47 protein-coding genes (2 of these 47 running past the window's edge) are annotated in these 57,671 nt (G+C 72.2%); 16 read left to right on the top strand and 31 right to left on the bottom strand.

Features of this window, described 5'->3' with window-relative positions; all coding sequences use genetic code 11:
• The 9 genes from BMZ82_RS14810 to BMZ82_RS14770 all read right to left on the bottom strand — a co-directional run.
• Positions 1-469 carry the beginning of an acyl-CoA dehydrogenase family protein gene (locus BMZ82_RS14810; RefSeq protein WP_093775692.1) on the bottom strand. 704 nt of this gene lie to the left of the window's left edge, so the window shows 469 of its 1,173 coding nt (coding positions 1-469); the start codon lies at positions 467-469; its stop codon lies off the left edge, out of view.
• Positions 466-750, bottom strand: a complete 285-nt coding sequence (locus BMZ82_RS14805; RefSeq protein ID WP_093775690.1) for an acyl carrier protein — start codon at positions 748-750, stop codon at positions 466-468. Before BMZ82_RS14805 ends, BMZ82_RS14810 begins: the two co-directional genes overlap by 4 nt.
• A gap of 16 nt (positions 751-766) precedes the next feature.
• A complete protein-coding gene (locus BMZ82_RS14800) occupies positions 767-1,978 on the bottom strand; it encodes a hypothetical protein (protein WP_143098863.1) in 1,212 nt (403 codons plus the stop codon).
• A gap of 17 nt (positions 1,979-1,995) precedes the next feature.
• Complete coding sequence (locus BMZ82_RS14795; protein WP_093775686.1) at positions 1,996-2,709, bottom strand: maleylpyruvate isomerase family mycothiol-dependent enzyme; 714 nt, start codon at positions 2,707-2,709, stop codon at positions 1,996-1,998.
• A 44-nt stretch (positions 2,710-2,753) separates the two neighbouring features.
• Positions 2,754-4,019 carry a pyridoxal phosphate-dependent aminotransferase gene (locus tag BMZ82_RS14790; RefSeq protein ID WP_093775684.1) on the bottom strand — a complete coding sequence of 422 codons (1,266 nt, stop codon included), beginning with the start codon at positions 4,017-4,019 and terminating at the stop codon, positions 2,754-2,756.
• The gene (locus tag BMZ82_RS14785) at positions 4,016-5,413 is read right to left on the bottom strand and encodes a KamA family radical SAM protein (RefSeq protein WP_093775682.1); all 1,398 of its coding nucleotides are present in this window, start codon (positions 5,411-5,413) and stop codon (positions 4,016-4,018) included. The genes BMZ82_RS14790 and BMZ82_RS14785 overlap by 4 nt, the downstream gene beginning before the upstream one ends.
• Entirely contained in the window at positions 5,413-7,089 is a 1,677-nt protein-coding gene (locus BMZ82_RS14780) for a carbamoyltransferase C-terminal domain-containing protein (RefSeq protein WP_093775680.1), read from the bottom strand. Before BMZ82_RS14780 ends, BMZ82_RS14785 begins: the two co-directional genes overlap by 1 nt.
• A 32-nt stretch (positions 7,090-7,121) precedes the next feature.
• Positions 7,122-9,617, bottom strand: a complete 2,496-nt coding sequence (locus tag BMZ82_RS40220; RefSeq protein ID WP_143098862.1) for an ATP-grasp domain-containing protein — start codon at positions 9,615-9,617, stop codon at positions 7,122-7,124.
• A 107-nt stretch (positions 9,618-9,724) separates the two neighbouring features.
• Positions 9,725-11,062: a condensation domain-containing protein gene (locus BMZ82_RS14770; RefSeq protein ID WP_093775678.1), complete on the bottom strand. Its 1,338-nt coding sequence runs from the start codon at positions 11,060-11,062 to the stop codon at positions 9,725-9,727.
• Positions 11,063-11,374: 312 nt separating this feature from the next.
• Here BMZ82_RS14770 and BMZ82_RS14765 point away from each other — a divergent pair, with 312 nt between their 5' ends.
• The 10 genes from BMZ82_RS14765 to BMZ82_RS14720 all read left to right on the top strand — a co-directional run bounded on the left by BMZ82_RS14765 (position 11,375) and on the right by BMZ82_RS14720 (position 22,206).
• Complete coding sequence (locus BMZ82_RS14765) at positions 11,375-13,081, top strand: AMP-binding protein (RefSeq protein WP_093775676.1); 1,707 nt, start codon at positions 11,375-11,377, stop codon at positions 13,079-13,081.
• The gene (locus BMZ82_RS14760) at positions 13,074-14,321 is read left to right on the top strand and encodes an MDR family MFS transporter (protein WP_093775674.1); all 1,248 of its coding nucleotides are present in this window, start codon (positions 13,074-13,076) and stop codon (positions 14,319-14,321) included. The genes BMZ82_RS14765 and BMZ82_RS14760 overlap by 8 nt, the downstream gene beginning before the upstream one ends.
• A 74-nt stretch (positions 14,322-14,395) precedes the next feature.
• Positions 14,396-15,685 carry an ATP-grasp domain-containing protein gene (locus BMZ82_RS14755; protein ID WP_093775672.1) on the top strand — a complete coding sequence of 430 codons (1,290 nt, stop codon included), beginning with the start codon at positions 14,396-14,398 and terminating at the stop codon, positions 15,683-15,685.
• A 452-nt stretch (positions 15,686-16,137) separates the two neighbouring features.
• Positions 16,138-16,485, top strand: coding sequence for a hypothetical protein (locus BMZ82_RS14750; RefSeq protein ID WP_093775670.1), 348 nt, complete (start codon positions 16,138-16,140; stop codon positions 16,483-16,485).
• A gap of 128 nt (positions 16,486-16,613) precedes the next feature.
• Positions 16,614-17,165: a DUF5994 family protein gene (locus BMZ82_RS14745; protein WP_256251918.1), complete on the top strand. Its 552-nt coding sequence runs from the start codon at positions 16,614-16,616 to the stop codon at positions 17,163-17,165.
• 61 nt (positions 17,166-17,226) lie between these two features.
• Complete coding sequence (locus tag BMZ82_RS39410; RefSeq protein ID WP_107487666.1) at positions 17,227-17,406, top strand: hypothetical protein; 180 nt, start codon at positions 17,227-17,229, stop codon at positions 17,404-17,406.
• 809 nt (positions 17,407-18,215) lie between these two features.
• A complete protein-coding gene (locus BMZ82_RS14735; protein WP_093775666.1) occupies positions 18,216-19,307 on the top strand; it encodes a sugar ABC transporter substrate-binding protein in 1,092 nt (363 codons plus the stop codon).
• Positions 19,308-19,413: 106 nt separating this feature from the next.
• The gene (locus BMZ82_RS14730) at positions 19,414-20,472 is read left to right on the top strand and encodes an ABC transporter permease (RefSeq protein ID WP_093775664.1); all 1,059 of its coding nucleotides are present in this window, start codon (positions 19,414-19,416) and stop codon (positions 20,470-20,472) included.
• 2 nt (positions 20,473-20,474) lie between these two features.
• Entirely contained in the window at positions 20,475-21,272 is a 798-nt protein-coding gene (locus BMZ82_RS14725) for an ATP-binding cassette domain-containing protein (RefSeq protein WP_093775662.1), read from the top strand.
• Between the two features lie 94 nt (positions 21,273-21,366).
• Complete coding sequence (locus BMZ82_RS14720; protein WP_093775660.1) at positions 21,367-22,206, top strand: GntR family transcriptional regulator; 840 nt, start codon at positions 21,367-21,369, stop codon at positions 22,204-22,206.
• Between the two features lie 61 nt (positions 22,207-22,267).
• Here the strand turns inward: BMZ82_RS14720 and BMZ82_RS14715 are convergent, their stop codons facing one another.
• From BMZ82_RS14715 to BMZ82_RS14700, 4 genes are all read right to left on the bottom strand, one after another.
• Positions 22,268-22,588 carry a GatB/YqeY domain-containing protein gene (locus tag BMZ82_RS14715; RefSeq protein ID WP_093775658.1) on the bottom strand — a complete coding sequence of 107 codons (321 nt, stop codon included), beginning with the start codon at positions 22,586-22,588 and terminating at the stop codon, positions 22,268-22,270.
• Positions 22,589-22,686: 98 nt separating this feature from the next.
• Positions 22,687-23,502: a class I SAM-dependent methyltransferase gene (locus BMZ82_RS14710; RefSeq protein WP_177244497.1), complete on the bottom strand. Its 816-nt coding sequence runs from the start codon at positions 23,500-23,502 to the stop codon at positions 22,687-22,689.
• A gap of 94 nt (positions 23,503-23,596) precedes the next feature.
• Positions 23,597-24,799, bottom strand: coding sequence for a DNA topoisomerase subunit B (locus BMZ82_RS14705; protein WP_107487664.1), 1,203 nt, complete (start codon positions 24,797-24,799; stop codon positions 23,597-23,599).
• Positions 24,800-25,041: 242 nt separating this feature from the next.
• Positions 25,042-25,845, bottom strand: coding sequence for an SDR family NAD(P)-dependent oxidoreductase (locus BMZ82_RS14700; protein WP_093775654.1), 804 nt, complete (start codon positions 25,843-25,845; stop codon positions 25,042-25,044).
• 86 nt (positions 25,846-25,931) lie between these two features.
• Between BMZ82_RS14700 and BMZ82_RS14695 the strand changes: the two genes are divergently transcribed.
• Entirely contained in the window at positions 25,932-26,780 is an 849-nt protein-coding gene (locus tag BMZ82_RS14695) for a helix-turn-helix transcriptional regulator (protein WP_093775652.1), read from the top strand.
• Here the strand turns inward: BMZ82_RS14695 and BMZ82_RS14690 are convergent.
• Entirely contained in the window at positions 26,773-27,252 is a 480-nt protein-coding gene (locus BMZ82_RS14690; RefSeq protein ID WP_256251917.1) for a DUF5990 family protein, read from the bottom strand. The genes BMZ82_RS14695 and BMZ82_RS14690 overlap by 8 nt on opposite strands.
• Before the next feature lie 354 nt (positions 27,253-27,606).
• Between BMZ82_RS14690 and BMZ82_RS14685 the strand changes: the two genes are divergently transcribed.
• The gene (locus BMZ82_RS14685; RefSeq protein ID WP_093775750.1) at positions 27,607-31,053 is read left to right on the top strand and encodes a S8 family serine peptidase; all 3,447 of its coding nucleotides are present in this window, start codon (positions 27,607-27,609) and stop codon (positions 31,051-31,053) included.
• A gap of 71 nt (positions 31,054-31,124) precedes the next feature.
• Here the strand turns inward: BMZ82_RS14685 and BMZ82_RS14680 are convergent, their stop codons facing one another.
• From BMZ82_RS14680 to BMZ82_RS14660, 5 genes are all read right to left on the bottom strand, one after another.
• Positions 31,125-34,928, bottom strand: coding sequence for an NACHT and WD repeat domain-containing protein (locus tag BMZ82_RS14680; protein ID WP_093775650.1), 3,804 nt, complete (start codon positions 34,926-34,928; stop codon positions 31,125-31,127).
• A gap of 193 nt (positions 34,929-35,121) precedes the next feature.
• Positions 35,122-36,684, bottom strand: coding sequence for a tannase/feruloyl esterase family alpha/beta hydrolase (locus BMZ82_RS14675; protein ID WP_143098861.1), 1,563 nt, complete (start codon positions 36,682-36,684; stop codon positions 35,122-35,124).
• 108 nt (positions 36,685-36,792) lie between these two features.
• On the bottom strand, positions 36,793-38,649 hold the full coding sequence (locus BMZ82_RS14670) for an AMP-binding protein (protein ID WP_093775646.1): 1,857 nt from the start codon (positions 38,647-38,649) through the stop codon (positions 36,793-36,795).
• A gap of 134 nt (positions 38,650-38,783) precedes the next feature.
• Positions 38,784-40,028, bottom strand: coding sequence for a PucR family transcriptional regulator (locus BMZ82_RS14665; protein ID WP_256251916.1), 1,245 nt, complete (start codon positions 40,026-40,028; stop codon positions 38,784-38,786).
• Between the two features lie 43 nt (positions 40,029-40,071).
• Complete coding sequence (locus BMZ82_RS14660) at positions 40,072-40,974, bottom strand: LysR family transcriptional regulator (protein ID WP_093775644.1); 903 nt, start codon at positions 40,972-40,974, stop codon at positions 40,072-40,074.
• Between the two features lie 273 nt (positions 40,975-41,247).
• On the opposite strand from BMZ82_RS14660, the gene BMZ82_RS14655 reads away from it, so the two are divergent.
• Both BMZ82_RS14655 and BMZ82_RS40680 read left to right on the top strand, forming a co-directional pair.
• Complete coding sequence (locus BMZ82_RS14655; protein ID WP_093775746.1) at positions 41,248-42,384, top strand: M20 family metallopeptidase; 1,137 nt, start codon at positions 41,248-41,250, stop codon at positions 42,382-42,384.
• Between the two features lie 60 nt (positions 42,385-42,444).
• Positions 42,445-42,591, top strand: a complete 147-nt coding sequence (locus tag BMZ82_RS40680) for a hypothetical protein (RefSeq protein ID WP_177244496.1) — start codon at positions 42,445-42,447, stop codon at positions 42,589-42,591.
• Between the two features lie 45 nt (positions 42,592-42,636).
• On the opposite strand, the gene BMZ82_RS14650 is transcribed toward BMZ82_RS40680, so the two are convergent.
• Both BMZ82_RS14650 and BMZ82_RS14645 read right to left on the bottom strand, forming a co-directional pair.
• The gene (locus BMZ82_RS14650) at positions 42,637-42,894 is read right to left on the bottom strand and encodes an EF-hand domain-containing protein (RefSeq protein ID WP_093775642.1); all 258 of its coding nucleotides are present in this window, start codon (positions 42,892-42,894) and stop codon (positions 42,637-42,639) included.
• Positions 42,884-44,017, bottom strand: a complete 1,134-nt coding sequence (locus tag BMZ82_RS14645; protein WP_177244495.1) for a hypothetical protein — start codon at positions 44,015-44,017, stop codon at positions 42,884-42,886. The genes BMZ82_RS14650 and BMZ82_RS14645 overlap by 11 nt, the downstream gene beginning before the upstream one ends.
• A 168-nt stretch (positions 44,018-44,185) precedes the next feature.
• On the opposite strand from BMZ82_RS14645, the gene BMZ82_RS14640 reads away from it, so the two are divergent.
• Positions 44,186-44,614 (top strand): ribosomal maturation YjgA family protein, encoded by a 429-nt coding sequence (locus tag BMZ82_RS14640; RefSeq protein WP_371271217.1) that lies wholly within the window; start codon positions 44,186-44,188, stop codon positions 44,612-44,614.
• 7 nt (positions 44,615-44,621) lie between these two features.
• Here BMZ82_RS14640 and BMZ82_RS14635 read toward each other — a convergent pair whose 3' ends face one another.
• The 5 genes from BMZ82_RS14635 to BMZ82_RS14615 form a co-directional block, all read right to left on the bottom strand.
• A complete protein-coding gene (locus BMZ82_RS14635; protein ID WP_093775640.1) occupies positions 44,622-45,500 on the bottom strand; it encodes a carbohydrate ABC transporter permease in 879 nt (292 codons plus the stop codon).
• Positions 45,490-46,521, bottom strand: a complete 1,032-nt coding sequence (locus BMZ82_RS14630; protein ID WP_093775638.1) for a carbohydrate ABC transporter permease — start codon at positions 46,519-46,521, stop codon at positions 45,490-45,492. The genes BMZ82_RS14635 and BMZ82_RS14630 overlap by 11 nt, the downstream gene beginning before the upstream one ends.
• 1 nt (position 46,522) lies before the next feature.
• On the bottom strand, positions 46,523-47,830 hold the full coding sequence (locus BMZ82_RS14625; RefSeq protein ID WP_256251915.1) for an ABC transporter substrate-binding protein: 1,308 nt from the start codon (positions 47,828-47,830) through the stop codon (positions 46,523-46,525).
• Between the two features lie 236 nt (positions 47,831-48,066).
• Positions 48,067-49,110 carry a LacI family DNA-binding transcriptional regulator gene (locus BMZ82_RS14620; protein WP_093775740.1) on the bottom strand — a complete coding sequence of 348 codons (1,044 nt, stop codon included), beginning with the start codon at positions 49,108-49,110 and terminating at the stop codon, positions 48,067-48,069.
• Positions 49,111-49,344: 234 nt separating this feature from the next.
• Complete coding sequence (locus BMZ82_RS14615; RefSeq protein WP_093775636.1) at positions 49,345-50,130, bottom strand: hypothetical protein; 786 nt, start codon at positions 50,128-50,130, stop codon at positions 49,345-49,347.
• Between the two features lie 723 nt (positions 50,131-50,853).
• On the opposite strand from BMZ82_RS14615, the gene BMZ82_RS40215 reads away from it, so the two are divergent.
• A complete protein-coding gene (locus tag BMZ82_RS40215; protein WP_143098860.1) occupies positions 50,854-51,042 on the top strand; it encodes a hypothetical protein in 189 nt (62 codons plus the stop codon).
• Here BMZ82_RS40215 and BMZ82_RS14610 read toward each other — a convergent pair.
• The 5 genes from BMZ82_RS14610 to BMZ82_RS14590 form a co-directional block, all read right to left on the bottom strand.
• Positions 51,032-52,339 (bottom strand): MDR family MFS transporter, encoded by a 1,308-nt coding sequence (locus tag BMZ82_RS14610; protein ID WP_093775634.1) that lies wholly within the window; start codon positions 52,337-52,339, stop codon positions 51,032-51,034. The genes BMZ82_RS40215 and BMZ82_RS14610 overlap by 11 nt on opposite strands.
• The gene (locus BMZ82_RS14605) at positions 52,336-53,430 is read right to left on the bottom strand and encodes a PLP-dependent cysteine synthase family protein (protein WP_093775632.1); all 1,095 of its coding nucleotides are present in this window, start codon (positions 53,428-53,430) and stop codon (positions 52,336-52,338) included. The genes BMZ82_RS14610 and BMZ82_RS14605 overlap by 4 nt, the downstream gene beginning before the upstream one ends.
• A gap of 136 nt (positions 53,431-53,566) precedes the next feature.
• The gene (locus tag BMZ82_RS14600; protein ID WP_093775630.1) at positions 53,567-53,962 is read right to left on the bottom strand and encodes a hypothetical protein; all 396 of its coding nucleotides are present in this window, start codon (positions 53,960-53,962) and stop codon (positions 53,567-53,569) included.
• Positions 53,963-54,194: 232 nt separating this feature from the next.
• Positions 54,195-54,620 carry a hypothetical protein gene (locus BMZ82_RS14595; RefSeq protein ID WP_093775628.1) on the bottom strand — a complete coding sequence of 142 codons (426 nt, stop codon included), beginning with the start codon at positions 54,618-54,620 and terminating at the stop codon, positions 54,195-54,197.
• Between the two features lie 122 nt (positions 54,621-54,742).
• Positions 54,743-57,671: the 3' portion of a tetratricopeptide repeat protein gene (locus tag BMZ82_RS14590; protein ID WP_093775626.1), read on the bottom strand. It continues 26 nt past the right edge of the window; the window shows 2,929 of its 2,955 coding nt (coding positions 27-2,955); its start codon lies beyond the right edge, outside the window; the stop codon is at positions 54,743-54,745.

The raw sequence follows: 57,671 nt of genomic DNA, 5'->3' as shown, positions 1-57,671 counted from the left end.
CGCCGGTGACGATCGGCGCGAACCGGTCGATCTCCAGCCGCTCCCCCGAGCGCGAGCCCGAGCGCTCCAACTGCGTCTGCGCGGACAGCAGATGACCGCCCTTGCCCGCCTCCGTCGTCACCGAGGCGAGGTAGACCTCGCCGCTCGCGACGCGCGGCAGCAACTCCTTGCGCAGCCGCTCGTCGGCGTGCCCCACCACGGCCGCCGCCTGCTGGCAGTGCATCGCGAAGATCATGCCGGCCGACGTGTCGCTGCGCCCGAGGGTCTGCGCCGCCTCCACCATGTCCCGCACGGTGCCGCCGAGACCGCCGTACTCGACAGGAACCAGCAGGCCCAGCAGGCGGGTGCGGCGCAGCGCCGCCAGCGCCTCCAGCGGGAACACCGCGTCCCGGTCGGTGCGTACCCGGTGCTTATCGACGACGCGGACGACGTCGGCGAGCCGGTCGGTGAGGTCCAGGAGCGCGGTCATGGCGTCGCCTCGCCGCCGGGTGCGTCCGACAGTTGTGTCGCGATCGCCCGCCACAGGTTTCCCGCGGTCGCGAACGTCGTGTCGTTGAGCTCCTCGTCCGGCAGGGAGATGCCGAACGTGTCCTCGATCGAGAAGAGCAGCTCGATGGCCTGCATGGAGTCGACGCCCAGCTTGCGCAGCTCGGTGTCCGGGGTGATGACGGCGGCGTCGCTGCCGCCGTCGCCGTCGCTGCCTGCGAGCTTGAGAGAAGAGCGCAGCAATTCGATGAAACGGGGGTCCACAAAGGGTCCCTTCTGGTCAGGAGAGGATGCGGCAGAGGTCGTCGACGCGGCGCAGGTTCTCGGGGATCAGCCGGTCGGGGTCCAGTTCGCGTTCCAGTGCGGTCTCGACGGCCTCGATGATCTCGACCAGTCGGAAGGAGCTGAACGAGGGGAAGGAGTCGAAGGCCGCCCCCGCGAGCAGGTCTGCCTCGGGCACCCTGAGGACGGCTCCCGCGACGGCGGCCACCCGTCGGCGCAGGGTCTCGTCGGCGGTGGATCGCGGCGCTGTCGAGGTAAGGGCGGGGGCGGGGGCGGGCGCTTCGGCACCGAAGACTGTACGGTCCGCTGCCAGCGCCTCCCGCAGCCGGTCCACCACGCCCGCCGGCTCGGCACGGCCGCGCGACACCCGGCGGTGGGCCAGGTAGGTCAGCTCGACCACCTTGTCCCACGCCCGCAACTGCCTTTCCTCGGCCTCGGTTTGCTCATCGCGACCCGTGAAGAGCGCCCGGTACTTGGTGTGCAGCTTGCGGGCGCGCGCCAACAGCCAGGTCTCCGCGGCGAGTTGCTCCAGGGCGCGGGCACGGTCGAAATGCTTCTGATATGCCGTCAGGTACGACTCGACCGCGTCGGCGTCCAGTGTCGACGCGGGCGGGAGGCCGGACAGGGGCGCGAGGTCGGCCGGCTCCAGCGTGATGACCTCGGCCGACGTGATCCGGGCCAGTTCCTCCCGCGCCAGCACCCAGGTGCCGGGTACGGCAGGCCCCCACTGGGTGTCGATGCGGTACGCGTCCGTGACGTGCCAGCCGTCCGGTCCCGCCGCGAGCAGGAAGCTGTGCTCCATGTGGGCATGGTCGTAGTAGGGCAGCCAGGGCAGGTCGTAGGCGTCCGCGACGACGTAGTGCGTCCCGCCCCGCTCGGTCGGGGAGGCGAACATCCTGTCGCCGGGCAGCCGCTCGCGGCGCGTGACGCGAAGGCCCAACTGGTCGGCTGCCATGGCCAGTTGGGACGCCAGCGGTGGGTCGGCCGTGGGCAGGCCGTCCGCCAGCGGCCACCAGGCGAACCGGAGCTGCGCGCCGAGCCGCAGGTGCGTGCCCGGCCCGTGGACGTGATCGGCGAGCACGGCCAGGTTGACCTGGATGCAGTCGAGCAGACCCGTGTGGACCGAGGCGAGCGCGTACTGCTCCGGTGCGGCGACACCGGTCGTGTCGGCCATGTCACTCGTGTCGTTCGTGTCGGATGTCTCGGCCATGTCGTTCACCCTCTTCCTCAGAGCCACGGCGGCAGGACCGGTAGCTCGCCCGTGGTGTCCAGGCGTGCGCCGGAGGATCGTCCGGCCAGCCACGCGAGGAGGTCGGCGGGTTCGCCGGAGACCACGGGGCCGCCGCTGCCGAAGCGGGCGAGCCGTGCGCCGTCGCCGTCGCGCAGCGTGAAGTCCGGCACGTTCTCGGCTTCGGCGTAGTAGCCGAGGACGTCGTCGAGGACGATGTTCCGCGCGGTCGCGGGAATGGCGGCGACGTCGTAGCCGACGGCCAGGTCCACGTGGTGCAGTTCGAGTTCGCGCAGCCGGATCACCAGGATGCGGCGCGGGGTGCACAGCTCCCCGGTGAAGGGCCTGATCGTGGCGTTCCAGGCGGGCGCGGGCAGTTCCTCTACGGTTCGCTGGAAGTGCCTCGCGCTCGCCCGTACGTCCGCCACCAGGTCTGCGGCCGGGCGGTGGGCGCCTGCCTCGATCTCGGCGTCGCGGGCCCGCCGGTTCGCGTACTGCGACGTCTCCGCGCCCGTGCGCGCCCATTCCAGGAGGCGTTCCAGCGCCGGGACTTGGCGCTCCAGGTGGCTGAGGACGTGGCCGCGGGTCCAGCCGGGGAGCCGGGACGGAGCCGCGATGTCGTCGTCGCCGAGTGTGTCGAGGTCGCTGAGCAGTCGGTCCGCGGCGGCGGTGAGTTCCCGGAAGGTCTCCGCGGTGGGTTCCAGTTCCTTCAACGTGCTGTCTCCGTAGGGGTCTTGAACACGAGGGGGGCGGTCGGCTAGCGGACGAGGCGGGCGAAGCCCTGCGCGATCGTGTCCAACTGGGCGGCGATGTGCGGGAGATGGACCGGGTCGTCGCAGTCCAGCGCCTCCTGCTGCTGGTGCGCGTCGCCGTACAGCAGGCTGGTGGCCGCCTTGAAGCGCAGGGCCCCCGGGTCGTCGCCCAGCAGGTGGCCGGCGAGGACGACGATCCTGCAGTCGTCGAGGAGACGGCGGGCCAGGGACGCCGAGTCCGTGACGCCGCGTTCCGCGAGGCGGGCGCGTTGCGGTGCGAAGTCCGGGTAGACGTAGAACCCGCCGGTGGGCGGACGGCAGCGGGCGCCCGCCTCGACGGCGATGCGGTGCACCTCCCGCGCCACCGCACCGTGCAGCCGGGCCCCGGACCGCAGCCGTTCGGTGATCTCCGGCGGCTCGGCGAAGGCGTACCGGGCGACCTGCTGCATGGGGCCGGCGAGCGTCGACCACAGTTCGCTGGCCACCGAGACCACCGCGTCCCGTAGTCGCGTACCGGTCTCCCCTCGCGGGAAACGCGCGACCCCGATGCGCCAGCCGCCCAGGCCGAGGGTCTTGGACAGGCCGCTGGTGACCACCGTCCGCTCCGGCGCGACCTCCGCCGGGCTGAGGAACGGGGTCGCGTCCGGGTCGTGCACGATGTCCCGGTAGATCTCGTCCGAGACGATCAGCAGGTCCTCCTCCCGGGCCAGCGCGCACAGTTCGCGGACCAGGGCGGGCGGGGCGAGGGTGCCGGTGGGGTTGTCGGGCAGGGTGAGCACCAGCAGCCGTGGGTCGTGGCCGTCGGCGCGCGCCCTGCGCAGTGTGGCGCGCAGTTCGGCCGGTTCGGGCGCGCCGCCGTACTCGTCGGGGATCGGCACTGCGAAGACCCGCTTGCCCGCGTGGGCGGCCTGCGGGGCGTAGGTGTTCCAGGCCGGCCGGGGCAGCAACACATCGCCGGGGACGGCGAGTTGAAGTGCCATCAGGAGCGGCTTGCTGCCGGGGGCCAGCACGATCTGGTCGGCCTCGGTGGGCAGTCGGCGGCGGGTGAAGTAGCCGGCGGCGGCCTCCCGTGCGTCGTGGGCGCCGGCCACCGGACCGTATGCGGTACGGGTCGCGCCGATCGCCAACTGCTCGGCCAGTTGCGGCAGTAGCGGCAGTCTGGCTTCGCCGAAGGCGAGGTGGACCAGGTGCTCACCGGCGGCGCGGCGTTCGTCCACGAGTTGGTTGAGCGCCAGGTTGGGGGACGGCGGGTGCGGCGCGATGCCGGTCATGTCTGCCTCCCTTCAACGGACTTCCCCTCAACGGACTTCCCCTCAACGGAGTCGCGCAGCGCTGTGGCGAGGTCGGCGGGGGTGGCCGGGTCGATCTCCAGGTCGTCCAGCCAGGCCGCGTCCGCGCTCCAGCGGGCCCGGAACGGGCGTCCCACGAGGGCGGGGTCGCGGGCCTGGAGCATGCGCAGGCGGAAGAAGCGGCCCTCGGGGCCGTCCTCGACGCCGTCCACCACCACTTTGCCGGGGGTGGCCGACATGGCCGGGCCGCGCACGGTGCGGGCGAGGCCGGGCAGGGTGCGGTAGGCGGCGGCGAAGACGTCCACGGCGCGGGCGAGGGGCACCTTGAAGTAGTCGTGCGGCCCGGTGTCGCGCTCCACGAACAGGTAGTACGGCACGGCGCCGGCGGCCAGTTCGGCCCGCCACAGCGCGCTCCACACGTCGGCGTCGTCGTTGACGTGGGCGATGAGCGGCGCCTGGCAGTAGACGACCGCGCCGGTGGCGCGGATGCGGGCCAGCGCCTGCCGTGCCAGGCCGGTGCCGATTTCGCGCGGGTGGCTGAAGTGGGCCATCACCGCGAGCTGCTTGCCCGCCGCGGTCACCCGCTCGAACAGCCTGAGGACGTCGTCGGCGTCCTGGTCGGTGACGAAGCGCTGCGGCCAGTAGGCGACCGCCTTGGTGCCGATCCGGATCGTGTCGAGCGACTCGACGGCGAGCAGCGGCTCGAGGTGGGCGCGCAGCCGCTCGGTGGACATCACCATCGGGTCGCCGCCGGTGACCAGCACGTCGCGCACTTCCGGGTGCGCGCCGAGGTAGGCGAGCAGACCGCCCGGGTCCGGCGCGGCGAAACGCAGGTCGGCGTCGCCGACGAACTGCGCCCAGCGGAAGCAGTAGGTGCAGTACGCGTGGCAGGTCTGGCCCTGCCCCGGGAAGTACAGGACCGTCTCGCGGTACTTGTGCTGGAGGCCCGGCAGCTCCACGCCGTCCAGGGTCGGCACGTTGAGCTCCTGCTGCCCCGACGGGTGCGGGTTGAGGCGGGCGCGGATGTCGGCCACCGTCTCGCGCAGCAGCAGCCGGTCCGCGGGGTCGGCGGAGAGCTTGCCGAGCTGCTCCTCGTCCGCGTGCTCCAGCATGCCGCGCTGCGGGAAGGTCAGTTGGAACATCGGGTCGTCGGGGACGCGGTCCCAGTCGATCAGCTCGGACAGGACGTACTCGTTGACCCGGAAGGGCAGCACGAGAGAGATCCGGCGCACGGTCTCCCTGACCTCCTCGGGCAGCCCGAAGCGGGCGGCGATGGCGCCGATGTGCCGGGGGCCGTACGCCCGGAACCGTGTCGCCGCCTCCGACGGAAGGGACGGGAGGGGAGAAAGGGGCTGGAGGAGTGGGCGGTCCGGCATCAGCGTCCGGCCTCCGTCCGGTGTTTCTTGCGGTACAGCTCGTCGCCGAGGACGAGGAAGTCCAGCTCCATCGAACGGAACGCGGCGAAGGCGTCGGCAGCGGTGTTGACGATGGGCTCGCCCCGGTCGTTGAACGAGGTGTTCAGCAGCACCGGCGGGGCCCCCTGCGCCTCCATGCGGTCCAGAACCGCGCCCACGGCGGGCGCTTCGTCGCCGTGCAGCACCTGCGGCCGGGTCGTGCCGTCGACGTGCACGACGCCCGGGGCGACCGTGCGGCCGAGGTCGGTGGCCCGGGCCGCGCCCAGCATGTAGCGGCTCAGATGCTCCTGCCGCTCCCACAGCCGGGCCCCGTAGCCGGGCCGGGTCACCCCGGCGAAGGGCCGCCACTGCTCCCGGTTCTTGATCGTGTTCACCCGCGTGGTCACCTCCGCGCTGTCCGGTACGGCGATGATCGACCTTCGGCACAACGCGCGCGGCCCCACCTCGGCGCGGCCCTGGGCGACCGCGCCGACCCGGCCGTGGAGCAGCAGCTCCGTCAGGGCGTCGGTGTCGAGGTCGGACCTGACCAGGTCGGAGGTGTCCAGGGGCGGGCGGCCTTCGACGAAGTCGGGGCCGTGGACGTCGGTGCCCAGGTAGGGACTGAGGGCGCCGGTCCGGGGCCCGGGCGGCCGTACCGTCCAGGCCGCCCCCAGCGCCACGCCCGCGTCGTGCGGCACCGGCGGCACGTACAACGGGCCCGGCAGTGTGCCGTTGGTGCTGCAGTTCAAGGCCACGCCCCCGCTGACGCACAGCGCGTCGACACCGGCCGCCTTGCGGGCCAGGGACGCCAGGTGGGTGACGGACTTTTCGATGACACGCTGTGCCGTCCACGCCACCAGCACCGCGCGGGGATCCGCGGCGAGTTGCTCCTCGGGCAGGCTCGGGCCGTCGGCGCCGACGATCGCCGAGTAGCGCTCGCGCCAGCGGGCGACGACCGTCTCGTACTGCTCCTTGACGGTGTCGGCGGTGGCCCGCCCCGGCGTCTCGGCCAGCGGTGCGACGGCGAGGCGGAAGTCGTCGCCGTCGAGGTCGACGAGGGACGGCGCGGCCAGGCCGCGGGCGCGTCCGTAGGCGGCCAGGCCCATCGTCTTGCCCGCGTTGAGGAAGGAGAAGCCGAGCCAGGTGGACGCGGCGTCGTAGGCGTAGCCGAGGGACGCGGTGCGCTGCCAGGTGCGCTCCTGGCGGGGTTCGGCGCCGTCCTCGTACGTCCAGATGGTGGAGGACTCGTTCTCGCCGTGGCCGTCGACCACCAGCACGCCGGCCTTGGGAAACGGTGAGGCGTAGAAGGCGGACGCGGCGTGCGCCTGGTGGTGCGGGACGCGCACCACCTCGGGGGTGCGGTCGCCGAAGTCCAGGCCGACGGCGTACGCGAGGAACTCGGCGTCGTCGTCGAAGCGGCGCGGGTAGAGCTGTTCGCTGTCCCAGCCGAGGGCGACGACGTCGATGTCGGCGGCGTCGATCCCGGCCTGCCGGAGGCAGAACCGGGCGGCGCTCAGGGGCTTGCGGTAGAGGGAGTGGCGGCGGCGGTTGCAGCGTTCCTCTTCGGAGAAGGCGATGATCTCGCCGTTGCCGTCGATGAGGCAGGCGGCGGTGTCGTGCCAGCCGGTCGGCGGCGCGTTGACGCCCAGAATCCACATGGCGCGGGCCCTTCCTCGGGTGGTCGTCGGTGTCAGGGGCGTTCGGGCAGCGGGAGCGGGGTGAGCGTGTGCCGCACCGCCTGTTCGGCGCGGTCCAGGGCGGCCGTGCAGGCGTCGGGGGTCTCGCCGGTGGCGACGAGCGCGGCGAGGCGGGGCACGATGCCGCGCGGCGGGAGCCGCAGTTCGGTGCCGGGGGCGGCGAGGGAGATCGCGTGGACGATGCCGGGTTCGGCCGCGGCGGCGGTCAGGTCGACGCCGTGGACGAGCGCGTCGTGGTCGGGGTAGACGAACCGCACCTCGGCGCAGCGGTCGCGGGTGGCGGTGAGGTCGGGGGTGCGGCCGAGGGCGATGCAGGCGGCTGCGGCGACCTGGTCGACGCCGGTGGCCAGGGCCCCGAGGAGCGGGATGAAGTCGCCGCCGAGGCGGCCGTTGACCTCCACGATGCGCGGCCCGGTCGCCGTCAGCCGCAGTTCGGTGTGGGTGAGGCCGGTGCGGATGCCGAGGGCGGCGTGGGCTGCCGCGACCACGGACCGGACCTCGACGGCCCACGGCTCGTCCTGCCAGGGGGCGACGAGGTGGCCGACCTCCTCGAAGTACGGTGCGAAGCCCAGGCGTTTGCGGGCCACGTTCACGACGTGCACCTCGCCGTGGAACACGGCGCAGTCGACGCTGAGTTCGTCGCCGGACAGGTACTCCTCGACGATCACACCGGCGAGGCCGTCGATGCCGGGGAACGCGGACGCGGCGGCCATGTCGTGGGCGGGGCCGACCTGGTCGGGGTCGGTGGCGAGCGCGACACCGATGCTGCCGGCGAGGGAACGCGGTTTGACGACGGCCGGCAGCCCGAGCGCCTCGGCCGCCGCCCGCGCGTCCTGGCGGCTGTGCACATGCCGGAACCGGGCGGAGGGCACCCCGGCGGCGGCCAGCAGCCGCCGAGTGGTCAGCTTGTCCCGGCAGCCGCTCACGGCCTGCGGACTCATGTGCGGCAGCCCGAGTCGGCGGGCCACCTCGGCGGTGGTCTCCAGCAGCGTCTCGTCCCAGGTCAGGACGGCCCCCGGGCCGGGGTGACCGGCCAGGAGCGCGGCGACGGCCCGGGTGGTGCCGGTGGTGTTCGAGGTGTCCGCCTGCCGGAAGCGGTCCGCGACGTAGGGCCGCTGCCAGTCGAGGGCGCGCGGCTGCACGAGCGCCGCCTCGACCCGCCCGGCCGGGGCGTCCGGGGAGTCCAGTGCGGCCAGGGAGTCCAGGGCGTACCTGCGGTAGGGCGGGTTGCCGCAGCCGACGACGACCAGCCGGGCGGGCGCTTCGAGGTCGACGGGCGTCGTCACGAGGGCCGCGTCGCACATCGTCCGGCGGACGGCGGTTTCCACGTCGGCGGTGCTGTCGCCGGCGAACCGGAAACGGGCCCCGGCGTGTTCGTAGCCGCCGCCGCGCATCAACATGCCTGATTCTGGGAGGAGTTGGGCGTAGGCACCGCTGTCGTCGGGGGCCGTGGCGGTGCGTACGCGACACGGGGCCGGTGTCGAGGGCGGCACGAGGACCCAGCCGCCGACCCGGCCGAGCTGCGGCCCGGACTGATCGGCGGGTGCGGTGGCTTCGGTGGGGGCCGGGGTGCCGGTCTGGTGGGCGAAGGCGACGGCCATCAGGTCGATGCCGTGCACTTCCCGCCAGATGAAGGGCACTTCGGCACCGCCCGGACGGGCGCCGATCTCCAGGACCGTCAGCGCACCCGTCTCGTCGCTCTCGAACAGCTCCAGATGGAACACCGAGGGACCGGAGAACAGCGCGCGGGCGACGGCCGCCGTCAACTCGCCGATGCCCGCCAGGACTTGGGCGTCGTCGATCTCGACCGAGCCGAGGGGAGCGCCTGTGGTGAAGTCCAGGCAGGTGGTGAGATAGCGCGAGGCCCGCCAGACGCCCAGGTTCTCGCCGGTGAAGACGCCGTCCACGTGCAGGATCCGGTCGGGCAGCCACGGCTGGACGAGCAGGGCGGTGTCCCGCGGGAACGGGTAACGGGCCAACTCCTGCGGCGAGTCGAGACGCGTGACGCCGACACTGGCCGTGCCCCGGCGTGGTTTCACCAGGACCGGCCAGCCGTGCTCGGCGGCGAACGCGGCGACCGTCGCGTGGTCGGGGGCTGGTGCGGTGGCGGGCACCGGAAGTCCGGCGGCTTGCAGGCGGCGGGCCATCAGCAGCTTGTCGCGCAGGGGGCGGAGGTCTTCGCCGCGGACGCCGGGCAGGTCGAACTCCGCCCGCAGTTCGGCCGCCAGGTCCAGGTCGCTCTCGTGCAGTGCGACGATCCGGGTCGGCACGCCGTTGCGCTCGGCCAGCGCGTCCACCGCCTCGCGGACCGCCTTCGCGTGCTCGGTGCTCGCCACGAGCCGCACTCCCGCCGCCCGGTCGACGGGCAGGTGGTGCACGGCCTGCTCGGTCGTCACGTAGCTGACCCGGTGAGCGGCGTGGTCGATGTAGGCGACGTAGTCGGCGTAGCGGTCGGTCCACCGATGGATGATGATCACGTGTTCGGGCACGGAGGCTCCTGGGGGTGGGTGGGACGAGCACCGACGGTCGGCGGTCGGGCGAGGGCAGTTTCGGGCAAAGCCCGGCTCCGCACTGCTGTTACTCCCGTCGCTCCCGTTCAGAGTCGGCGGGCGGCGTTCAGGAGGCCGTCGTGCAGGTCGCCGAGCAGGGCGGCGCACTGGTCACGGCCAACGTCCTTGGCGGTGAGCCGGACGGACAGCTCGTGCCCGGTCTCCAGTACGCGGGCGTAGCAGCGCGGTCCGATCGTCGTGAACGGTTCCTCCCAGGTGACGGTGAACCCGCCCCGCTCATCCGCGTGTTCGGCGTTCGGGGCGACGGCAGGGGCGGCGGCCGGGGGCTGGTCGGGTACGGCGACGTAGTTGAAGGCGCAGGCCGGTTCGGGGGCGTCGGGCGCGCCGGCCTTCAGCGCGGCGACCTCGGTGACGTCGTGCATGCCGTGCCGGACGGCGGCGAGGCTGCTCCAGTGGGCGGACTTCGCCAGCGTGGGGAACTCGCCGTCGGCCCGGTCGACGAGGGCCGGCACCCACTGGTTCATGGACGTCACCACGTCCTTCCACCGGCCCACGAAACGGTTGGCGCTCATCAACTGCACCAGCAGGGAACCGGTTTCGACGCGACGGGCCACGGCACGGACGTAGGCGGCCAGGACGACGCCCGCAACGGACACCTGCGCACGCTCGGCGAGAGCACGCGCCGCCGCACGGGCGGCCACGGAGTGCAGGGTCGCCTGGACGACCGTCCCGCTCGCCTCGGCGGGACGAGGCAACGCGGCGGCGGGCGCGCGCTCCAGGGTCCGCGCCCAGTGGGCGAGCGCGGCTCGCTGCCGCCGCAGGCCCGCGGGCGTGTACTGCGCCGCGGCGAGTTCGGCGGGACCGGCCGCCGGCGGGCCGAGCCGTCCGGGGGCGAGGAGCTCCTGCCGGAACTCCCGGTGCAGCGTCTCCTGCGCCCAGGCGTCGGCGGCGATGTGGTGCTTGACGAACAGCAGATGCGAAGGGACTCCGGCGCGCGTCAGGAGCCGGGCGCGCCAGCCGTGTTGACGGCCGAGGTCGAAGGGCTCGGCGGCGAGGTCCCGGGCGATCGACTCGGGCGACTCGGCCGGTCCCGGTAACCCAGTCGGCTCGCTCGGCTCGGCCGGGCCGGTCAAGGGGGCATGCGGGTCAGCGGTGTTGGCGGTCTCGATGGTCGGCAGCTCGTCGAGGAAGTCCGCGTCGGGTGTCAACTGCCGTGGCGCGTCGGGGTTGTCGAGGTCGTAGCGAGTGCGCAGCGAAGGGTGGCGTGCGGCCAGCGCGGCGACGGCTCTTCGGGTCGCGTCGGGGTGGGTGTCCGGCGAAAGCGCCCACAGGGCCACGTTGTTGGGCTCGTGGCGGCGGGCCGGCGGCAGCTCCCGTATGTCGTGCCACACCGAGAGCTGTCCCAGGGACAGAGGTTGCGTCACTCAGCGGCCCCCAGCCTTTCAGTTTTCCGCATCATGGAATCTAATTTCTGAACCGGGGCGCCAAGCTGCCACACGAGTTGTCGCCTGTCCAGGCCCGTCCCGCCGAGTGAGACTCCGTCCGGACAGCCTTCGCGCACTGCCAACTGCCCTTTGGGGCACACCACTTCGCGACCCGGTGACATCCCCGCCGTCGATGTGGCAGGCTCGCCGCCGTCATTGTTCGGAATCGATAATTCGCATCGTGGAATTCATGCCGGTCGGTACGGGCCGCTCGCCCTGCTCGTTCCGCTCGTTCCGCCGCAGGAGAGGGACATGACCGTGAGTCAGCAGTTCGGCCCCCCGATCGCACCCGTCGGCGAACTCCTCCACGGGTTTCCCCACGGGTTTCCGCACGAGTTCCACCACGAGTTTCTCCACGACTTCCTGCTCGCCCACGCCCTCCGCATGCCGGACAGCCCGGCCGTCGTCGAGTCGCCGGAACCCGGCCGCACCACGGTGACGACGTACGCCGAACTGGCCGCCCTCGTACGCGCCTTCGCCGACCGTCTCGACACGCTCGGGGTGGAGATCGGCTCCCGGGTGATCCTGGAGGCGGAGCCGACCGCCGCGTCCATCGCCGCGCTGATCGCCTGCTCACGGGCGGGGCTCACCTTCGTCCCCGTCAGCCCCGAGACTCCGCCGGAGCGGCTGCTGTCCATCGTGGAATCCGCCCGGCCGGCCGTACATCTCCAGGCGGCGGACGGTACGCGCGAGGGGCTGCCGTCCTGGGTGGCGACCGGGCGGTTCTCGCCGGAGGGGCTGTCGTTCGACCACCGTCCCGTCCAGCGCCCGCGCCGACGCCGGGCCGCGTGCGTCACGGACCCGGCGTACATCATCTTCACGTCGGGTACGACGGGCCGCCCCAAGGGGGTGGTGATGAGCCATCGCGCCGTGACCGCCTTCTACCGCGGCATGCTGACGCAGGGCATCGCCACCTCCGAGGACCGGGTCGTGAACACCTCGCCGCTGCACTTCGACTTCTCCCTGCTGAACATCGGCCTGGCGCTGGGCAGCGGCGCCGCCGTGGTACCGATCCCGCAGGCCCTCATGCGCTGGCCGCGGCACTTCCTGCGGGTGCTGCGCGACACCGGGGCCACCCACGTCAACGGCGTCCCGTCGATCTGGCGGCAGGCCCTGCGCCACGAGCCGGGCCGGCTGGCCGCCCTCGACGGGCTGCGCTGCGTCCTGTACTGCGGCGAGGAGTTCCCGCTGCCCGAGTTGCGCCGGCTGCGGGAGCTGCGGCCCGGGCTGCGCGTCGTCAACTGCTACGGCAGCACCGAGTCGATGGCCTGCTCCTTCGAGGACGTACCCGACCCGCTGCCGGAGTCCGTGGAGCGCCTGTCCATCGGGGTCGCCCACCCGGGCGCCGAGATCCTGCTCGTGGACGCGGCGGGCGAGGTCGTCGAAGGCCCCGGTGTGCCCGGCGAGATCCATCTGCGCAGCCCCGCGCTCTTCTCCGGTTACTGGGACGATCCGGCGGCCACCCGGGCCGCGCTGGTGCCGGACCCGTTCTGCCCCGAGTCGGAGCAACGGGTGCTGCGCACCGGGGACTTGGCGGTGCGGGGCGAGGCCGGCGAGTTCTACTTCTGCGGACGCACCGACGCGCAGGTCCAGATCAACGGCAACCGTGTCGAACTGGGCGAGGTGGAGCGGCGGTTGCTGGAGTTCCCCAGGGCCGTCGCGGCCACGGCGCTGGCGGTGCCGGCGCCCGGCGGCGGGTTGCGGCTCGCCGCCTTCGTCGTCCTGACGAAGGGCCGCTTCCCGGACGGCGGCGCGGGCGACGTACGGGAGTTCTGCGGCCGTACGCTGCCCGGCTACATGGTTCCGCAGGAGATCCGCTTCCTCGACGTGCTGCCGACGACGCCGAACGGCAAGGTGGACCGGGCGGCACTCGCCGGCACCGCCGAGGACACCGTCGTGGAGACGGCAGTGGAGACGGCCGTGAACACCGTCGACGGGGCGCGGAGGACTCATGTCTGAGCGGCGTGCCGACGGGCGGCTCCGGGACTTCGTGCGGGTGCGGGTGGGTGGGCTGCCGGGGTCGTTCTGGGTGCTGTGGTGCGGGTCGCTGGTGAACCGGCTCGGCGCCATGGTCAATCCGTTCCTGAGCCTGTATCTGACCGAGGTCAGGGGCGTGTCCATCGGCGCGACCGGGCTTGTCCTCACCGTCGTCGGCGTCGGGTCCGTCATCTCGCAGCCCCTGGGCGGTGCGATCACGGACCGGTTCGGGCGGCGCGTCGCCCTCACCGGAGGCATGCTGGCCAACGGAGCGGTCCTGCTCACGCTCGGCCACGCGCAGACCCTGCCCGCCATCACCGCCGCGGGATTCGCCCTCGGCGTCACCATCGACCTGTACCGGCCCGCCGCACAGGCCCTGGTCGCCGACACCGTTCCCGGCGCCGACCGCACGCGCGCGTTCGGGCTGCTGCTCTGGTCCGTCAACCTGGGCTTCTCCGCCGCGATGATCATGGGCGGCTACCTCGCCACCCACGACTTCCAGCTCCTGTTCTGGGTCGACGCGGCGGCCTGCGCGGTCTTCGGACTGCTGGTGTGGCTGGCCGTGCCCGAGCCGCCCCGGCCGGACCGCGAGCACGCGGGCGGCACCTTCCGCACGGTCCTGCGCGACCGGGTGATGCTGGCGTTCGCCGGCGTGGTCGTCGTGTACGGCATCGTCTTCCAACAGGCCCTCGTCACCCTGCCGTTGGCGATGCGCGAGGGCGGTCTGTCCGGTGGCGCGTACGGCGTCGTGATGTCGGTCAACGGCATCGTCGTGATCGCCGTACAGCCGTTGATCGGCCACCGGCTGGCGGCCTTCGACAAGAGCCGGATCCTGGCCTGCGGCTTCACGATCGCGGCCGTCGGCAACGCGGCGGTGACGCTCGCGTCCGGCACCGTCGGCTACGCCCTCGCGGTCGCCGTGTGGAGCGTCGGCGAGGTTCTCGTCTTCGCGGTGACCGCGGCGCTCGTCGCCGACCTCGCGCCCGCGCACCTCCGGGGCCGCTACAACGGCCTGCTCGGCATGGCCTGGGGCACGGGTTTCCTGATCGCCCCGCTCGTCGGCACCCGGCTGCTCGTCGCGGGCGCGCCCGCGCTCTGGCTGACCTGCGCCGTCCTGTGCCTCGCGGCGGCGGCGGCGCAACTGGCGCTGGCACCGGCCATCCGCGCCCGCGCCCTCGCTCCGACGGCCCAACCCACCACACCGAAGGAAGTCCTGTCGTGAGTGTCGTGAGTAATGCAAGTGGCGCGGGTGGTCCAAGTGGTGCGAGTGATGAAGGTGGTGCGAGTGGCGTGGTTATGGTGCCGCCCGGTCGGAAAGTCCTGCTGCTCGAAGCCTCGGTCGCCGCCGGTGACGACCTGCTGCGCGCCGCCGCCGCGCTCGGCGTCGAGGCGTTCGTGGCCACGCACGAGGACGTGTACGCGGACTACCGCCCCGAGCTGAAGGAGAAGATCACCGACGTGGTCTTCACCGACTTCGGTGACGCCGACCGCGCGCTCGACGACCTGACCGCCTTCTGCCGGACCACCGGAATCGACGGCGTCGTCGCCTGCTGGGAGTTCCTCTCCCCCGTGGCCACGCTTTTGGCGGACCGGCTCGGGCTGCCCGGCCACGACCCCGCGCGGGCGACGGCGTGCCGCAACAAGCGTCTGATGGCGGAGGCGTTCGCGGCGCACGGCGTGCCCGCCCCGCGCACGCTCGCCGCGCCGGACCACACCGTCCTCGCCCGGCTCGTACGGGAGAGCGGTCTCGGTTTCCCGCTGGTCGTCAAGCCCGCCGAGAACGCCGCGTCGATCGGCGTCTCGGTCGTCCGCGGCCCCGAAGAACTGCCCGCCGCCGTGCGGCTCGCCCGGTCCGAGACGCGCAAGCCCTCGCACGGCATCGTCCTGGACGACACCGTCCTCGCCCAGGAGTACGTGGACGGCGACGAGTTCAGCGTCGAGACGGTCATCGCCGACGGTACGATCCACCATCTCGCGATCACGGCGAAGTTCACCACGCAGGACAGCCGCCGGGTCGAGACCGGCCACACGGTCCCGGCGGAACTGGCCCCCGGCGCGCACACCGCCGTACTGGCCGCCGCCACCCGCGCGGTGCTCGCGCTGGGGCTGCGCAACGGCGTCGCCCACACCGAGGTGAAGGTCGACAGCCGGGGTGACACGAAGGTCATCGAGGTGGGTGCCCGGCCGCCCGGCGACAGCATCATGACGCTGGTCGCCGAGGCCACCGGCGTCGACGAGGCCCGCGCCTACCTCCAGACCGCCCTCGGCATACGACCCGACGTCACCCCGAGCCGCGCCACCGCCGCCGCCATCCGCTTCCTGGTCCCACCCCACGCCGGAACACTCACCCGCATCACAGGCCTCCCGCAGGGCGAACATGTCATCACCGCCGTGGCGACCCGCAACCCCGGGGACCGGGTGGGCGACCCCCAGGACAACCTCCAACGCGTCGGCTGGATCATGCTGCGCGCCGCCACGGCGACAGAGGCCGACAAGGCGGCGGCCGAGGCCGTGAACGGCGTGACGGTGAAGGTAGAGGTGGAGGTGGACGGCAGCGGCGAGGGGGCCGGGCGGGACGGATCCTGATCGAACGGATGAGGATGAGGGGCGCACTCAGCCGGTACGGGTACGGGGGCCGGTGTCAGGTGCGGTACGGGTACCGGTGCCGTCGGCGGTCCTCCCAGGACGACGATCATCGCGGCGACGGCGACATAGAGCCGTTCCCCGCTGCCGCGCTCGGACAGCGGGGCTTCTGGAGATGAGCCGCATGCAGGGGCTCCTCGGCCTCGGTGCGGACACCGCCGTATGAAGTCCCCTCGCTTCTTCCACCGTACTCCGGCGGGCTCCGGAGCAGGGCGGCCCGGATGGCGTGGTACCGCGTTGACACGGACCCGCGCCGGACGTTGACTGGCAGGCACGGCGCCCTGTGCCGTGCTGCCAGTGCAGCGCCGGGGCAGCATCGAGCGGGTCTCCGGAAGCCTGGCACAGGCCGCCGAGAAGACCGAGAACGCCTTCGGGCGGAACGGAAGCGGCATCCGATGATGTACGACCAGACACGCGCCCAGCAGCCTGCGGGACAGACCCGTGGCCCCGCCGCACGCCGCACCACCGGCCCGGAGCCGCTGCTCCCGTCGGCCGAACGGGACAAGGTCCTCCTGCGGCTGCGGCACGCCCTCAACACCTTCGCCGACACCCCGCGCGAGGCACTGGAGGAGGCGGAGGGCGCGTACGACGAAGCCACCGCCCAGCTCGTGAACGCCCTCGCGGAACGGCGCAGCCTGCTGCGCGCCGGCTGGGACGAGCAGGACCCCGAGAGCCAGTCCGAGGAACTCCGGCACGCGCTGCGGCAGTACCGGGAGATCACCCAACGACTCCTCCAGCTCTAGCCGCCGCTGCGCGGAGTAGTGTCGGCGGCACCGAGGGCATTTCGCACACCGGCTTCCATGCCGGGTCGTTCTCGGTGAGAGATGGATCCCGGGCCGCCGCAGAGGCGGCCCGGAGACGGGTCCGGACCATGTCGGCGACCTCGCACCTCACCCCCACCCCCGCCCCGGCCGCGCGTCTCGCCCTCAAGACCGACGGTGTCCCCCGTGGACTGCTGGACGGCGCCTGGTGGCCCCGTTCCCGCGACCTGTCGGCCGAACTGGCCACGCTGACCGCCGTATTGGACCCCCTGTGGGGCCGCATCACCCGGGTCGCCGTCAACCCGGAGCACTGGCCGGTCATCCCCCGCAAGGTTCCGGTGGCCGGCCACATCGTCAAGGTCGGCTGGTTCGCCACGGAACTCGACCCGCACAAGCTGCTGTTGCTCTCCTACGGCACCGGCCGCTGGGATCTGCTGGTCATCCCGCCCGAGACGGGGGCGGAGGCGGCGGCCCGACTCATGGCGGCCGCGTCCGACCGCACCGGCCCGCCACTGACCGCGAGCGCGCTGATGGCCGCGGACGCCGCTGCGTCAGCTTCCAGCTCCAGAACGACGAAGGCACCTGTCTCCAGTGCTACGCATCGGCGCGCTGGTGATCATCCGCGACCTGACGCGGAGCCCCTCGCCGGTCTGGAGTCCTGACACCTCTACGTCTGGGCACCCATCCACTGCCCGCAGCGTCGCACGCATCTCGCAGCAGGCCGTGCACACGTACGCGCTGATCGTTCCCGCCTCGACCCCCTCCGTCCGGCGAGCCGCCGTGATGGCGCCGGCCTGGCGGGAGGACCGCATCCTGCCGACGCCACCGGCCGAGCCGTCCGAAGTCCCCGTCCGCCTCCCGGACCTCCTCGGCGACTCCGACACCTCGCTGACACCGCGCTGACACCGCGCTGACACCGCATTGATACGAGACGTCGCCGGGCCCTGAATCCGAGGACCCGGCCCGGCGATGTCTTGAATCCGTCGCCTTCCGCCGACCCTCACGATGACCGGCTTCGCCATGCGCAGTCGCAATGTCGTACGCATCGGCACGGACGTGGACACCGTACGATCGCAGCGGTCTACGCACACCATAACGACCCCTAAGCGCTGACACGGCAAGGGCGTTCGCACGGCGAACAATTCGTTTGCTATTCGTAACTATGGTCGGTCGGAGTTCCTCCGGCACCGTCAGCGCCTCGTCTCGCGCACCGGCGTCCGGTGGGAGCGCGCATCCCCGCCCGGAAGCCCACACAGCCTGGCTAAACGGGCAGCAGGTTCGCATGTCTTCACAAAGTCTTGACACCCCCCGGAAACAGAAGCATGCTCTGCGCACCGCACATAAAGCGCTTTAAAAGGTCACCGAGCCGCGGACGATAAACGCCTCTACCAGGCGCTTGCCGGGTAGCCGGCAGTCATCCGGAGCCCGGCGATCACCCGCCACCTCATATCCCGCACACCCCGCTCATCCCGCCCGCATCGGCCCGAACCCCGCAACCCGATCCTCTGCCCGATCCCGGATCGGACGGCCGACTGCCTCGGCATCGCCATCCCTCGTTCGATCGAGGGTGGCCGGAATCCGCCACTCCCCCATGCCCAGGGTCATACCTGGCGCATGTCGACAAGCCGCCCCACAACGTCACAAAATCCACGATGCCGTACAGGCCTCGCCCCACGCTCGGTCCCGGCTTCACCTGAAGGAGCACTCCGCACATGGAACGCACGCACACCAGGCGGCACCTGCCCGGCCGTCTTCCCCGCCGAGTCCTTATCGCAGTGGGTCTGCTCACCGCGACGGCGACCACCTTGGCCGGGTGCAGCAGCGGTGCCGCGAAGAGCGGCGGCACGGACGACACGGCGGCGGCGACCAGCGGCGCGTCGAAGGCCGCCGCTGCCAACGGCGGCAAGATCTCCATATACGTCATCGGCGGCAAGTCGGACGACCCGTTCTGGTCGGCCGTCAAGCGCGGTGGCGAGGACGCGGCGAAGCTCGTGGAGGCGGGCGGCGGCAAGGTGACCTTCCTCGGGCCGCAGAACTACGACAACCTCGGCCCGGACGCGGCCAAGCTGACGCTCACCGCGCTGTCGCAGAACCCGTCGGCGATCGTCGGCCCGGACTGGGTGCCCGACAGCCAGGACGCCGCGTACAAGCAGGCCACCGGCAAGGGCGTCCCCGTCTTCATCTACAACTCGGGCGGGTCCGCCGCGGCCAAGAAGGTCGGCGGTCTGAAGTACATCGGCTCCGACGACTACGAGGCGGGCAAGGCCGGCGGCATCAAGTTCGCGGAGGGCGGCGCCAAGAACATCCTCTGCGTCAACACCCTCCCCGGCGGCGCCAACTCGGAGGCCCGCTGCAACGGCATCTCGGACGGCGCCAAGAGCAAGGGCGCCAAGTCCACGCAACTGGCCCTGCCCTCGTCGAACTTCGGCAACCCGTCCGCGATCACCCAGGCGATCAAGGGCGCGCTGCTGAAGGACAGCAGCGTCGACGCGCTGGTGACGATCGGCGTCCAGGACGCGGACAGCGCCGCCGGCGCGATCAAGCAGGCCGGCGTCGGTGACAAGGTCGAGCTGGGAACCTTCGACATCTCGCAGTCCCAGCTCGACCGGATCAAGGCCGGCGACCAGCTCTTCGCCATCGACCAGCAGCCTTACCTCCAGGGCTTCTACTCCGTGGCGATGGCCTACCAGTACCTGGCCTACGGACTGTTCGCGCCGCAGGACCCGCTGCTGACCGGTCCGCTGCTGATCACCAAGGACAACGTCGCCCAGGCGATCGAGGGCACCAAGACCGGCGTCCGCTGATCCGGGTCGAGGCGCCGGGCCCGGGACCGCTCCGGGCCCGGCGCCTCGACCACAGGCACGCGCAGGTGCCGGACATCTATAGACCCACAAAGGTGGTACCAAACCCATGACAACCTCTCTTCCGGCGGCGCCGGACGAAACGAAGACCGCTGCCGTGAAGCCCAAGGAATCGGTCGGCGCGCTGAAGCGACTGGGCTACCGCCCCGAAGGCGGCGCGTTCATCGGGACGCTCGGCGTCTTCGTCTTCTTCGCGATCTTCGGTGGCTCGAAGTTCCTGGCCCCGGCAGGAGCGGCGAGCTGGCTGAACATCGGCGCGGAGCTCGGCATCGTGGCCATCCCGGTCGGGTTGCTGATGATCGCCGGCGAGCTCGACGTCTCCGTGGGCTCGGTGCTGGCCGGCAGTTCGATGACGCTGGCGATCGTGTCCGGCCACTGGGGCGCGCCGATGATCGTCGGCATCGTGTGCGCGCTCGGGCTCGGGCTGTTGACGGGTCTGCTCAACGGGATCATCGTCACGCGGACCAATGTCCCGTCCCTGGTGGTCACGTTGGCCACACTGTCCGGACTGGCCGGGCTCACCCTCGGCCTGTCCCGTGTCACGACCGGCACCACCAGCGTCGCGATCAACCCGGACCCCTTCTCGAAGGCCGTGTTCGGCACGCTGATCGGCGGGCAGTTCGAGGTGGCGATCTTCTGGTGGCTCGCGCTGGCGGCCGTCGTGGCGGTGCTGCTGCAACTGACGCCGTACGGCAACTGGATCTTCGCCATCGGCGGTGACAAGGAGAGCGCCCGCGCCACCGGCATCCCGGTCGCCAAGGTGAAGATCGCGCTGTACATGGCCAGCGGGTTCGGCGCCGCGCTGGTCGGTGTGATCCAGACAATCCTGTACAACGGCGCGCAGGTCGCCAACGGCCAGTCCTTCGTCTTCAACTCGATCATCGCCGTGGTCGTCGGCGGCGTACTGCTCACCGGTGGATACGGTTCGGTCGTCGGCGTGGTGCTCGGCACCCTGACCTTCGCCATCGTCAACCAGGGCATCTACTACACCGGTTGGAACTCCGACTGGGCCAGCCTGATCCTGGGCGTTCTCATTCTGACGGCCGTGCTGATGAACAACACGTTCCGTCGCCTCGCCCTGTCCGCCTCCCGCCCCAAGAAGGTCTGACCATGACTGCACCCCTGCTGCGCCTCACCGGCATCAGCAAGTCCTTCCTCGGCACCAACGCGCTGCAGGACATCTCCCTCGAGGTGGACGCCGGCAAGGTGCTGTGCCTGCTCGGCGACAACGGCGCGGGCAAGTCGACCCTCATCAAGATCCTCTCGGGGTTCCACAAGCCGACCACCGGCAGCATCGAGGTCAACGGCGCACCGGTCGTCTTCGACACCCCGCGCGACGCCAGCGCCCAGGGCATCGCCACGGTGCACCAGTTCGGCGGCACGTTCCCGCTGATGGGCGTGGGCCGCTGCTTCTTCGTCGGCGCCGAACCCACCAAGGGGTGGGGCCCGTTCAAGCTGTTCGACAAGAAGGTGGCCGGCGAGATAGCCGTCCGCGAGATGCAGTCCCTCGGCATCACCCGGGTCACCGACGGCGCCCGCCTGGTGGGCAGCCTGTCCGGCGGCGAGCGCCAGGCGCTGGCCATCGCGCGCGCCGTGTACTTCGGCGCGAACGTCCTCATCCTGGACGAGCCCACCGCTGCGCTCGGTGTGAAGGAGGCGGCGCACGTCCTGCGGATCATCATGCAGGCCCGGGCCAAGGGCGTCGCGGTCATTCTCGTCACGCACAACGTCCGTCACGCCATGATGGTCGGCGACCACTTCGCCGTCCTCATCCACGGCCAGAAGGCGGACGACTTCCGCAAGGGCGAGCGCACCCGCGAGCAGATCACCGACCTGATGGCCGGCGGCGAGGCGATGGCCCACCTCGAGGCCGAACTGGCCCAGATGCAGTCGGAGTCCAACGGCTGACAGCGAGCAGTGTGGCAGTGGCCGGGCGGGGGCGCCCACGGGGAGCGCCCCCGCCCGGTCGAAGGCGCGGCACCGAATACGTCAGGACCACGCGATGCGGGATGAAGACCCGGATGTCCACCCACGCGGTTCCACGCCCCTCGGTCTCATCCTGGACCGCACGAGCCGGACACCGCTCCACCAGCAGCTCGCCGATCAGCTCCAACATGCCATCGTGCACGGTCAGTTGGTGCCCGGCAGTCTGCTGACGAGTGAGCCCAGGATGGCCGAGGAGATCGGCCTGTCGCGGATCACGGTCCGTCATGCCATCAAGTCGCTGACGCAGCAGGGCCTGTTGGTGCGGCTGCGGGGCATCGGCACGCTGGTGGCGCAGGGCCGGGCCGCGCACACCATGGATGTCGTCGCCGCCGTGCACGAGGATCTGCGCGAGGCGGGGCGTGCCCCGGCGGCGGAGGTCCAGCACTACGGAACGGAGCCCGCCTCTGCGGAGGTTGCGGCTGCTCTCGCTCTCGCCGAGGGGAGCGAGGTCACGGTCCTGGACCGGCTCCAGTACGCGGACGGCCTGTGCATCGGCCGCCTGCGCAACCACCTTCCGCGCGAGCTGCTGGGCCCGGACCTGTTCAACCCGCACGACGGCCGGCTGAACTCCGTCGGTCTGCACGGTCTGATGCGGACGGCCGGAATCCGCGCCTACAGCGCCCGGTGCACGATCGGCGCGCGTGCCGCCACGGCCGAGGAGGGCGAGCTGCTCGACGTGGCCGAGGGGACGGCCCTGCTGACCCTGACCCGCACGACCCTCGACCAGAGCGGCCGCCCCGTCGAGTACGGCACCCACTGCTACCCCCCGGCACACCGCGGCTTCGACATCCAACTCCTCACCGGCGCCGACACCCCGACACCCTCACCCCACCCACTCGGCCCGCCGGGAGCCTGACCACCGACCCCGGCCATCCCACCTTCCTATGCCGTTTCCCATGCCGTTTGGTATGCCGTTCCTATGCGGTGCCGGGGTCGTCGAGGAAGCGGAGCAGTATGGCGGCCTCCTCGCGGAGCCGGGCGGCTCGGTCGGCGTGGGCGGGGGCGGTCAACTGCGCGGCGACTTCCAGTCGCTCGGCGGCCTCGGCGCGTACGACGTCCACCACACCGCTCTCGCTCAGCTCACACCGCACCGCTTCGGTGGCGCCGGCGCCGACCGGCGACTGCTCGAGGGCCACGCCGCGCAGTTCGGCTTCGTCCACGGGCACCGCCTCGGCGTTGTCCAGTGCGGCGAGTGTCGCGCGCAGGGCACTCACCGCGACCTTGTCGCGGGCGCGCATCGCTTCCGGCAGTGCTTGACGCATGCGAAGACGTACAGACATGTCGGCGACCTTATGACGGTGCCTCTGAACCCACAACGCGATATGTGTGGCCGGCGTCAGAGAGCACGGGCGAGGAAGACGTCGGTGATCTGGAGTACGTCGATTCCGCCGCCGTAAGCGTCGAGCAGGTGCCCGGCCTCGGCGAGTGCCTGTTCGCGGTGGTCGTCGGGCAGGATGCGATAGGCGGACAGCGACGTGAGGTAGCCGAGGTAACGGTCGGTGTCGTACCGCAGTTCCTGCCGGAACCGGAGCGAGCGCAGATCGGTGAAGCGGCCGTCCCGGCGGCACTCCGTGTCCGGCCAGACCTGGTCCCAGTTCCCGGGCTCGTCGCCGGAGAGGTCGCGAGCCAGGAAGCGGTGCGGTGACCCGGTGATCCCGTGGCGGTCTGCGATGCCGGCGAGTTCGGCGCGCAGTGCGGCGTCATGGATCCCGTGCGGGTTCCTGATCAGCGCCAGGGCACCGCCGGGGGCGAGCGCGGCGTGGACCAGGTCCCAGCGCCGGTCGCGGTCCAGGAAATTCCAGGCGGAGGCGGCGAACAGCAGGCCGTACCGCCGCCCGCCCGGTTGCCACTGCTCGAAGTCGCCGACCTCGACCCGGACGTTCGGACAGTCGGCGGTGTTGCGCCGCAGCACCTTGGCCATGCGCGCGTCGGGCTCGACGCACACCAGCGGAATCCCCAGCACGGCGAACGGCACGGTGGCCTTCCCGGTACCCGCGCCGATCTCGACAGCCGCACGGTCCCCGAGAGCCGCGTACGCCAGCACCTCCGTGACCATCGCGTCCGAGTAGCCGGGGCGGGCGGCGTCGTAGAGCTCGGCCACCTCACCGAAGACCTTGCTACGGGCCGCGTCGACGTGTCCCTCTGAGGCCATGAACGTCCCCTCGACATCTTGATCGGCAGGCGGGGAAACCTTATCGACCAGGTCCATTCACGGACCACCGCTTCAACTGGTCGGCCGAGGGCCGCTACGCCCCGCCATTTGTCTGCAGCTTTCGGTCCCGGCGGGATGCCCCGACCATCCGGCCCACGACTGCCTCGGCTCGCGCCGGGTGCTCCTCCAGCCACCTTCCGAGGTGCTCCCGGACGGACTCCCCCACACAGGTGCGCACTGCGGTGCCGCCCAGCACCCCATGGGTCGGCCCGAGGAACTCGGGACGGTCCAGCTTCACCGACACGACCGCTGTCAGACCCTCGGCGATCCGGTCGGCACCTAGATCGGGGGCCGCCGCCGTCAGGAACCGTCGCCTGCGTGCGTATGCGTTGAGCGCGGCCGCCACCCCGTCGTAGAAGCCCGCCGTGTGCGTGCCGCCGTGTGGGGTGGGCCGACTGTTGGCGAAACTCAGGACCCGCTCCTCGCCGGAGCCGCACCACCGTAGGGCCACCTCCACCGTCCCCTCCATCTCCGTCTCCTCCCGCTCGAAGCCGATGATGTCCGGGTCGACGGGTGCCTCCGTCTGCGCGTCGAGGAACGTTACGAAGTCCCGCGCCCCGCCTGGGAATTGGAACCGCATGGACCGGGAGCCCGCCGGGCGGCGCTCGTCGGTCAGCGACAGGGCCAGGCCCCGGTTCAGGAAGGCCAGTTGCCTGAAGCACTCGGCCAGCGCGGCGAACGAGCACTCCGCCGTCCCGAAGATGTCGGCGTCGGGACGGAAGGCGATGGTGGTGCCGCTGCCGGTCACCGGTCCCGCGGCGGTGGTGGGCGGGGTGACCGCGACTCCGCGTGCGTACTCCTGGACCCAGCGCACCCCTTCGCGCCGCACCTCGGCCGTGAGGCTGCTCGACAGGGCGTTGGTGACGCACGGCCCCAAGCCGAAGGGGCTCAGGGACACGTGGTGGCGGCCGCCGGACTCCGTCCAGGTATGCGTGTCGGTCAGCAGGACTTCGAGGCCGGGACCGTCGGTGTCACCTGCGGCCTCGACGGGGACACCCGGCCCGTCGTCGGCGACCCGCACACCGCCGTCGGCCGTGAGGGTGACGTCGACGGATCCGGTGCCGGCGCCGTTGGCCAGGATCTCGTTCACCGACCGGCCCACGACCTCGAACACGAGCTGGTGCAGGCCTCGTTCACCGGTTGAGCCGACGTACATCCCCGCCCGCTTGCGAATGCCTTCCGGCGCTTCCAATGCCTCGATGTCGCTGGCGTCGTACCTGATGGCTCGCTCACTCACGAAGGCCCCCTCCGGCGGTGTCCAACAGAGCTCCCCAGCTTAGGCGGAACCCAACAAAACACCAGGTCAGAGAGGGTTGGTCGAGGGTGTGGAGAGGCCGGTGAGCGGCTGCCCGGAGGCCGTCGGCCCTGCGGTCGCGAACCGCCGGCAGAACGCGGCCGAGGGGTTGCCGAGGCCGTGTACGGCCCCGTTCCCCGTGGCCCGACAGTCCCTAATTCCACGACTATCGTAAGAAACCCAACTCAGGCCCGCGCTCCTCCGTCGACGCGCAGGACCGTGCCGGTGACGTAGGAGGAGCGGTCGCTGAGGAGCCAGGCTGCGGCCTGGGCGATCTCCTGGGGGTCGGCCGCGCGGCGCAGCGGGGTGTGTGCCGTGAGTCGTTCCTGGAGGCCGGGGGACTCCGCTTCCCAGGTCCGGATCATCTCGGTCGGCGTGTTGCCGGGGGCGATGGCGTTGACGCGGATGCCTTCCGGGCCGTAGGTGACGGCGGCGGACTCGGTGAGGCTGTTGAGCGCCCGTTTCATCGCGCCGTAGACGGGCAGTTCGGGGTTGCCCATCAGGCTGCCGACGGACGAGTTGTTGACGATGGCACCGGTCCCGGCGGTGGTTCGGATGGCGGCGATCTCGGCGATCATGGCGCGCCAGACGCCCTTGAGGTTCACCTCGTAGACGTGGTCGAAGTCGGCCTCCGGCATCTGGTCCAGCGGGCCGGGCCGCTGGATCGTCGCGCCGTTGTTGAAGGCGATGTCGAGGCGGCCGTACAGGTGCACGGCGCGGTCCACGGCGGCGCGCACGCCGGCCGCGTCGGCGAGGTCGCACACGACGTACTCCGCGGTGCCGCCCGCCGCCCTGATCTCCTCGGCCACCGCCTTGAGTTGGGCCTCCGTCCGGGCGGCGAGAAGCACACGGGCGCCCTCGCGGGCGAAGAGGCGGGCCGCGGCCGCGCCGATGCCCCGCCCGGCACCGGTGATGAAGGCGACCTTGTCGGCCAGCAGGCCCAAGGGGGTGACAGTGGAGGGGTCGGTTGTGGGTTTGGTGTCGTCCATGAGAGTGAGCCTGCGCTCGGGCACGGGGGCGATCCAGGCACCGGCGGTACCTGGATGCGCGGTCCGGCCGTGCACACACTGGGGCGGTGGATCGACGAGAACTGGCGAACTTCCTGCGCAGCCGCCGTGAGCGGATCGCCCCTGCCGAGGCCGGGCTGCCCGCCGGCCCGCGCCGCCGCACCCCGGGGCTGCGCCGCGAGGAGGTCGCGCAGTTGGCGTTCATCTCGACCGAGTACTACACGCGGCTGGAGCAGGCCCGCGCGCCGCACCCGTCGCACGAGGTGCTGGCCGCGCTGGCCCGGGCCCTGCGTCTGTCGGACGCCGAACGCGACCATCTGCACCACCTCGCGGGCGTACCGCCGCTCCCGTCGGCCGGGCCCTCGCGCGAGGTACGGCAGAGCATCCTCGACCTGCTGCACCGGCTGCCGCAGGCCGCGGCGACCGTGATGTCCGCGACCTTCGAGGTACTCGCCTGGAACGAGCTGGCGGCAGCCCTGATGGAGGACTTCTCCGCCCTGCCGCGCCGCGACCGCAATCTCGTACGCCGTGTCTTTCTGGGGCCGCACCCGCACGGGCGGCGGCTGTACGGGATGTCGGACGCGGACGCGTTCGCCCGTCACTCGACGCGGCGGCTGCGCGCCGTCGCCGCCCGCTACCCCGACGACCCGGAGGTGGCCGGGCTGGTGGCCGAACTCCTCGGCGCGAGCGAGGAGTTCACTCGGCTGTGGGAGTCCCACGACGTGTCCGCCGGGCCCACCCTGCGCAAGACCTTCCAGCATCCGCTGGTCGGCCCGGTCACCGTCGACTGCGACGTCCTCGACATCGCCGACCGCGACCAGCAGGTCGTGATCTACACGGCGGCCCCGGGCTCACCCTCCGAAGAGGCGCTACGGCTGCTGTCGGTCATCGGCACGCAGCGCATGCACGTCAACTGACCGGGGGCTCGGCGGGCTCTGCGGTCCAGGTGATGTGCGGGGGCTCGACTCGTGCGCACAGGGGGCCGCCGTGCGCGTCGGTCAGGCCGAGGCGGCCGACCAGCAGGCCGTCGCGGGCGGCGGTGGCGAGTACCTCGGGGGGTACGGCGTCGAGCATGAGCTTGGCGCGGCGGAACATCGTGAAGACGCCCGCCTCGTCGACCGTGCCCCAGGACAGGTAGACGAACCGGCGTCCCAGACGGTGCTGCACGTACGGGCCCGTCACCTCGGTGCCGGTCGGCGAGGGGACGGCGACGCACTCAAGGGTCCATGTCGCGGACGCTGCGTCGCCGGGCTGCGGTTCGAGGAGTTCGGCCGGACGGTCACGGCGCTGCACGGCGACATGGACGTTGGCGTAGGCGGGGGCGTCCCCGTCGGCGGCGGGCCGACAGGCGAGCCCGGGCAGGTCGACGGCGTCGATGCGGATACGCATGCCCGCCATCATCCTCGCCCGGCGCCCCACGGCGGTCACCGGCCCCCGCGCCTCCCCGCCCCCCGCGTCTCCCCCCTCGTCTCCCTGGCGGGGGGCGACGGCGGCTCGGGCCATGGCGCGTTCCGTCCGATCTCGCGGAAATCGCGGCTGACCTGCGCGTCCCCGGAATTGTTCAGCGGTCCTCCAGGGCTGCTGAACAACTCTGCGGCCCTCAAGACTCGGTCTCGGCCAGGTGACATCCCCCGTCACCTGCACCCCCCAAAGGCGGTCCCAGGCATTTCCTCCTGGCCTGGGGCCGCCTCGCGCGCCCCACACGCAACCGACCCGGGGAAGAGAGACCTCTCCATGCGGAACATGTACATACACGGAGTCAGAAAACGTGGCAGGTCCCTGGCCTACGGCACCGCCGCGTTGCTGGCGGTGGCGGGGCTGACCGCCGCCGCCCCCGGCACCTTCGTGACACCGGCCGCCGCCGCGTCGGCGAGCCGGTCGCCGAACCACCTGGCGGGGGCCACCGCCCACGTCACGCTGATCACCGGGGACACCGTCGGGGTGGACCCGGCCGGCCGGGTCGTCGGCGTGGACCGGGGCGCGGGCCGGGCGAGGATTCCCCTCTCCGTGCAGCGCTTCGGGGGTCACACGTACGTCGTCCCCGCCGACGCGGCGGCGCTGCTGGGCAGCGGGCGGCTGGACCGGCGGCTGTTCGACGTGACCGAGCTGGTCGCGGACGGCTACGACGACGCCCACCGCACGACCCTGCCGCTGATCGTCTCCTACCAGGGCTCCGCGACGCGCGGTGTCAAACGGGCGCTGCGTTCGGCGGACGCCGACGTGGAACGCCAACTGCCCGCCGTACACGGTGAGTCGGTGACGGTCGACAAGCCGCACGCGAGCAAGGCGTGGAAGGCGCTGACCCGTCCGGCGGGCAGCTCGCTGACCACGGAGCGCGGCGTCGGCCGGGTGTGGCTGGACGCGCGGGTCGAGGCCCCGCCGCAGCCGTCCGTCGACGGCGACCCGGATCCCACGCAGGGCACCGCGCAGATCCACGCGCCGGCCGCCTGGCGGGCCGGGTACGACGGCACGGGGGTCAAGGTCGCGGTCCTGGACAGCGGGATCGACGCCACGCACCCCGATCTGCAAGGCGCGGTCGTGGCGTCGAAGGACTTCACCGGCGCGGGCGGTGTCGACGACCAGATGGGTCACGGCACCCACATCGCCTCCACGATCGCGGGCACCGGCGCGGCGAGCAACGGCCGGTACAAGGGCGTCGCGCCCGGGGCCAAGCTGCTGGTCGGCCGGGTTTTCGACAACGGCGGGTCGCAGGAGTCGTGGCTGATCGGCGCCATGCAGTGGGCCGCCGGGCAGGGCGCCAAGGTGGTCAACATGAGCCTCGGCGCGGTCGACGTCGAGGGGACGGACCCGCTGGAGCAGGCGGTGAACGACCTGTCGGCCTCCTCCGGGACGCTGTTCGTCATCGCCGCGGGCAACGACGGCCCGGACGCCGGCACGCTCAACTCGCCGGGCGCGGCGGCCGCCGCGCTCACGGTGGCCGCCGTCGACGGCAAGGACGGCCTCGCCGACTTCTCCAGCCGGGGCCCGACCGCGGACGGCGCGCTGAAGCCGGACATCGCCGCTCCCGGGGTGGACATCGTCGCCGCCAAGGCCGCCCACGGCACCGAGGGCGACCCGGCCGGCACGGCGGGCTATGTCCGGATGAGCGGTACGTCGATGGCGACGCCGCACGTCGTCGGCGCGGCCGCCGTGCTCGCCCAGGAGCATCCCGACTGGTCGGGGCAGCGGATCAAGGCCGTGCTGATGGGCTCCACGGTGCCGGTCGCCGACGCGTCGTCGACGTTCGAGCACGGCGCGGGTCGGGTCGACGTGGCCCGGGCCGTCGCCCAGAGCGTGTTCGCCGACGAGCCGTCGCTGTCGTTCGGCCTCCAGGCGTGGCCGCACGCCGACGACAAGTCGATCGCCAAGACCCTCACCTACCGCAACACCGGCGACAAGGCCGTCACCCTGGACCTGTCGGCCGCCGCGACCGGCCCCGACGGCAAGGCCGCCACGGCCGGCATGTTCACGGTGTCGCCCGCCCGGCTGACCGTCCCCGCGGGCGGCACCGCCGAGGCCACGGTCACCGCGGACACGCGCGTCGGCACGGTCGACGGCGCGTACTCGGGGATCGTCGCCGCGACGGCGGCGACGGGCGAGAGCGTGCGGACGGCCTTCGGGGTCATCCGCGAGGTGGAGTCGTACGACCTGAAGCTGCAGTTCACCGGCCGCGACGGGAAACCGGCCGCGCCCCTCTTCGCGTACGTGGCCGGGCTGGACAACGGCAGGCGCTGGACCTTCGGGATCCGGGGAAGCGAGGTGCCGGACGACGGCAAGGTCACCCTCCGCGTCCCCAAGAGCCGTTACCTCGTGGACGCCAAGCTCACCCGTAGCACGGACAGTTACGAGGAAGTGACCCAACTGGTCGCGCCCGGACTGGTGGTGGACAAGAACACCACGCTCGCGCTGGACGCCCGCACCGGCAAACCGGTCGCCATGACCGCGCCCGACGCCCATGCCGGCCTCAAGGAGGGCAGGGTCGTCTTCGGCGCCCACGGGGCGCAGCCCGCGTACGACTACGCCGGCAGCCTGGACCTGAACGGCGCCTTCGGCCGGATCTACCTCGCCCAGGCCGGACCGTCCGCCCCCGCCAAGGACTTCATCGCGCAGATCGGCGGCGTCTGGCAGCGCGGTGCCACGGGTCCGTTGTACGACCTCGTCGAGACCCGGACGGGTTCCTTCTTCACCGGCCTGAACCGTACGTTCTCCGCCCGCGGTCTCGCCAAGGTGGTGACCGGCATCGGCTCCAACGCCAAGGACAGCCAGGCGGCGCCCACGGTGGGCTGGAGCACCCCGGGCTGGCCGGCCGTGTCGAGTCTGGTCGGCAGCAACTTCGGCACCTGGCGTGCGGTGCCCGCCGCGTCCGTCGTCCACTACACGTCCACGGACAACGGGCTGCGCTGGAACCTGGGCGCGAACGTCATCAACGACACCCACCCCGGCCTTGCCGTGCTGAGCCCGCTCGTCGCCCGCCGCTTCGAACCCGGCCACACCTACCAGGAGACGTTCAACACGGGCGTGTTCGCACCCGTCACCACCGGTTCCACCGGTGTCGGCGCGCCGGGCGCGTCGCACAGCGGCACCGCGTTCGCCGTGTGCCTCCCGCTGCTGTCCGACGGCGCGGGCCACATGAACTCGGGTGACGCCGACTGGCGGTTCCGGCTCACGTCCGGCGGCACGACCGTCGCCGACAAGCGGATGGATCCGTGCGTACTCGGCCCGATGGACGGGCTGTTGCCGCACCGGGCGGACTACCGGCTGAGCCTCGACGCGGTCCGGCCCGCCCGGGACTTCACGGTCGGCCACCAGGTGTCGGCGGTGTGGACGTTCACCGCGGACGCCGCCTCCGGCACCGGGATCCAGCGGCTCCCGCTGTCGGTGGTCCGCTTCGCCCCGAAGCTGTCCCTCACCAGCACGGCGAAGGCGGGCACCCGGCTGACCGTGCCGATCGGGATCCAGGGCCCGGCGGCGGCGAAGGGCGCCGTCAAGTCCCTGACCGTGGGGGTGTCGTACGACGGCGGCCGCACCTGGCGCAACACCGCCGTGCAGACCGGCAAGACCGGCGGGCGGTTCCTGACGCTCACCCACCCGGCCGGGCCCGGCACGGTGAGCCTGAGGGCCACCCTCGTCGACACCGCCGGCAACGCGGTGACCGAGACGCTGCCGAACGCCTATCGCACCGTCCGATAGATCCCGCTGAGCAGCGTAAGGCAGGGCAGGGCAGGGCATCGGGGAGGTTTTCCTCTCCGGTGCCCTTTCTGCTAGCCGCAGATCCTGCGGTAGGGGGCGTCCGGGATGTACGTGTTCCACTCGCTCCGGGTGAGGCCCCCGGAGCCGCCGCTCGGGCCCGTGATGTCGCAGATCCGGGTGAGGGCCTGTCGCGGGGAGATGGGGTAGCTCTGGAGCGGCACGTGCGCGCTGCTTGCGTAGACGGTGTCGCCGTCCCGGCTGAAGGCGAGGGACTCGATCTCCTCGCCGGGGGTGGGCAGTCCGGTGCCGAGGGGTTGCTGTGAGGCGGTGTCCCAGAGCTGGAGGGCGCCGTGTGCGCCGCCGACGGCGAGGGTCCGGCCGTCGGGTGCGAAGGCGAGCGCGGTCACGGCCTCCGGGGTGCCCGCGGTGAGGACGCCCGTACGGTGCTGCACGCCGCCGTCCCACAGGGCCACCCGGCCGGAGGAGTCGCCGACCGCGAGGCGCGTGCCGTCGGGGCTGAAGGCCAGGGCGCGGACCTCCCTGCCCTCGCTGAGCGCGCGGCCGGTCACGGGACCGGCCGGCAGCGCGGCGTACTGGTCCTGGGAGCCCGCGAGCAACCGGCCGTCGGGCCGTACGGCGACGGTCTCGCTGGAGAAGCCCGGCAACGCGCCCTTCCTGTGGAGGGTGCCGCTCCCGGCGGCCCAGACCACCACCTGGGCGCTGTCGCCCGCGAAGCCCGAGGCCAGCAGGGTGCGGCCGGCGGGGCCGAGCGCGATGCCGAACGTCGGGTGGTCGGCCGCCGCCGGCAGGTCGAGCGAGGCGAGCACCTTGCGCGCCGGTACGTCCCACACGGTGAACCGCTGGCGCGGCGCACCGTGTGCCGACGTGGTGCCGCTGATCGCGAGCGCCCGGCCGTCCGGGCTGAACGCCAGCAGCGGGGTGGCGGCGCCCGCCCCGGGATCGAGGCCCTCGGCGGCGGGCAGCGGGGGCGGTCCGGCGAGGACGGCGCCGGTACGGGTGGCGCGCAGGGCGAAGCGGTAGCCGTCGCCGGTGCGGTTCACGACGGCGACGACGGAGCCGTCCGGGCTGAGCGCGGCGGCGTCCGGTGGTGCATCCTGCCAGCGGGGCGCGAGGTTGGCCGTCAGGTCGTACGAGCGGACCGTGGCGCCGTCGAGGAAGCGCAGCACCCGTCGTTTCCCCGGGTCCCAGGCGAGGTCCTGCACCGCTTCGTCGGCCAGCGGGTGGTGGAAGACCTGGATGCCGGACGAGGTGAGGCGCCACACCGCGAGTTCGTCGTCGTCGGCCGTGGCGAGGAACTGCCCGTCCGGGCTGAGGTCGACGTCGGTGAAACCGGTGCCGCCGGGGCTCGTCAGGTCGGCGAGGAGCCGCCTGCGCGGGATGTCCCACACGCGGATCCGGGCGGCGGAGACGACGGCCAGCAGCTTGCCGTCGACGCCGAACCGCAGCGTGCTGTTGCCGCAGCCGTGTTGCGACGCGCTCCCCCACGGGCCGGGCAGGCGCGCGCGGCGTACGGTGTCCCACACCTGGAGCGGGGTGTCGGCGAAGCAGAGGGCCAGCGGTCCGCCGTCGGGGCCGGCCGCCGCGTCGGACAGGCGATCGCCCGGCAGGGGCACCTCGAAGAGGATCTTGTCGTCCGCCGGCCGACGCAGTTGCACGGAGCCCGGCTGCCCTGAGTCCTGCTGCACTGAGTCCGGCCGTTGCGGGGTGCTCGACGTGAGGGCGAGATAACTTCGGCCGTCGGCCCCGAAGTTCATCAGGGTGGCGTGCGGCAGAGCGCGCGGGCCTGCGGCGGCGGACCGGTGGGCCGACAGGTCCCAGAGCCGTCCTCCGTCGTCCGCGGTGAGGTAGAGGGTGCGGGCGTCCGGGCTGACGCCGGACGGCCACATGCGCTCCGGCAGCCGGACCGAACTGATGAGACGGTGACTGGTCACGTCCCGCAGGACCACCCGGCGGTCGACGACGCTGACCAGGGTCCGGCCCCGGCCGGTGAGGAACCGCTGGACGTCCTTGCGCTGTTCCGGGTCGGTGAAGGTGGCCCGCTGCGGCTGGACCAGGGCGCCGAGCAGCGCCGAGCGGGTCTCGGTCAGCGGCGCGATCCGCCAGGCCGCCGCGCCGAGCAGCATGGCGGTCCGCGGATCGGACGACCGCAGGCTCTCGGCGACCGCGGCGACACGGCGGGCGGCGGCCTTGGCGCGCTGCTGGTCGCCGGTCCGGTTCTGCTGCCAGGCCAGCGCGCCGGCGGCCACGGCAAGGGCGAGGAACGCGGCGAGGGCGGTCCTGAGGGTGCGGAACCTCCTGGTGGTGCGGGCGGCGGCGGCCCCTTCGGTGGCGCGGGCGCGCAGTGCGGCGGTGAGGAAGTCCCGCTCCGAGCGGGTCAGGTCGTCGTCCTCACGCCCCACGGCCCCCGCTGCGTCGGCGAACAGCTCCTCGGCCCTGGTGAGCCGGGTGCCCCGGTACAGGGCGCCGGGGTCGCGGCCCAGTTCCTCCCAGGCGCGGGCGGCCTCGCCGAGCCGGCGCTGCTCGCGCAGCCGTTCGCGGTCCTCCTCGATCCAGCCGTGCAGCCGGGGCCAGCCGCTCATGAGCGCTTCGTGGGCGAGCTCCACGGCGCTGTCGCCCAGGGTGAGGAGGCGGGCGGCGGCGAGGCGTTCGAGTACGGCCGCCGCGTCCGGGCCCGCCCCGGTGTCCAGTTCGGCGCGCGGTGCCGGGCGGCGGGTGTCGGCGGTGCCGTCGCCGGGGGCGACCAGCCGCAGCAGGATGCGGCGGGCGGTGCGGGCCTGGGCCGGGGACAGGTCGGCGTACACCTTCTCGGCGGTGGCGGCGATCGCGCCCCGGACCCCGCCCGACTCCTCGTACGCGGTCAGGGTCAGGGCCTGGCCGCGGCGGCGGCGCCAGGTCTCCAGCAGGGCGTGCGAGAGCATCGGCAGCGCGCCGGGCCGACCGGTGACCTCGTCTACGAGCCTGGCGGTCAGCGCGCGTTCCACGGTGAGGCAGGCGGCGGTCGCCGGGCCGGTGATGGCCTCCCGTAGTTCCGCCGGGGCCAGCGGCCCGATCAGCAGGTCGGCCCCGCTCAACGCGTCCGCCAGCTCGCGGTGTTCGGCGCAGTGCCCGTAGAAGTCGCCGCGGATCGCGACGACGGCCCGCAGTCCGCTCTCGGGTCTGCGGGCCGCCAGGAGCAGTTCGAGGAAGCGGTCGCGTTCCTTCGGGTCCTGGCACAGGGTGAAGAGTTCCTCGAACTGGTCGACGATCACCCAGGTGTCCGGTCCGGCTCCGTGGTCGCCGGCCGGCGGGGTGAGGGCCCGCGCGTGGGTGTGCGCGGGCCGCTCGCCGGGGGTCAGCACCCGGATCACCGCCGGGCGGGCCGGCGCCGGGGCCTGCCGGAGCGCGGGGATCAGCCCGGCCCGCAGCAGCGAGGACTTCCCGCTGCCGGACGGTCCGAGGACCGCCGCGAAGCGGTGCTCTCGGACCAACTCCAGTAGTTGGCCGACCGGTTGGTCGCGGCCGAAGAACAGATCGCCGTGGTCCGGCTCGAACCGGGCCAGCCCCCGGTACGGCGGGGCGGCGGCGCCGGGGCCGGACGTCGCGGACTCCAGGACCGCCCGGTCCGCCTGCCGCCAGCGCTCCTCCCACTCCGCGCCGTCCGCCCCCAGCGCCGCCGCGTACGCCAGGACCAGTGCCAGCGACGGCAGTTGCTCACCGGCCGCCGCCTGGGACAGCGCGCTCGTCGAGTAGCTCGTCCGCTGCGCCATCTCCCGGTACGTGGGCCGGCCGGCCGCCTCGCGGAGGGTGCGCAGCTCGTGTGCGAGCCGCTGCACGGGGCCGCCGTCGGGGTCCACCGGTTTCTCGCGTCGTCCCACCGGGGCCTCACTCTTTCGCCTGCCATACGGAGAGGTCGGCGCCCACGTTATGTTTCCGCCGGATCCGGCGCCAATCCCAACTGGCCCTGCGCTGACGGCAGTAGGGCAGTAGGAGCGGGCAGCCGGGTCCGGAGATGGTCCGTGCCGGGTCGTTTCGGGGCGGGCCGGTGACGACTCGGGCGACGGACCCGCGTCACCTTCCGGAGCAGCGGAAGTTGGCGGCGTCGTCGGTGCTTCCGTGTCCGGTGTAGCGGGCGGCGGCCGGCCAGCGGCACAGGGGGCGGGTGGTGTCGCCGTTGGCCGCGAGGAGGGTGGCGGGGGCCTGGCCGTGTTCGACCCACTTCACGAGATCCGCCAGCGGGTCGGACGGCAGGGCGCCGGCGCCGCCGATGCAGTGCTCCACGCCGGGTGCCATGAAGAGCCGGGCGAAGCGCTCGGTCTTCGTGGTGCCGCCCATGGTGGCGAGCAGCCGCTTGTAGTAGTCGACGGTGCCCTGCGGCATGATCACCGGGTCCGCCAGGCCGTGCCACATGATCAGCTTGCCGGCGCTGTCGCGGAAGGCGCTGAGGTCGGGATCGTCGGTGCCGAGGACGTCGCCGTACTCGCGGCGGGACTGCTCGAAGTAGGTGGCGAAGTTCGCGGTGGTCAGGGTGTGCCAGTCCCAGTTGGGGTCCTTGGCGAGCCAGTACTTGAACCAGTCGCCCGGCAGCGGGTTCGGCACTCCGTCGGTGTCGGTGGTGACGGCGTATCCGTTCAGCGGGGCGCCCTGCGGGACGCCGTACCAGAGCCGGGTGCCGTCCGGGCGGCGCGGCCCGTCCCAGATGCGTTGCATCACGGTGGCGTCCTTGGCCGTGATCCGGCCGCAGGGAGTCTGCCGGCCGATCAGTCTCGCCGGGTCGTAGGCGCAGGTCCGCGGGTCTATGACGCCGTCGGTCACGCCGTCCCGGGCGTCGCATGCCGCGACGGCCGCCTGGGTGAACGCCTCGAACTTGCACTGCGGCACGAAGTCGCCCGCTTCGCGCATCACGACCTGCGGCCACATGCCCGCGGGGACGAAGCGGTCGCCGTTCAGCGCCGGGGCGGCGGCGAGGATTCCGTCGTAGTCGTCGGGGTAGCGCTGGGCCTCCATGAGGCCCATCCGTCCGCCGCCCGAACAACTGTCCCAGTACGAGTAGGCGGGCGTGCGTCCGTAGTAGGCGGCGGTGATCGCCTTGCCCTTGACGGTCATCTCGTGGGCCGAACGGTAGGCGTAGTCGTTGATCAGGGACGTGTTCATCCCGGTCGGGGACCACGCCCACGAGCCGTCCAGGGGCGAGCCGGTGTGCCCGCCGTCGGTGCCCGCGCTCGCGTAGCCCGCCCGCGCGGGGGCGGCCACCTGCTCGGGCGAGAGCCAGCCTCCGTAGGCGCCGGCGCCCGTGCCATGGAAGCGGCCGTTCCAGTTGTCCACCGGCAGCGCCATGAAGATGCCGGTGCTCTGGGGCACCACCAGGGTGACGTTGCAGATCGCGGGGGCGGTGTCGGTCTGTGCGGCGCTGGTGACCCTGGTGCCGTCCGAGAAGGTCACCTGGGCGAGGCTCTCGCAGGTGCGGACCGGCTGCCGGACGGATCCGGTGGCGGTGGCCGCCACGGCGGCCTGCCCCGGTGCCGCTCCGACCCCCGCCCCCAGCCCCATCCCGATGGCGAGGGTCAACACCGTGAGAACACCGAGCCGCCGTCTGCGGGCTCCGGGCCGGGGTGGTGCGCTGCGCTTGATCACTCTTGCCTCCCGTTCGAATCCGGGTACTTCCTGTGGCCAGTCGGTCGGTTGGCCAGTCGGTCAGTCGGCCAATTGGTCAGTCGGTCGATCGGTCAGTCGGTCGATCGGTCAGTGAGTCTGCGGCTCGCGCGGTCGGTCGACGGGTTGCCGGACGTCGTCGGCGAGCGGGTCGGCGTACAGCGCGGCGATGTCGGCGGCGTACTTCTCGGCGACCTTCCGCCGCTTGAGCTTCATGGTGGCGGTGAGCTCGTCGCCGTCGCCCTCCCAGTACGCGGGTACGACCCTGAACCGCTTGACCTGCTCCACGCGGGACAACTGGCCGTTGCCCACGGCGACGGCCGCGGCGAGGGCGTCGATCAGCGGGGCCGATTGGACCAGCGCCTTCGGGTCCGGGTCGAGGGCGTGCGCGGCGGCGAAGGCGGCCGCGGCCTGGGCGTCGAGGACGAGCAGGGCGGTGATGTACGGGCGGTTGTCGCCGATCGCCACCGCCGTGCCGATGAGCGCGGAGGCGGTGGTCAGGGCGGTCTCCACGCTCACGGGCGAGATGTTCTTGCCCGCCTCGTTGATGATGAGGTCCTTCTTGCGGTCGACGATCGTCAGGTAGCCGTCCGCGTCGGCCACCACGACGTCACCCGTGTGGAACCAGCCGTCCGCGTCCACCGCCTCGCGGGTCCGGTCCGGGTCCGCGCGGTATCCCTTCATCAGGGAGGGCCCGCGTACGAGGAACTCGCCGTCGTCCGCGCGGCGGCCCTCCAGGCCCGGCAGCAAGGTGCCGACCGTGCCGAACCGGGCCTGCGCGGGCGCGCTGACGGCGACGAAGCAGCTCAGTTCGGACATGCCCCAGCCCTCGCAGATGGCGATGCCGAGGGAGGCGAAGAACTCCAGGGTCGCGGGCGGTGTCGGCGCGGCCCCGGAGGCGGCCCACCGTACGTGATCGAGCCCGAGGCGCTCGCGCAGACCGGACAGCACCGCGCTGTCGGCGTCGGCGTACGCGGCGGCGAGTTCCGCCCCGACCGGTTCGCCCGCCTGGGTCAGTCGGCTGCGCCGGGCCCCCGTGGCGATGGCCTGCTCGACGACCTTGCGACGCTGCTCGTCGCGCTCCTCGGCGACCGTGTGCTCGAGCGCCTGCTTGAGCTTGTTCCAGATCCTGGGCACGGCCACCCAGATGGTCGGCCGGCAGTCGAGCAGCGCCTCCGCGATCCGCTTGATGTCGGGCACCACGGTCACCTGCACGCCGAAGAGCGCCAGCGCGTACAGGCCGGTGAAGCGGTCGGCGATGTGCGCCGACGGCAGGTAGGAGGTGATCCGGTCGCCGAACCGGAAGTCCAACACCTGGGCCACTCCCGCCCCTTGGGCGAGCAGGTTGGCGTGGGTGATCTCGACGCCTTTCGGGGTGCCGGTCGTCCCCGACGTGTAGATCAAGGTGAGGACGTCGTCCGGCTGTACGGCACGCCAGGTCGCCTCGAAGTCGAACCGGTCGTCGGCCAGGCCCTGTTGGCGTATGTGCTCCAGGGTGAGCGCGCCCGCGTTCGCAGCGGCCTCGTCGTCGTCCAGCACGACCACGCACTCGACGGGCGTACCGCAACTGAGCACGGTGTCCAGGTACTTCGCCTCGCACACCACCATCCTGCTCGCCGAGTTCCGCAGGACGTGCGCGAGTTGGGCCGGTGCGAGTGTGTTGTACACGGAGAACGGGGTGGCTCCCAGGTGCTGGACGGCGAGGTCCAGGGGATAGAACTCGGTCCGGTTGGCCATCATCAGCGCGACCGTGTCCCCGTGCCGGATACCCAGAGCGGCCAAGCCCGCCGCCAACACGCGTACGTCGTCGGCGAGTTCGCGCCAGGTGACGGTGCGGGTGCCGGCCACGGTGCGGAGCGCGATCGCGGCCGGGTCGACGGCCGCCGTCCGCTGGAACGCCTCGCAGACGGATGCGGGGGGCGGTGGGGTGGCATCGACGTCGTCCATCTCGTTCAGTTCCCGTCCATCGTCGGTCGGCTCGTATCGGTGCTGCGGGTGCGACGACGAAAGGCTAGGGAGACCGGGTGGTACGGGTCATCGGGTGGGGCACCCAATGATGGGCGCGTTCCGTTGTGATCGGATCACAGGGCCGGGCCACTGCCCGCGAAGAGCCTGATCGCGATCAGCAGCTCCTGGAGGTCGGCGAGCCGGCGCAGACTGCATCCGGTGCGCTCCTCGACACGGGCCAGCCGGTGGTGCGCGGTGTTGATGTGGACGCCGAGTTCCCGGGCCGCGGCCTTCACGTTCAGGTCGTGGTGCGCGAAGCACTCCACGGTCCGGATCAGCGAGCCCCCGGCGGACGCGTCCTCGGTGACGAAGTCCCGCATCCGGGCGGGGATGATGCGGGCGACGGTCTCGTCCGCGCGCAGCGTCAGATAGTCGAGGGCGCTCAGCTCGGACAGGGCGGCGACCCCGCCGCTGCGTGACAGGGTGCCCATCAGCGTCACCGCTTCGCGGTAGGCCGTCTTGAGGTCGGCGACCGTGGTGTGGCGGGTGCTGATCCCGATCGCCAGGGGTACTCCCAGGGCGGCGAGGGCGCGGCGGGCGGCTCTCACGGGCTCGGTCGGCAGTTCGCCCGCGGTGTCGCGCAGGGCGCGCACGATCACGATCTCGTCCTGCCGCAGGACGGTCAGCAGCCGGGCCGGATCGCCGACGGCCCGGGCCAGCAGGGCGGCGGCGGAGCGCAGCCCGTACTCGTCGGAGAGCGGGGCCACGGGTACCGCGGTCACCACGGCGCACGGCGTGTCGGGGCCGAGCCCGGCCTTCGTGGCCGCGCTGAGCCGTGGGCCCGGTGCGGGCTCGCGGCCCGCCAGCAGGTCTTCGAGCAGGTCCCGGCGTACCCGGTCGCCCTCCACGGCGAGGAGTTGTTCCGCGTCCAGATACGCCTGAGCGGCGACCGTGCTGGCCCGGTTGAAGAACTCCACGACCAGACCGGCCGCTTCGAGTGCGCCGTCGCCTCGCCCCGGACCGCTCGCCGCCCAGTCGGCGATCGCCTGCCACGCCATGCGGTGGGCGATGCGCACCGCGTGCATGAAATCGACCAGGGACACGCCCAGCCGGGCCCGGCGGGCGGCGTGCGGGCGGACGAACGCCACGTCCTCGTCACCGACCGGCCGGGCGCCGGCCAGCACCAGTCCGAGCGCGTCGTTCCCCTTGTGTACGTGGGTGACGACGTCGTCCAGCAGCGTGTCGTCGGCGATCGCCGCGTAGCCCGGGATCTCGGCCCGCATGGCCACCAGCGCGGCCTGCGCCAGCGCATGCCCCCGGCTGGTGATCACTTCGGCCACGTCGGTCAAGGTGGCGATCTGCGAGGGGCGACGCGTCATGGCCACAGCCTAGAGCGGCCGTCCACCGGTCTCTGTGACTCGATCACAACGGGAGTGGTGATGCGGGGGCGGCGTCGCGCAGCAGGTCCCGCAGTTTCAGTGCCGCCGGCAGCGGGGCGGCGGGCAGCGCCACGTGGACGGTCCGGCGCAGGGCCGGGTCGGTGAGGCGGCACAGGACGAGTTCGTCGGGGACCGCCCGGGACGCCAGCGAGGGGACCAGGGCCACCCCCAGACCGGCGGCCGCGTACCCGAACTTCCCGGTCCACTCCGCGATCCGGATGATCTTCCTGGGGGTGAAGCCGGCCCGCGCGCAGGCGTCGGCGAGCATCGTGGGACGGTCGCCGTACTCGCTGTGCAGCCATGCCTCGTCGCGCAGTTCGCGCAGGTCGACCGGTCCTGTCCCGGCCAGGCGGTGCCGGCGCGGGAGGGCGACGAGCAACTCGTCCTCGCACAGCACGGCCGTCGTGACTCCCTCGGCCGAGGGCAGACCGGACGGGTAGTCGCTGACGACGGCGAGGTCCAGCGCCCCGTCCGCGAGGCGCGCCAGCAGCGTGCCGGTCGAGCCCTCGACCGCGACGACGTCGACGTCCGGCCTGTCATGCTGGAGGGCCCGCAGAGCGGTCGGCACCAGCGAGATGTTCGCGGTCGCGAACGCGCCCATGTGCAGCGGCCCGCCCTGCCCCGCGTGCAGCACGGCCAACTCCCGCTCCGCCCGCGCCAACCGGCCGAGCACGTCCACGGCGTGCCGGTGCAGCGTACGGCCGGCGGGGTTGAGCCGTACGCCCCTCGGGAGCCGTTCGAACAGCGGCCCGCCCGCCCGCTGTTCCAGCCCGGCGATCCGCCGGGACACCGCGGACTGCGTGTAGTTGAGCCGGCCCGCCGCTCTCGTGAACGACCCGGTCTCGGCCACGGCCACCAACAGCCGCAGCGCGTCTGTCTCGAACACACTCCCCCACCCCCGCACTCGTACTCCGCCCATCAGCACCGCGGTCCATCCTGCCCGAGCCATTCCTCAGGCGCATGGGTCCCATGCGATCCAGTCGCTGGTGGAATGCCAGGGCTCCTCCTAACGTCGTTCACGCGGCGGAGTCAGATCCGATGAGATCGATGAGAGCGATGAGATCCGAGGGGGAAGTGTGGTGTCGGTACGGGTGGTTGGTCGGGTTGTCGGGACGGGGCGGGGCCGGTGAGCCGGGGGGCCGTGCTCGCGTTGCCGGCCATGCTGGCCGACCTGGAGGAACTCGTGCGCTGCGAGTCCTTCTCGGCCGATCACGCGGCGGTGGCGCGCAGCGCCGAGGTGGTCGGCGCGCTCGGCGCGAGGCTGCTGGGGGCCGTACCGGAGACGATCGTGATCGACGGCGTGACGCATCTGCGGTGGATCTTCGGCACACCGCGCGTGCTGCTGCTGGGGCACCACGACACGGTGTGGCCCGTGGGTTCGCTGGAGTCCCGTCCCTGGTCGGTGGCCGACGGGATCGCTCGGGGCCCCGGGGTCCTGGACATGAAGGCGGGGCTGGTGCAGATGTTCCACGCGGTGGCCTCGCTGCCCTCCCCGGAGGGGGTGTGCGTCCTGGTCAACGGGGACGAGGAGGTCGGCTCCACGACGTCTCGGCGACTGATCGAGGAGTGCGCGCGGGAGGCCGTCGCCGCCTTGGTGCTGGAGGCGTCCGCGGACGCGGAGGGTGCGCTCAAGACGGCCCGCAAGGGCACTTCGCGGTACGAGGTGGTGGTGCACGGCCGGGCCGCGCACGCGGGTCTGGAGCCGCACAAGGGGGTCAACGCGGCGGTCGAGGCGGCGCACCAGGTGCTGTCCATCGCCGGCTTCGGGGACTCGACGGGCGCGGTCGGCGGCGCCCACCCCGTCCTGGGCCGCGCGACGGTCACGCCCACGCTGCTGTCGGCCGGCAGTGCGCTCAACACGGTGCCCGCGCTGGCCAGGGTGTCGGTGGACGTGCGCGTGCCGACCCGGGCGGCGCAGGCCTCGGTCGACGCGTTCATGCGCGGGCTCACCGCCCGGACGCCGGGGGCCCGGCTGGAGGTGCTGGGCGGCGGCCGACGTCCGCCCCTGGAACCGGAGTCCTCCGCCGAGCTGTTCGCCCTCGCCGCCCGGATCGCCGCGGAACTGGGCCAGGAGCCGCTGCGGGGGAACGCCGTCGGCGGCGCTTCGGACGGCAACTACACGGCGGCGGTGGGCTGTCCGACGCTGGACGGCCTGGGGGCCGTCGGAAGCGGCGCGCACGCGGACTCCGAGTACGTCGACGTCGCCCGGATGCTCCCCCGCGCCCGTCTGCTGGCTCAGCTCGTCGCGCGGACGCGGCAGTGGCCCGGCAGGGGTGATACGGCGAGGTCGGGGTAGACGAGACTGCACACAGGCCTTCCGTACCGGCCTCGTCGTCGACCGATCAGGAGGGCAGTCATGCCAGGGATGCTGGAGAAGCTCAAGCAGTTCAGCCGGAGTCCGCAGGGGCAGCGCGCCATCGAAGAGGTCCGCCGCGCCTCCGCCGACCCCCGGCGTCGCAGTCAGCTCCAGCGGCTGATCGGCAAGCTGCGCGGCCGGCGCTGACCGACGGATCGCTGTCCGGCTGGGCATTGACCTGCGCGAAGGGTCTCAGCGCCAGCCGAAGCGGCGGTCCACCACCGCCGCGAACTCCTCCAGGGTCAGGATCGAGTCGCCGTTCTGGTCGGCGGCGTCGAAGAGCGCGGAGGAGGCGTCGGCGTCTCCTACGCCCCAGAACGGCAGGTCTCCCCACGCGGCCAGGGACGGGCCCTTCGTCCGCAAGGCGGTGATCACCTCTTCGCGGGTCAGGGTCCCGTTCTCGTCGAGGTCGAGCGCCTCGAACAGCTTCCGCGCCTTGTCACTCGCCACGTCGGTCCCGTCCCTCTCGTCGGTAGCCGGGCGGGTCCGCCCAGCCCGGCTCGCTCACCGACGAGAACGCCTCACATCCCGCTCCGGTTCCGCTCGGAGTGTCGGGGCCGTCGTTTCCGGGTCTCGCGCTCGGCAGGAACGTCTGGCGGGCCCACAGGCTCAGCAGTGCCGTCCCGCCGACCAGCAGCGGCACCGGGTCACGGGCCGGCGGCGACAGCACGTATCCCAGCGCCGTGACCGTGCAGACGGTCAGGGGGACGAACGCCGCCGCGCCCTCCGTCCCCCAGCGCAACGCCGGCCGAGCCGTGCCCAGGACGCTGGCCCCGCCGGGCACCCAAGGGCCGACGGCGACCACCAGCAGACCCGCCGTGTCGCAGGCGTCGGCCAGCGGACACGACGACATGGCCTCGCCGGGGTACGGGCCGGCCGTCCACAGCCGCAGGGTGTCGCCGACCAGCGTGAGGGACAGCCCGCCGATCCCGACCCACAGCGTGGCTCGCTGGTCGCTGCGCACGAGACGGCGCAGGGCGAACAGGAAGCCGAGGAAGACGACTTCCGCGGTCCACAGGACACCGACCATGCCCGTCCCCGGCCGCCAGCCCTCAGCGGTCACCGGCCCCCGCAGCAGCACCCATCCCGTCAGGAACACGGCCCCGGACATGACGATCCCGTCCAGCACCCGCCGCAGCACCACGTTCCGGCCCGCGCCGGCGTCGGCCGCGACCACCAGACCGGCCATCGCCAGGCCGACCGCCAGCGTCACACCGGTGACCACCAGCGGGCCGAGCAGCGAGCGCGCGTCCCGTCCCGAAGCCTGCGGGTGGGCCGACAGGACGTTGGCCACCCCCCGGTACACACCTCCGGCCGCCGCCGAAGTCCCCAGGAGCAGCAGCCGCGTGCGCACCCGGCCGCTCGTCCCCCACGCCCGCAGGAGCAGCGAGGCGGCCAACGCCCAGCAGCCGGCGGCCGGCCCGAAGGCCGCGATCCGGACCGCCGTGCCCCCGGCCGCCCACGGCCCGCCGAACGCCAGCGCCGCTCCGACGAGACATGCCACGCCCACCGCGCCCCAGGCCCGACGGGCCCGAACCTCCAGCACGTCCGGCGACTTCCCCAACCCCACCATCAGGTGCGCCCTTCAAACCGTCCCCCCGCCTGCGGGGCCTCCCCTACGGCCCCCTGATCCACTCCCCGACCGTAAAGACTCGCCACCGGCCGCGACCGGAACAGTCGGCTCATTCACTCGTACTGTGTAAGGGAAGGACGATCACCGGGCGTCCGGCAGGATGTCCCTGTGCCTCTCACCCCGATCCCCCGAGTCCATGACCGCGCGGTCCGGTCGGCGGCGCGGATCCGGCTGGTGGCGGCCGGGGCGGCGGTGGTGACCGTCGGGGTGGGGCTGGGGCTGCGGGCGGTGGCGGCGGGGAGCGTGGCGAAGTACGGCGGGGACGCGCTGTACACCGTCCTGCTGCTCTCCCTCGTCGTCGTGGTGGCGCCCCGGATGACGCCCCTGACGGCCGCCGGGAGCGCGCTGGCCGTCAGTTGGGCGGTCGAGTTCCTTCAGCTCAGCGATGTGCCGGCGGAGCTGTCCCGGCGCAGCGCCGTCGGCCGCCTCGTCCTCGGTTCCACCTTCAATCCGCCGGACCTGTTCTGGTACGCGGTCGGTGCCGCGGCGGGCTGGCTCGTCCTCACCGCGGTGCGTGCCGTCCCGTCGCGCCGCTGACCGCCGGTCACATCTTCGTCGCGCCCGCGGCGAGGTCCCGCAGGAAGTGGCGGGCGCCGATCAGGAAGACGACGATCAGCGGGATCACGCTCATCAGCGCGCCGGCCATCACGAGGGAGTAGTCGGTGTTGTAGAGGACGTTGAGGTTGGCGAGGGCCACCTGGAGGGTGAGCCGGTCGGGGTCGACCATGACGACCAGGGGCCAGATGTAGTCGTTCCAGATGCCGATGAACGTGAAGATGCCGAGGAACGCGAGGGCCGGCCGGAACAGCGGCAGCGCGACCTGCCAGTACAGCCGGAAGAAACCGGCGCCGTCGATCCGTCCGGCGTCCAGGAGTTCGTCGGGCAGCGAGTTCTGGGCGTACTGGCGCATCCAGAAGATGCCGAAGGCGTTGGCCGCGCCGGGGATGACCAGCGCCTTCAGCGAGCCGGCCCAGCCGAACTCGGCCATGGTGACGAACTGCGGGACCAGGGAGAGCTGCGCGGGAATCATGTACGTGATCAGCAGCGCGCCGAAGAGGAACTTCTTCGCCGGGAACGTGTACTTCGCGAAGGCGAACGCGGCCAGCGAGTCGAAGAACAGCACCAGCAGGGTCCCGCACACGGCGGCGAGGACGGTGTTGAGCAGCGAGCCGAAGAAGTCGACGGTGTCGAGCACCCGCCGCATGTTGTCCAGGAGATGCGGTCCCGGGATCAGCTTGGGCGGGTAGCGGTAGATGTCCTGGGTGGTGCCGGAGGCCATCACCACCAGCCAGTAGAACGGGAAGAGCGAGACCAGCACGCCGAGCAGCAGCGCCGCCCGGACCGCGACCCGGGTGAGTCTGCTGCCGGCGCCGATGGCGAGGCCCGCGTTGCCGGTCGACCTGTCGTGGGAGTCAGCGGCCATTGCGGGCCCCCTTCCGGCGCAGCTTGGGGCGGTCGTCGCTCTCGGAGCCGGAGACCAGCCGCCAGTTGACGATGGTGAAGACCGCGATGATCGCGAAGAGGAGCCAGCCCATCGCGGCCCCGTAGCCGAACTGGTGCTCCCTGAACGCCTTCTGCCAGAGATAGAGCACGACGGTCATGCCTTCCTGGCCGGGTCCGCCCGTGGTGCCGACGTCGGTGGACTGGAAGAGGACCTGGGACTCGGTGAAGATCTGCAGGCCGTTGATGGTGGAGGTGACGGCGGCGAACAGGATCACCGGCCGCAGTTGCGGCACCACGACCCGGAAGAGGGTCTGCACGCTGTTCGCGCCGTCGACGCGGGCGGCCTCGAAGTGCTCGGTGGGGATGGCCTGGAGGCCCGCCAGGAAGATCAGGGCGTTGTAGCCGACCCACCGCCAGATGATCATGATGGACAGGGCCGACTTGATGCCCCACTCGGAGGACAGCCAGCCGACGCCGTCCAGTCCGAGCGCCCGCAGCGCCGAGTTGGCCAGCCCGCTCTGGGCGAAGACCGAGCCGAAGACGATGGTCATGGCGACCATCGAGGTGACGTTGGGGACGAAGTACGCGACCCGGTACGCGCCGGTGAACCGGACCTGGGAGTGCAGCAGGAACGCGATCACCAGGGCCAGGAACAGCATCGGCACGGTGGACAGGAACCAGATCTCGAAGGTGTTGAGCACCGAGTGCCAGAACACCGAGTCCTCGACCAGCCAGCCGTACTGCCGGAGGCCGACGAAGCGCATGTCGCCGATGCCGTCCCAGTCCTGGAAGGACAGATAGAGGGAGAAGACCACCGGGAAGGCGCCGAAGACGGCGAACAGCACGTAGAACGGGGAGATGGCGAGGTACGGCGGGAGATGCCGGCGCCACCGGCCGCGCGGGCCGTCCGCGTACGCCCGCCCGCCGCCGCTCGCCCCCTCGCTCTCGCTCTCGCCCCGGTCGGTCGCCGGGACCCGGGCCGCTCCCGCGACGGTGGCCATGTCAGCTCACCCCCAGCCGGGACAGCGTGGTCGTGGCGGTGTCCACCGCGTCCCGCCAGGCTCTGTCGGGGTTCTTGCCGAGCATTTCCACGTTGGTCAGCTCCTGGAAGAAGGGGGTGTTGGCGGTCTCCTCGTAGGGGCTGAAGTAGACGACCGGAGCGCTGCGGGCGGCGGGGCCGAAGACGTCGATGGGCCGCTGGCCGCCGAAGAAGGCGTCGGGCGTGTGCATCGCTGGGTCGGCGTAGGCGGCCGGAGTGGTGGGGAACAGGGACATCTCCCGGTAGCTCTCGAGCTGGTTCTCCGGGCCGAGCAGCCACTTCAGGAAGGCGAAGGCGCCCTCCGGGTCCCGGCAGTAGCGGGTCAGGGTGACGTACGACCCGCCGTAGTTGGCCGGGCCGTCCGGCATTCCGGTCAGCCGCCAGGCGCCGGACGTCTCCGCCGCGGCCTCCTTCAGGCCGTTGATCGCCCACACCGCGGTGGTCATCGTGGTGACCCGGCCGCCGCTCATGGCCGCGTTGAAGTCGGGCGTGCCGTCCGTGATCCCGGCGCTGAGCCCCTGCCGGAGCAACTCCACGGACAGGTCCCAGGCGCGTCTGACGTGCGGCTGGTCGCCGATGAAGCGGTTGCCGGCGTCCACGAACTGCTTGCTGCTCTGGAGCAGGATCTGCTGGAAGACGTTGCCGATGTTGCTCACCAGGTAGGGCTTGCCGGGTGCCTTCGCGCGGAGCGTCCGCCCGGCGGCGAGGTACTTCTCCCAGGTGGAGACGGCCTTGGCGACCTCCTGCGGTTCGTCGGGCAGTCCGGCCCGCGCGAAGAGGTCCCCGCGGTAGTAGAGCGCGGTGGGGCCGGCGTCGAGGGGGAAGCCGATCATCCGGCCGGACGGGGTGAAGCAGCTCTTCCATTTCCAGTCGAGGTACCGGTCGCGGACGGTGCCCGCGCCGAGCGTCCGCAGGTCGAGGAACTCGTTCTCGTCGGGGAAGAACGTGGCGAGGTTGTCGGAGTTGACGACCGTCAGGTCCGGCACGTAGGCGCGGGCGGCCAGGCTGGTGCGCACCTTCGAGTCGATGTCGCCGTCGGGGATCTGGGAGCCCTTCACCTTCAGCCCCGGCACGCCGGGCACGGCGCGTCCGGCGGTGGCGAGCAGTTTCTCGCTCAGGGCGCCCTTCCAGTACCAGAGGCTCAGGTGGTCGGTGCCCACGGAGGCCGAGCCGCCCTCGGCCCCGCATCCCGACAGGCCCAGCAGGGCTCCGCCGACACCGCCGAGGGAGGCCCCCAGCAGGCGTCTGCGGGAGATCGTTCGGTGTTCCATCGGCGCGCGCTCACTTTCCGGACAACGAGGACAACGATGTCGAGCAGTGGATTCCGGGCTCGGGGATGACAGCGAATCGGACGGCGGCTTCGGCGAGTCGGAGCGCCGTGAACGTTCACGTGAACGTTGCCGTTGAGTATCGGGGCGGCCGAAAACCAGTGTCAAGGGACCTGCGTCGGCAACCTGCTGACGATCCTTGAGGGGCCGAGGGGCGAGAGTTGAGGGCAGCGGGGCGGTCAGGCCGAGCCGCGTACGACCAGCTCGGGGATCACCCAGGCGTCCGGGCCGCCGAGCGGCTCCTCGCCGGCCCGCAGCCGGGCGACCTGCTCGACGGCCAGGCGTCCCAGCTGTCGTTTGTCGAGGTGCAAGGTGGTCAGGGCGGGTTCCACGAGTTCCCCGAGCGAGAGTCCGTCGAAGCCCATGACGGCCAGAGCGTCCGGGATGCGGCGGCCGCGGCGGCGGGCGGCGCGCATCGCGCCGACGGCGATCAGGTCGTTGAACCCGAAGACGGCCGTCAGCGCGGGCCGCGCGTCCAGGAGCCGTTCCATGCCGGCCTCGCCGCCGGCCACGCTGTGCTCGGGGCACCGTACGATCCAGCCGTCGTCGACGGGCAGTCCGTGCCGCCGGACCTCGGCCAGGAAGGCCGACCGCCGGGGGCCGGGGGCGTCGAGCCGCTCGCCGTCCAGCATGCCGATCCTGCGGTGTCCGGCGCGGACGAGGTGGGCGATGCCCTGCTCCAGGCCCGCGGCGGCGTCGATGCCGACGGCGGCGAAACGGGTCTGCCGCGGGCCGCGCTCCAGCAGCACCAGCGGTACGCCGCCGAGGTGCCGGGCGAGGACGTCGTCCTGGTTCTTGAAGTAGCCGACGACCGCGTCCGCCTGGTGGGACAGCACGTCGAGAGCCTCGCGCTCCCTGGCGTCGTCGGTGCGGGAGTCCCAGACGACCACCTGCCAGCCGCGCTGCTCGGCGGCCTCCAGGACACCGGCGGCCACCTCGGGGAAGAACGGGTTCATCAGGTCCGGGATCACGAGCCCGACCGTCACCGCTCCCTTGCGGACGAGGCCGCGCGCGAACCGGCTCGGCCGGTAGTCCAGCAGCCGTGCCGCCTCCAGCACCCGTTCCTTGGTGGCCGGATCGATCTCGCCCTTGTCGTTGACTGCCCGGGACACCGTCTGACGGGACACCCCGGCCAAGTGGGCGACGTCATGGATCGTCGCCCGGCGGCGAGGGCCGTCGGGCTCGTCGGTACGCGGCTCCCGCTGCTGGTCGTCGGCCCACACGCTGTGCACTGTATCCGCGGACGGGGCGATCGCGGCACGGGGTGCCGGACCGCCGCCTCACACCCTTCCGGGACCCTGCCGTCACGGGCCTTTCGGTGGTGATCGTCGTGATCACCGCGGCTGCCCTCGGGACCGTTCGGAGCCGTACACACCTCAAGACCCGCTCCCGGAGGAGCGGGCCTTGAGGTACTGGAGCCGCCGTGCGGGGCCGGCCGTCGGGCGGGCCCGCACCTGCTAGCAGCGGTCGGAGCTGTTCACTGCGCGGTCGCGGACGATGGACTGGCCCAGCGGATTGCCATTGCTGTCGGTGACGTTGGCCTTGGCGTCGTAGAAGGCGCCGTAGGACTTGATGTCCTTGTACCCGCGGCCTCGCCAGGAATTGACGGTCCACGTGCCGCCGTTGGTGGTGCCATACGTGTACTTCTCGACGTGGAAGATCGGGTTGACGCGCACCGTGCGCATCAGCGGGCGCAGGGTGACCCAGCCCACCCTCCTCGCGGGCACGGTGAGAGTCGTGGTCTTGGACCAGCCCTTGGCCTTGGCGTAGGACCACTGGTGCTCGTAGGTAAACGTGGCCTGGGTGCTCAGGACCTCCGGGAGGATGCTCCAATCGACACCGAACGAGCCGCCGACACTGTTGACCGTGGTGCTGGTCGTGGTGCCGGTCGACTGCACCGCCTGGGCCAGCTGGGAGCCCGTGCTGCAGTTGATCAGGGTGTCGCTGGTCTTCGTCTCAGATCCGGTCCAGGTCCAGCTGGACGCCTGGGGGTAGGAGCACCAGCCCTGGAAGCGCTCCGTGGGGTGCGGCATGCTGGGATTCGACTGGAAACCGCGCGCGACGTCCTTGGCGACCATGCCCGTGTTCACGTTGATGAACCAGTAGGACCTCGCGGTTGAACCGGTGCAGATGCTCATCAGCAGCTTGTCCGTGTTGAACGGGTCCTTGCCTTTGAGGTCGGTGGCGGCACTCGCCGGCGACACGAGGCCCAGCACCGAGGCGAGGCTCACGGCCCCTGCCACGACGGCGCGCTTTGCCGTAGTACGTGAAATTCTTTTACGCATCGGAGAATACACACTCCTTCAAGAACATGTCGGTGACGACACCGGAACCTGGGGGCGAAGGGCGCGTTGTGCAGCGGCCTCTGAGACGCAACTTTCGGGCGCACAGAGTTGTTTTTCAATGCAGGCCAGATGAGCAAACAACTCCAGGATGATGCAATAAATCGGACATAACGCGCCAAATCATCCACATTTTGGGGTGGCTTCGGGGTATCCGTCATCGCTGCGCCGGTCGGGTTCCAACACAGGCGATAAAGGACCGTGTACGGGCGATACGACCGTCCGGAACACCGGCCATGAAAACGACGCAGCCCAAACCCACGAATCCGCCACCGCCCGCCGGGCAAATCAACCTGGCAAATCAACCCGGCACACCAACCGGACAAATCAAATCGCCGGGTCAGGAGGTCGAGCGGCAGCGAATTCCAGGGGCGCGGCGCAGAGACCCCGGTAAAGGCACGCCGGGGAGGTACGTGCGCCATTCGCAGGCGGCCAAGGGATTTCCGGCACGGGCACAGAGCCGGGCGGCGACTTCCGAGGGAGCGACAGCGTTTTTCCGGACCGGGACATGCCTGCCGCCGGCGTACACCGAGTTCCCGCCCGCCGAAGACGAGCAGCCCCGCCTAGCGTCGGAGCCGGTCGCTCGGCACGCGTCCGGGCACGCGTCCGGCGGGCGGTTCTTCCGTGCCCGGCCGCCAGGCCGATGACACCGCCACCGCCTTCCACCTGATCACGGACCCGCGCGTCCATCACGTCCTGGCCGCGGTCGGCCGACCCGCCCGCAACCCCGGTGTCCGGCAGGGGCGGGTGCCGCGCGGCTCCCGCCCCTGCTGCGCCCGCCCCCGCTGTGGCGGCCGGTGGGTCAGGCGGTGACGGGTTGCGGGTCGTCGACCGGCGTCGAAAGACGGCCTGTGCGGTGCAGGCCGTACAGTGCGGCCGCGCCGGCGAGGCCGAGCAGGCACAGGGAGATCCACGGCAGCGCGGGCATCCCCGCCTCGCGGGCCGCGTCGAGGGCCGCGCCGGTGAGCAGGTTGCCGAGGGTGATGCCGACCCCGCAGATCGTGTTGTAGAGCCCGTAGTGCGTGGCGACGAGACGGTCACCGGAGAGCCGGACGATGGTGTCCATCTCGAAGGGATAGGCGATCATCGTGCCGACCGCCAGCAGCAGCGCGGCGAGCATGGGCGGTACCGCGGCCGTCAGCCACAGGCCGGCACCGGACCCGGGGACGGGCACGACTGTGGCCGCCAGCAGAGGCACGAAGGCCACGCCCATGACCGCCAGCCCCCGGGCCAGCGCCTGACCCGGTTCGTAACGGGCCTTGCACCAGGCGGTCACCCTGGTCTGGCCGAGGATCGTGGCGAGTCCGGAGACGGCGAAGAGCGCCGCCACCGCCGCGGTGCCGAGCTCCCCGTCGCCGCCGACCCGTCGGACCTCCAACGGGAGTGCGAGATAGACCTGGAACGAGAGGACGTACGACCCGATCATGGCGCCGGAGAAGAGCAGGAACGGACGGTTGGCGAGGATGCCGCGCCACTGGGTGAGAACGCCGTCGCGGTCCCGGCCCGCCTCGCCCTTCTCGCCCTTCCGGTCGTCGGCGCGCCGGGTGGGCAGCGCTCGGATCTGCACGACGCTGAGCAGCGCGAAGATACCGGCGGCGACCAGGCAGGTGACTCGGAAGTCCACCCCGGTCAGCACCATTCCGACGAGCGGGCCGAGCAGGATTCCGGCCTGGTAGAAGACGTTGAACAGGGCGAACGCCTCGACCCTGCGCTCCCCCGCGTCGGCGGCGAGGTAGGCGCGGACCGCCGGGTTGAACAGCGCCCCGGCGAGGCCGGTGGCCGCGGAGGCCGCGATGAGGGCGGTCAGCGAGTCGACCAGGCCGAGCGTCGCGAAGCCGACCGTGCGCAGCAGGCAGCCGGCGACGATCATCGGCTTGTAGCCGAACCGGTCGGCGAGCGTCCCGCCGACGAGGAACATGCCCTGCTGGCTGAAGTTCCGTACGCCGAGGACGAGTCCGACCACCCAGCCGGCCAGTCCGAGCGTGCCGGACAGGTGAGCGGCCAGGTAGGGCATGAGCATGTAGAAGCCGAGGTTGATGGTGAACTGATTGACCATCAGCAGCCGGACGCTGCGTTCGTAGGTGCGTACCTGCGCGAGGGTGCCCTTCACCGGCCCTCCTCCGCCGGCTCGAGGGTGAGCGGGTCGATCACGGTGGTGCTGCGTGTCCAGTGGGTGACTTCCTTCTCGTCCCCGCGTCCGATCACCTCGGGTTCGGGAGCGGGCGGGGCGTCGAGGAGGCCGTGGGCGGCGCAGTAGTCGTCGTCGAAGACCGTCCCGAGGTAGCGCTGCGGGCCGTCGGGGAAGACGGCCGCGATCCGGGTGTCGGCGGGCCGGGTACGGGCCAGCCATCCCGCGACCAGGGCGACGGCGCCGACGCTCCACCCGCCGGTGGCGTAGTGCGAGGTGGCCAGTCGGCGGCAGGTCCACACGGCTTCGGCCGGGGCCACCCAGTGGACCTCGGAGAAGGCGTCGTAGGCGACGTTGCGGGGATAGATGCTGGACCCGAGGCCCCGCATCAGGCGCGGCCGGGCCGGCTGGCCGAAGATCGTCGAGCCGATGGTGTCGACGCCGACCGTCTCCAGCCCGGGATAGAGCTGCTTCAGTACCCGGGAGACGCCGGCGGAGTGCCCGCCGGTGCCCACGCTGCACACCAGGACGTCGATGTGGCCCAGCTCGGTGGCCAGTTCCAGGGCGAGCGGGGTGTACGCGCTCGTGTTGTCCGGGTTGTTGTACTGGTCCGGACACCATGAGTCGGGGTGCTGTGCCATCAGTTGCCGGACTCGCTCGCGGCGGGCCTGCTGCCAGCCGCCGGTGGGGTGCGGCTCGGAGGCGACGTCGACCCGGGCGCCGTATGCGGTGAGCAGCCGGGTCATGGACGTCTCCAGGCCCGGGTCGGTGACCAGGGTGACCGGGTGGCCGTGGACCAGACCGGCCAGGGCGAGCCCGAGTCCGAGGGTGCCGCTGGTGGACTCGATGATCCGGGCACCGGGACGCAGGTCGCCGCGGGCGCGGGCGCGCTCGACCATGTGCAGGCCGGGCCGGTCCTTGATGCCGCCGGGGTTGAAGCCTTCGAGCTTCGCCCAGAAGCCGCGGTCCGGGGGTGTCAGCGGCTCGGACACCCGCAGCAGCGGCGTGTTGCCCACCAGCGCCGAGAGGGCGGGCCGGTCGGGTGTGGGAGCGGTGTTCGTCAGTGGCTGCATGTCTTTCGCTCTCGCTCGATGAATGCGCGGTGCGTGCTCATCTCGCGCGACGGTCACACGGCGGACGGGTCCTGCCCGTCCGGGGCCGTGCAGCCGTGGCGCGGCAGCCGTGCGGTGCCGGCTGCGGGCGGGAGGTCTAGATGCGCCACCGCGAGGTGCGGACCAGCGCGGTTCTGCCCGTGTGCCGGGTGCGGAAGCGATACGGCCGTCGGTGGGCGGACGCGGCGGCCGGCAGCGCGAAGACGCCGACGGGCAGGGTCGCCCCGGTGTCGGCAGGCGGTTGCTGAGCGACCTGGGGCGTCGTCCGGGCCGCCTCGTCCAGGGCACAGCGTTCGGTCCCGTGGTGTCGGTGCGGTCCGTGGGGCACTGGGCCGCTCGCCGCCGGCCAGGCCGCTGCCGTGCCCACGGCGCGTACCGGCGTCCGGCCCGGTTCCGCCGACTGCCCGTGTGCGACGACGCACAGGCCGATCACCGCGAGCAGGACGCCGGACAGCACAGCGACGAGTGCGCGCGGCAGACGCGCGGCGGTCACGGCCGGCCGGGCACGTGCGGGCGTACGGGTACGGGTACGGGAAGGTGTCGGCACAGGTTCTCCGTGCGCCTGCTCCCCCTTCGGGCATGGCGGCAGCCAAGGCCGAGGAGAGGGGGCGGCGAGCAGGTGTGGGGGCCGGGAGGGGCAGGACGGCATCGACGATCCGGACCCGCTGTGTCACGTCCATGTGCGCGGGATCCAAAGCGGCCGGAGCAGGAAGAGGACTCCGGCTCTAGACCTGCTGAACCACGGACGATCTCAGGGCCGTCGACGACCTGGCGGACCGCGCCGAGTCATGGGAACCCTGCCTGGCCGAGACACGCCCGACGGTGGCTGATTCGCTGACCGACACGGCAAAGTACGGCGGTGACAGCACCGGACCCTGCTGCGGCTGCCCGGAGACGCAGTGCTCACCCGGGTGCGGGGCGCCGTGTCCGTCGTCCGGGTCGGCTATCGCGACACCCTTTTCGTGCACTGCGGGAGCGGGCGCCGAGGCGGTGGTCGCGAGGTGTCCAGTGATGCCTTCGGCGCTCTCGGCGCCCAGCCCGTGCGTCCACACGATGCCGAACAGCAGCACGGCCATGGCCGACACACGGAGCGACGGGCCCGCGGAAACACGGGCCCGCATCATGCGCGGGATCGACCAAGCCGTAATCACGCCGTGATACTAGCGGCTTGTAGACCTTGGTCAGGGAACTCCCGCACAACATCGCGTCAACGAGCCAAGCGAATGACCGATTTGCTTCGGCGAGCGGCGAGCGCACCGGGGATCGCCGGCCGTCATACGACGATGCAGGTCATGGCCGCCCACAGCAGGGGGGAGTGTTCGATCCGGCCGTCGGCGCGCCAGCGGTCGAGTTGTCCGCGCTGCCAGCGGGCGAGCCGGCTCACGGGGTCGTGGTGCTCGTGGGCGGTGTCGACGGCGATGATCGCCTCGGTCAGTGGGCGTACGGTCTCGGGCAGGCCGGCCAGCCGGTGGAAGGCGAGGCTGGTCGGCAGCGTCCAGCGGGTGGCGGTGACCAGTTCGGCACCGTTGTGGAGCATCGCCGTCGCCAGGCCGAACGACTCGGCGAAGCGGAGATCGCCGCCGCTCTCGCAGCCGATGAGGGCGACACGCGGCGGTGCCGGCCAGATCCGCGCGCCCGGCTCTCCGTCGGCACGCAAGGGAAGCGTGCCCAGCAGGAGGTCCTTGGCGGACAACGGCCGATGGGTGCGCAGCGGTTCGGCCAGACCGGAGGTCCCGGGGCCGCAGCACAGGTGGAGCGTGCCGTCCTCGCTCTGCCCGCTCTCGACCGGCGCGCCGCTGACGTGTCCGACGTACAGGAGTCTGCGGGCCCCCTCGCGGAGGACGCCGCCGAGCCACTCCCGGTCCAGGTCGGTACGGCGCAACGCCTCCGCCGGGGTCGCGACGGACGGTACGGCGTCGCCCGCGTCGAGGCGGCTCCGGACGAACGACAGCAGCTCCGGGTCCGAGCCGGGCGGTCCCAGGACCGAGCCGAGCGGGGAGTCGGCCCGGAATCCGGGGACCCGGGGGTCGAGGACGAGAACGACCGCGTCCGTGCCTCTTCCTTCTCCCTTTCCCTTTCGCCTTCCCGTGTCCGTGTCCGGTGTTGGACTCGTGGTGGGTTGCTGTCGTCGGAGGGACGCCGGTGCGGTGGTCACGACGTCTGCCAGGTCGATGAGCCGTACGTCGGTGGCGTCGTCGACGGCGAGTAGTTCCCAGGGGATCTGGGCGACGCGGGGAGACGGCTGGATCCGCACGAGCGGGCGGCCGGCGCGTGCCGACACCTGGCGTATCTGCGCCGTCAGCCCCTCCGGCCACAGCGCCTCGGCCAGCAGCCGGGCGAGCCGCCGCTCGGTCCGGTGGTCCGCCAGCGCCCCCGACTCGAACGCGCGCCCCATCCCCTCCGCTCCCCCGCCCGCCCCGGGCAGCGCGTCAACCAGCGCGCGCACTGCCGCGTCGACCTCGTCGCCGGGCCCGCGACCGGTGCCGAAGCCCTGGGCCCCGCCGGCCCACGTCCAGGTCATGAACAGGTCGCCGGCGTCGGCCAGTCGGACCTGGACGACCGGGCGGTTCGTCAGGTCGTCGGTGTTCCAGAACGGTGTCTCCGCGTCGTCCACGATCCGTCGGCGATAGCGGAACTCGGCCGCCGCGATGTACTCCTGAAGCGCGACCCGGCCCGTTTCCGCCGCCATCCGCACCTTCGGGGGCGGTGCGACGCGCAACCCGGCGGAGGCCGCGGCGTCCGCCGCCACACCGCCGAGCGTCACCGGGCCGTCGACCTGCCCGTACGCCTTCATGGCCGCGCTCGGGAAGACCGACGCGGGGTCTTCGTCCGGCCCGGCGGGCAGCGTACGGGCCGGGGTCGGGGCCAGGGCCAGGGCCAGGGAGGCTCCCGCGCTGCGGTGTTCCACCAGTTCGAAGAGCAGCCCCTGATCCTGTCGGCGTACGGCGAGACGGAACACCAACTGCATTGCCTCGTCCGCCAGTTGCAGCCACTGACTGCGGGCGTGGGCGGTGACGAAGTCGTAGCGCGCCGCCTCCAGGGCCAAAGCCGCGGGGAGCGCGAGGGAGAGCGCGGTGCCGAGGGACTTGCTCTCGCGGTCGCCGTGGTCGCCGTGGTCTGTCCGGTTCAGGTTGTCTTCGAGGGTTCGCGCGAGCATGAGGTCGACCTGCGCGCACCGCTCGTGCATCTCCCGCGCCTGGTACACGTCGCGGGCTTCCTGGGCCAGCCGCCGCATCTCGGTGATGTCGCCCCGGCCGTACGCGTGTTGGGCGCCCAGCAGCATCGTGTCGGCGGCGGCGGTCGAAGCGCCGAGGCGTTCGAAGCGGGCCAGGCTCGACGCCATCAGGTCGCCCGCGCCGGTGAGGTCGCCGCGCCGGCCGGCGAGAAAGCTGCGGGCCTGTTCGCAGACCGCCAGCTCGCCGAACCGCTGTTGCCGCTCGAAGAACTCGGACGCCTCGTCGAACAGCCGCTCCGCGCGGTCGAAGTCGCCCCGGTCCAGGGCGAGATCCGCCCGGTGCGCGAGCAGCGCGTGCTGCTCACCGGTGTCCCCCATCGCACGGAACGCGTCCTCGGCGCGGGCGAAGTAGTCCTCGGCCGGGTCGTACCGCCCGGTCTCGCCGCAGATCACGCCGAGGGCGATCAGCAGCCTCGGGAGGGTCTCCACCGCGGTCGCCGGCGTGGTGGACAGCAGCAGCGAGGCATGTTCCTCGGCCGTTCCCCACTCGCCCCGCTCCATCAGCAGATGCACCCGGTTCAGGCCGAGTTCGGCCGAGCGCAGTCCGTCGGGGTCGTCGAACTCCGGGAGTGTGAGCGCCGCTTCGTCGAGGCAGGCCAGCGCCTCGTCCAGGCGTCCGGTCCGGCGCAGCAGGTCGGTTCTGGCGATCTGCGTCTTCAGCAGGGTTTCCAGCCACAGTTGACGGCCCTTCGGCCCCATCGGCGCCGACGCGATGCCGTCGAGCAGGGCGCGGGACCGTTCGACGGCGTCCTCCGCCGCGGGCAGGTCCGTGGCGTCGAGCCGGACGCTCGCGAGGTCGGACAGCAGGTGCGCCCGCAGGAACCGCACGTCGGGCGAGTCCTCGAGGGACTCGGCAAGGGCGAGCATCTCCTCGTAGACGGCGCACGCGGCCGTGAGGTCTGCCGCCGACTGGTGTCGCCGGGCCAGGGCGAAGCCGCTGTCAAAGGGGTCTCCGTACAGGTGCGGC

This window comes from Streptomyces sp. yr375, from assembly GCF_900110755.1.
In the GTDB taxonomy this organism is placed as follows: domain Bacteria; phylum Actinomycetota; class Actinomycetes; order Streptomycetales; family Streptomycetaceae; genus Streptomyces.
The sequence above is the reverse complement of the archived record's forward strand: the minus strand, read 5'-3'. Positions and strand labels throughout refer to the sequence as shown.

What these genes read in the sequence shown, in the direction of transcription:
- BMZ82_RS14800 (WP_143098863.1), bottom strand. Translation starts at nt 1,978, where the DNA reads ATGGCCGAGACATCCGACACGAACGACACGAGTGACATGGCCGACACG.
- BMZ82_RS14790 (WP_093775684.1), bottom strand. Translation starts at nt 4,019, where the DNA reads ATGACCGGCATCGCGCCGCACCCGCCGTCCCCCAACCTGGCGCTCAAC.
- BMZ82_RS14785 (WP_093775682.1), bottom strand. Translation starts at nt 5,413, where the DNA reads ATGCCGGACCGCCCACTCCTCCAGCCCCTTTCTCCCCTCCCGTCCCTT.
- BMZ82_RS14780 (WP_093775680.1), bottom strand. Translation starts at nt 7,089, where the DNA reads ATGTGGATTCTGGGCGTCAACGCGCCGCCGACCGGCTGGCACGACACC.
- BMZ82_RS14765 (WP_093775676.1), top strand. Translation starts at nt 11,375, where the DNA reads ATGACCGTGAGTCAGCAGTTCGGCCCCCCGATCGCACCCGTCGGCGAA.
- BMZ82_RS14760 (WP_093775674.1), top strand. Translation starts at nt 13,074, where the DNA reads ATGTCTGAGCGGCGTGCCGACGGGCGGCTCCGGGACTTCGTGCGGGTG.
- BMZ82_RS14755 (WP_093775672.1), top strand. Translation starts at nt 14,396, where the DNA reads ATGGTGCCGCCCGGTCGGAAAGTCCTGCTGCTCGAAGCCTCGGTCGCC.
- BMZ82_RS14750 (WP_093775670.1), top strand. Translation starts at nt 16,138, where the DNA reads ATGATGTACGACCAGACACGCGCCCAGCAGCCTGCGGGACAGACCCGT.
- BMZ82_RS14745 (WP_256251918.1), top strand. Translation starts at nt 16,614, where the DNA reads ATGTCGGCGACCTCGCACCTCACCCCCACCCCCGCCCCGGCCGCGCGT.
- BMZ82_RS14735 (WP_093775666.1), top strand. Translation starts at nt 18,216, where the DNA reads ATGGAACGCACGCACACCAGGCGGCACCTGCCCGGCCGTCTTCCCCGC.
- BMZ82_RS14730 (WP_093775664.1), top strand. Translation starts at nt 19,414, where the DNA reads ATGACAACCTCTCTTCCGGCGGCGCCGGACGAAACGAAGACCGCTGCC.
- BMZ82_RS14725 (WP_093775662.1), top strand. Translation starts at nt 20,475, where the DNA reads ATGACTGCACCCCTGCTGCGCCTCACCGGCATCAGCAAGTCCTTCCTC.
- BMZ82_RS14720 (WP_093775660.1), top strand. Translation starts at nt 21,367, where the DNA reads ATGCGGGATGAAGACCCGGATGTCCACCCACGCGGTTCCACGCCCCTC.
- BMZ82_RS14715 (WP_093775658.1), bottom strand. Translation starts at nt 22,588, where the DNA reads ATGCGCGCCCGCGACAAGGTCGCGGTGAGTGCCCTGCGCGCGACACTC.
- BMZ82_RS14710 (WP_177244497.1), bottom strand. Translation starts at nt 23,502, where the DNA reads ATGGCCTCAGAGGGACACGTCGACGCGGCCCGTAGCAAGGTCTTCGGT.
- BMZ82_RS14700 (WP_093775654.1), bottom strand. Translation starts at nt 25,845, where the DNA reads ATGGACGACACCAAACCCACAACCGACCCCTCCACTGTCACCCCCTTG.
- BMZ82_RS14690 (WP_256251917.1), bottom strand. Translation starts at nt 27,252, where the DNA reads ATGCGTATCCGCATCGACGCCGTCGACCTGCCCGGGCTCGCCTGTCGG.
- BMZ82_RS14685 (WP_093775750.1), top strand. Translation starts at nt 27,607, where the DNA reads ATGTACATACACGGAGTCAGAAAACGTGGCAGGTCCCTGGCCTACGGC.
- BMZ82_RS14670 (WP_093775646.1), bottom strand. Translation starts at nt 38,649, where the DNA reads ATGGACGACGTCGATGCCACCCCACCGCCCCCCGCATCCGTCTGCGAG.
- BMZ82_RS14665 (WP_256251916.1), bottom strand. Translation starts at nt 40,028, where the DNA reads ATGACGCGTCGCCCCTCGCAGATCGCCACCTTGACCGACGTGGCCGAA.
- BMZ82_RS14655 (WP_093775746.1), top strand. Translation starts at nt 41,248, where the DNA reads ATGCTGGCCGACCTGGAGGAACTCGTGCGCTGCGAGTCCTTCTCGGCC.
- BMZ82_RS40680 (WP_177244496.1), top strand. Translation starts at nt 42,445, where the DNA reads ATGCCAGGGATGCTGGAGAAGCTCAAGCAGTTCAGCCGGAGTCCGCAG.
- BMZ82_RS14645 (WP_177244495.1), bottom strand. Translation starts at nt 44,017, where the DNA reads ATGGTGGGGTTGGGGAAGTCGCCGGACGTGCTGGAGGTTCGGGCCCGT.
- BMZ82_RS14635 (WP_093775640.1), bottom strand. Translation starts at nt 45,500, where the DNA reads ATGGCCGCTGACTCCCACGACAGGTCGACCGGCAACGCGGGCCTCGCC.
- BMZ82_RS14630 (WP_093775638.1), bottom strand. Translation starts at nt 46,521, where the DNA reads ATGGCCACCGTCGCGGGAGCGGCCCGGGTCCCGGCGACCGACCGGGGC.
- BMZ82_RS14625 (WP_256251915.1), bottom strand. Translation starts at nt 47,830, where the DNA reads ATGGAACACCGAACGATCTCCCGCAGACGCCTGCTGGGGGCCTCCCTC.
- BMZ82_RS14605 (WP_093775632.1), bottom strand. Translation starts at nt 53,430, where the DNA reads ATGCAGCCACTGACGAACACCGCTCCCACACCCGACCGGCCCGCCCTC.